Genomic DNA, 57,542 nt, shown 5'->3' on the forward strand with positions numbered 1-57,542 from the left:
TGAAGTATTTTTCAGCAATTCGATCAGCAGGTTGGTACCCGGCGCAATAGCGGCCAGCAATGCCTGCGGAAGAATGATGCGGCGAAAGCGCTTGTAGCCGCTGAAGTTGAGTGCTGTGGACGCCTCGTATTGACCCTTGGCGACGGAGCTGATCGCACCGCGCATCACCTCGGCGCCGTAAGCGCCAATGTGCAAGCCGAGACCGACGATGGCCACGCTGTAGGGACTCAGTTCAAGGTTGAACGGCGGCAGCGGCAGCACGAAAAACAGCCAGAACAATTGCACCAGCAACGACGTGCCGCGAAACACTTCAATATAAGCAATGGAAAACCAGCGCAATGGCCGCCAAGGCGACATGCGCCCCAGAGCCGCGACAATTGCCGCGACAATCGCCAGCAGCGAACCGAAAATCGTCACCTGGAGCGTCACCCAGGCGCCTTGTATCAATAGCGGAAGTAATTCACCCATGGGTTAAACCTGTCCATCCGGATTAAGCAGGGAAATAGGCATCGCGCCGTGGCGCCATGCCTGTTTCGACTATTGAGCGCAGAGCTCGGCAGCCGTTTTGCTTGTCACGTTGGATTTGTCAAACCCGAAAGGGGCAACAGCCTTGAGGTGCTCTTCGGAGCCCAACCACTTTTTCAACTCGGCGTTGACCGCATCGCGCAGGTCTTTGTCTTCCGGACGGAAGGCGAGAGCACCGTATCCAATGTGTGACGGGTCGTCCTTGAACTCGGTGACCGCTTCAACTTTGTCGCCACCTTTGGCGGCCAAACCTTTCATGGTCAGTTGAGTACCCACTGCCGCATCGGCACGACCGGCGCGCACGGCTTGCAACTGGGCGGTGGTGTCCGGTACTTGGAGGATTTGCTCATCCTTAACACCCGAGTCGCGGGCATAGCCCAGGTTCACCGTGCCGGCCATGATTGCCAGCTTCACCTCGGGATTCTTGGCGATGTCTTCGTAACTGTGCAGCCCCTTCGGGTTGCCTTTGGCCGTAAGCAGCGCGTCCGGCAGTTGATACTGCGGATCGGTAAACAGCACCTGCTTGCAGCGAGCCGGCGTGATGTACATGCCGGCGGCAATCACGTCGAAGCGCCCGGCGCGCAGACCCGGGATCAACGAGCCCCATTCGGTCAACACGCCGTCAACCTGTTTGATGCCCATTTTGGCAAAGATGGCTTTGGCGATTTCCGGTGATTCACCGGTGACCCTGCCGTCGGTTTCGGTAAAGGCGAACGGGGTTTCGTTGGCATAACCGATACGGATGCTGCTGTTCTGTTTGACGGTTTCCAGTGTCGTAGCGGCTTGGGCGCCGGAGACTAGGCCGAACATCGCGCAAGCTACGAACAGGTGACGCAATGCATGGGTGCTGCGGGAAGGGAAATTGCTCATCGATAAAATCTCCTGTTTCTTGTTGACCCGTCGGTGACGGCTCTGTGGTAGGAGGCAGTGTTACAAGAGCAAAGCGTACAAGGACTGATCTCATGGATCTGGACGCAGTCCGGTACAGGTCGATTGATTTTGTTGTGGGCTTGAAGGTGCCCGGCTGTCGACCTTGAGCCGAGCATACAAAAGCGCTGAGCATCATTGTATTGCACTAGGACAATTGCATTGCATGGATACTGGCGCGATGCTGTCCCGACGAGCACAGACCCGGGTTTTAGCGCTGATGGACAAATGGAAAGCGGCACTGGATATCGCCCGCAGTGGCGAGTCAAAGTACAAGATTCTGGTGCAGGCGATTGCCGATGATATCGAGCAGGGTGTCTTGGCCAATGATCAGCGCCTGCCGCCGCAGCGGCATGTTGCCGATACCATGGGCATCAGCGTGCAGACGGTCACCAACGCCTATAAAGAGCTGGAGCGTCAGGGGCTGGTGCGTTGCGAAGTCGGGCGCGGCAGCTTTGTGTCGCGGCGCATGAGCGATCGAGTGGCTACCTATATTCTCGATAGCCCTGAACGGGCCCTGGTGGATTTTTCCATCGCGCGGATCCTGCACACCCGCGAGCACGACCAGTTCTGGCGTGACACCTGCCGCGAGCTCAGCACGGAAGAGGATCAGCCGTGGATACACGCATTTCGTCCGATTGCGGGTTTCGAGTCGCACCGCGAAGAGGCCATGCACTGGATCGGACGGCAAGGACTGCGGGTCGAGCGTGATGACATCCTGATTACCAACGGCGCCGCTCACGGCATCTTCCTTGCGCTGGCGTCTCTGGCCGGCCCCGATGATGTCGTGCTCTGCGAAGGGCTCACCGATCACGGGGTAATCGGCAACTCTCAGGTATTGGGATTCACCCTCAAAGGCCTGGAAATGGACCGTTATGGCATCGACCCGGAACACTTCGAAGACATGTGCAGCAATGAGCGCATCACCGCGCTGGTGTGCACGCCCAACCTGAACAACCCGACCACCAGCCTGATGCCGGACAGTCGTCGGCGGGAGATTGCCGACATCGCCCGGCGTTTCGGTGTGCACATCATTGAAGACGACGTATACGGGCCGTTGCTGGATGAGCATCGCGCGCCGCCGATCAGCCATTACCTGCCGGAGCTGTCGTTCTATTGCACCAGCATGACCAAGTCAGTGCTGACCGGTTTGCGCATCGGCTATTTGGTAGTGCCCAAGCGCCTGGCGTTGCGCACCGAAAGTATCTTGCGGGTCAACAGCTGGATGGCCACGCCCATGGTCTCCGAAATCGCTGCGCGCTGGATTCGTGACGGTCGCGCCGACACGCTCGTGCGATTGCAGCGCAAACTGTTGGCCGGCCGGCAGGCGATGGTCAGCGAATACCTGGGCGAGCACCTGCTCGGCCAGCATCCTCATGCACTGAACGCGTGGGTTGGCATTCCAATACACTGGGAGGTCGACAGCCTGGTGCGAGCCTTGCGTCACCGGCACATCGCTGTCGCATCGCCTGATCCGTTCACCGTGCGTGGAACGCCGCGAGCTCGAGCGGTGAGGGTGTGTGTCGGCGCCGAATGCAGCGACGAAGAAATGCGGGACGCACTGATGAGCATGCGCGAGATATTCGGGCAGTACCCGCAAATCCACGATGTCTGACCGGGAAAAAGTTCGCAAAAAAGTTTGTCGACTAAATTGCCCTAGTACATTCATTACGACAATCCAGTCCTCTTAGACTGCGCCCAACACCACAGTCGGGACGCGGTCATGTCAACGTTACAGCTACAGGATATTTACCTCGCTCGCCAGCGCATCGAATCGCTTGTCCGGCGTACCCCCTTGGAATATTCGCCCAGCCTTTCGCAACGATTGGGCGTGGCGGTGTACCTCAAACTCGAATCCCAGCAAATCACCGGCAGTTTCAAATTGCGCGGCGCGAGCAATGCCGTGGCGCAGCTCAGCGCCGAGGAGAAAGCGCGTGGCGTGGTGGCGGCGTCGACCGGTAATCACGGTCGTGCTCTGGCGTATGCCGCTTCCCGGCAAGGCGTGAAGGCGACGATTTGCCTGTCGCATCTGGTGCCGGCGAACAAGGTTCAAGCCATTCGTGATCTGGGCGCCGAGGTATGCATCGTCGGCCAGTCTCAGGACGACGCCCAGCGTGAAGCCGAACGGATCGCCAACGAGCAAGGCGCGACATTGCTGCCGCCGTTCGATCACCCGGCCATCATCGCCGGGCAGGGCACGCTGGGGCTGGAAATCCTCGAACAGCAACCGGACGTGGCGCAAATCCTCGTGCCGTTGTCCGGCGGCGGTTTGTTTGCCGGTGTGGCGCTGGCGATCAAAAGCGTCAGCGCGAACATCATCACCCACGGCATCAGCATGCAACGCGGTGCGGCCATGCACGCCAGCCTCGCAGCCGGGCATCCGGTGGAAGTCGAAGAGCTGCCGACTCTGGCCGACTCGCTCGGCGGTGGCATCGGCCTGAACAACCGTTACACCTTCAACATGACCCGCGATCTGTGTGACCACGTGCATTTGCTCAGCGAGACTTCCATCGCCAATGCCCTACGCCATGCCTATCGCGAAGAGCGTCTGGTGCTGGAGGGCGCGGCCGTGGTCGGGATTGCCGCGTTGCTTGATGGATTGATTGAGCCGCGCGGGCCGATCGTGGTGGTGGTCAGCGGCCGTAACGTCGACATCGATCAGCACCTGCGAGTCCTCGCGGGCGCAGATGCGTGAACCCCAACAATAACGACTGAATGGAGTGCCGCATTGATGAGTGACATCACCTTATTGAGCGAAGCGGATCTGCGTGCCTGTGTGGCACTAGACTTGCCGAGCATCGAAGCTATCGAACAAGCCTTTGTGCTGCTGGCCACGGCAGCGGTGGCCATGCCGCCGATCCTGCGTCTGGACATCCCCGAGCACAATGGCGAAGTGGACGTGAAGACTGCATACCTGCCGGGCCTGGAGCGTTTTGCGATCAAGGTCAGTCCGGGTTTTTTCGACAATCCGAAACTGGGCCTACCGAGTCTCAACGGCATGATGATGTTGCTTTCGGCGCGCACCGGTTTGCTCGACGCCTTGCTGCTGGACAACGGTTATCTGACCGCCGTACGCACAGCCGCGGCGGGCGCCGTGGCGGCTCGAGCCCTGTCCCGGGTCGACAGTTGCAGCGTAGCGCTGATCGGTGCCGGCGAGCAGGCCGCGTTGCAGCTTCAGGCGTTGCGTTTGGTTCGGCCGATTGAATCCGTTCAAGTCTGGGCACGCGACAGCGCCAAGGCCAAAGACTTCAGCACCGAGCTGGCGCGCGACAGCGGTCTGACGGTCACGCCTTGCGCTAGCATCGACGAGGCCATGACCGGCGTGGACATTGCGATCACCTGCACCCCGAGCCGTGAACCGCTGATCGAAGCGCGCCACTTGCACCCCGGCTTGCACATCACCGCCATGGGTTCGGATGCCGAACACAAAAATGAAATTTCTCCCCAAGCGTTGGCCAAGGTCGACCGCTACGTGGCGGATCGCTTGAGCCAAACGCGAATCCTCGGCGAGTTGCATCACGCTCTGGCGGCCGGTGTTATTACCGACGAATCGGGCTTGGCCGAATTGGGGCAAGTGCTCGCGGGCCAGCACCCGGGTCGGACCAGCGATGCGCAAGTCACCTTGTGCGACCTCACCGGAACCGGCGCCCAGGACACCGCCATGGCCAATCTGGCCTTCGAGCGCGCGCGCTCGGCCGGCAAGGGTTTTCAGTTCGGTAGCTAATCCACTTTTTTCATCCGTGCGTCATTTATCAGAGGGCATGTGCATGTCTCAGATAGTCGTCAATCTCCCGTTCGAACGGGAGGAATACGCCCAGCGTCTGGCCAAGGTTCGAGCGGCCATGCAGGTTCAGGGCATCGAGCTGTTGCTGGTCACCGATCCGTCGAACATGGCCTGGTTGACCGGCTATGACGGTTGGTCGTTTTACGTTCACCAATGCGTGTTGTTGGCGCTCGACGGCGAGCCGGTCTGGTTCGGTCGCGGGCAAGACGCCAACGGCGCCAAGCGCACGGTGTTCATGCAGCACGAGAACATCATCGGTTACCCGGACATCTACGTGCAGTCCCGGGAACGCCATCCGATGGATTACCTTTCGCGGGAAGTCATCAGTGCCCGGGGTTGGGACGCGCTGACCATCGGCGTGGAAATGGATAACTATTATTTCAGCGCCGCCGCGTATTTGTCGCTGCAGAAAAACCTGCCGCAGGCCAAGCTGATCGACGCGGTCGGGTTGGTGAACTGGCAGAGGGCGATCAAGTCGCCCCAGGAAATCGCTTACATGCGCATCGCTGCGCGCATCGTCGAAAACATGCACGGGCGGATCCTCGAACGGATCGAGCCGGGCATGCGCAAAAATGAACTGGTGGCTGAAATCTACAGCAGCGGGATCCTCGGCGCTGACGGTCATGGCGGCGATTACCCGGCCATCGTGCCGCTATTGCCCACGGGTGCCGACGCCAGCGCGCCGCACCTGACCTGGGACGATTCGCCGTTCGAAAAAGGCGCCGGGACCTTCTTTGAAATCGCCGGTTGCTACAAGCGTTATCACTGTCCGCTGTCGCGCACGATCTATTTGGGCAAACCTCCACAGCACTTCCTCGACGGCGAAAAAGCCGTGGTCGAAGGCATCGCCGCAGGACTGGAAGCAGCCAAACCGGGCAATACCACCGGCGACATCGCTGTGGCGTTTTTCAAAGTGTTGGAGAAATTCGGCATCCACAAGGACAGCCGTTGTGGCTACCCGATCGGGATCAGCTATCCGCCAGACTGGGGCGAACGCACCATGAGCCTGCGTCCCGGCGACACCAGCGTGTTGCAGCCGGGCATGACTTTCCACTTCATGCCGGGCCTGTGGATGGACGATTGGGGGCTAGAAATCACCGAAAGCATTCTGATCACCGAAACCGGCGTCGAGACGCTGTGCAACGTGCCACGCCAACTGTTCGTGAAGGATTGAGCCATGAGCGACCTGCCTGACAACCCGATCAGCGCCACGGTGGATTTTGCCCGCGAAGGCGTGCAGCACGGGTTCCTCAAATTGCCGTACTCCCGGGACGACTCGGCCTGGGGCTCGGTGATGATTCCGGTCACGGTGATTCAGCGCGGTCAGGGTCCGACCGCGCTGCTTACCGGCGGTAACCACGGTGACGAATACGAAGGCCCGGTGGCGCTGAGCAAACTGGCCCAGGGCCTGACGGCCGCCGATGTCACGGGGCGGGTGATTATCGTCCCGTTCATGAACACCCCGGCGTTCCATGCCGGTCGGCGCACGTCGCCGATCGACAAGGGCAATCTGAATCGCAGTTTCCCCGGTAAGCCGGACGGCACCGTGACCGAGAAAATCGCCGATTACTTCAACCGGACCTTGTTGCCCTTGGCCGACATCGTGCTGGATATCCATTCCGGTGGCCGCACCCTGGACTTCCTGCCTTTCGCGGCTTGTCATGTGCTGCCCGACAAGAACCAGCAAGAGCAATGTGAAGCCGCTATGCGCGCCTTCAATGCGCCTTACAGCATGCGCATGCTGGAGCTCGATGCCGGGTCGATGTACGACACCGCCGCCGAGCGTCAGGGCAAAGTTTTTGTCACGACCGAACTGGGTGGCGGTGGTTCGTCCACGGCGCGCAGTGTGGCGATTGCCGAGCGCGGGGTGCGCAATCTGCTGGTGCATGCGGGGATTCTCGAAGGTGAGATCCAGACCACGGAGTCAATCATGCTCGACATGCCCGATGCCAATTGCTTCATCGACAGCGAACACGATGGCTTGCTGGAAATGTGCCGCGATCTGGGCGATAACGTGAGAGAAGGAGACGTGATTGCCCGCGTTTACGACGCTACCCGGAGCGGCGTCGCCCCGGTGGAATATCGCGCGGCCCGCAGCGGGCTGCTGGCGGCGCGCCACTTTCCCGGCGTGGTGCAGTGCGGCGATATCATTGCCGTCATCGCCGATGTATTGACCTGATCTAAAAACCTGTGGGAGCGAGCCTGCTCGCGATTGCGGCGTTACATCTCTCATTGATGTGACTGAAATATCGCTATCGCGAGCAGGTTTGTCCTACTCATTCAGGAGATCCTCGACCCATGCACAAGCTCGATCGCTATGACCTGAAAATCCTGCGAATCCTCGCCGAAGACGGTCGGATCACCAAGTCGAGCTTGGCCGAGGCGATCAATCTCTCGGTGACCCCGGCGTGGGAGCGGGTTCGCAAGTTGGAGTCGCTTGGGCTGATAAAGGGCTACCGGGCACTGATCGACTGGAACGCGGTGTTCAAAAGCCAGCAGGTGCTGGTGGAAATCACCCTGGCCCGACACACCGCCCAGGACATGCGGCGGTTCGAACAACGCATGAACGAGGCCGCCGAAGTGGCATTCTGTTACGCCACCGGTGGCGGTGTTGATTACATGGCGATGATCCAGGCGCCGGACATTGACCATTACCAGCGTTTTATCGACCAGTTGTTGCTCGATGACCTGGGCATCGAGCGCTACTTCACCTATATCGTCACTAAAACCATCAAGACCGCGGGTGCCTTGCCGGCCGAGCTGGCGCAAGAGCCATAAACCGGGGCAAAACCTTCACCGCAAAAAGCCTCTGTTTGCCGACGTTCAATCAGAAAAAACCAATCGTTACACCCCGCCAAACGCCAACTCATCTTGGCTGCGCTGCCCTAGCATGGATTCACGCACACGGTTTGGAGTGAACGCCATGACATACAAACATCCGCTGTTGTTCAAAGCACTTTGCTACGTAGACGGCCATTGGGTCCACAGTGACAGCGGCCATAGCGTCGCCGTGCACAATCCGGCCGATCAGACGTTGATCGGTCATGTGCCGATGCTCGATCAGCCTCAGATCATCGCCGCCGTAGATGCCGCACACCGGGCGTTTTCAGCCTGGAGTGAACAAAGCCTCGATGACCGCGGAACGATTCTGCGGCGCTGGGCGGCGTTGATCCTTGAGCATCAGGAAGACCTGGCGCGGATTCTCAGCCAGGAACAAGGCAAGCCCCTGGCCGAATCACGCGGCGAAATCGCCTACGCCGCCAGTTTCATTCCATGGTTTGCCGAAGAAGCGCGGCGCCTTTACGGGCAGAACATCCCCAGCCATATCCCCGGCGCGCATCTGGGCACGATCAAGGAACCGGTTGGCGTCTGTGCACTGCTGACGCCGTGGAATTTTCCTTCGGCGATGATCACCCGCAAAGCCGCCGCCGCATTGGCCGCCGGTTGCACTGTGGTCATCAAACCGGCCCACGAAACGCCGTATTCGGCATTGGCCCTGGCGCAACTGGCAGAAGAGGCGGGCTTCCCGGCCGGCGTGTTCAACGTGGTGCTGGGCGAACCGCAAATGACCATGCAAACCCTGGTGCAGGACACTCGCGTGCGTTCGGTCAGCTTCACCGGCTCGACCCGGGTCGGCAAGTTGGTGCTGCAAGCGGCGGCCCAGGACGTGAAGAAAGTGTCGCTGGAACTGGGCGGAAACGCGCCGTTTATTGTCTGCGCCGATGCCGATCTGGATCTGGCGGTGAAAGTCGCGGTAGAGGCCAAGTTCCAGACCTCGGGCCAGGATTGCTGCGCGGCCAATCGGATTATGGTCGAACGCTCGATTTATCCGGCGTTCCTCAGCCGCTTTGCCTCTGCGGTGCGCGAACTGCGGGTCGGCCCGGCACTGGTGGGTGATCAAGAGCAAAGCGTCGACATCGGCCCGCTGATGCATCAGGCCGCCTTCGATGTGACCGCCGAGCGTGTGGCTGATGCGCTGAAGCTGGGCGCGCAACGTCTGGTGGGCGGCGAAGCGCATGCCCTCGGCGGATTGTTCTATCAGCCGACGGTGCTGGCCGACGTTACGCCGCAGATGCGTATCTACCGCGAAGAGAATTTCGCGCCGATTGCTGGCGTCATGCCTTTCGACACCCTCGAGCAAGCCATCGAAATGGCCAACGACACCGAATACGGTCTGGCTGCCTACATTTGTTCCAACCGCCTGGACCTAATCTACCCCCTGATTCGCCGCCTCGACCACGCCATGGTCGCAGTCAATGGCGTCAAGTTCACCGGCCATCCGATCCCGTTCGGTGGCATGAAAGCCTCGGGGCTGGGCCGCGAGGGCGGTACCGAGGGCTTCGAAGCCTTTGTCGAAACCAAATACTTTTGCCTGCACCATCAAGGCCAGTTCTAAGGAGATCCGCCATGAGCCAAAAACTCGATTCGTTGTTCGAACAAGACCGTGCGCACTTCATGCACCCGTCGACCCATGCCCATGACCACGCCAGCGGCACGCTCAAGGGACGCATCATCAAGAGCGCGTCAGGCATTCGTATCCGCGACCACGAAGGCCGCGAATTCATCGACGCCTTTGCCGGGTTGTACTGCGTGAATATCGGCTACGGGCGCACCGAAGTCGCCGATGCGATCTACAAGCAGGCCAAGGAACTGGCCTATTACCACACCTATGTCGGGCACTCGACCGAAGCGATCATCGAGCTGTCGAGCCGCATCATCGACTGGGCGCCGGAGGGCATGAAAAAAGTCTACTACGGCCTGTCCGGTTCCGACGCCAACGAAACCCAGATCAAACTGGTGCGTTACTACAACAACGTATTGGGTCGCCCGCAGAAGAAGAAAATCATCTCCCGAGATCGCGGTTATCACGGCTCGGGCATCATGACCGGCAGCCTGACCGGTCTGCCGACGTTCCACCAGCATTTCGACCTGCCGGCGGAGGGCGTCAAACATACCGTTTGTCCGCACTGGTACCGCAAGGCACCGGCGGGTATGGATGAAGTTGCTTTCGTGCGTTATTGCGCCGACGAGCTAGAGAAAATGATCCTGGCCGAAGGGCCGGACACCGTCGCCGCGTTCATCGGCGAACCGCTGATGGGCACCGGCGGCATCATCGTTCCGCCGCCCGGCTACTGGGCCGCCATACAAGCGGTGTTGAACAAGTACGACGTGTTGTTGATCGCCGACGAAGTGGTCTGCGCCTTCGGTCGCCTGGGTTCGAAGATGGGCAGTCAACGCTACGGCATGCGCCCTGACCTGATCACTACGGCTAAAGGCCTGACCAGTGCCTACGCACCTTTGTCAGCGGTGATTGTCGGTGAAAAAGTTTGGGACGTGATCGAAAAGGCCTCTGAGTCTCAGGGTGCCATGGGGCATGGCTGGACGTACTCCGGACATCCGATCTGCGCGGCGGCGGCCTTGGCCAACCTCGACATCCTGGCGCGGGAAAACCTGACAACCAACGCAGAGAAGGTTGGCGGTTATCTGAATCGTCGGTTGCGCGAGGTAATGGAAGGTCATCCGCTGGTGGGCGAAGTGCGCGGCGACGGCATGCTTGCCGCGATCGAATTCATGGCCGATCGTGAGCAACGCACACCATTCGATGCTGCATTGAAGATCGGTCCGAAAGTATCGGCAGCCTGTCTTGAACGCGGAATGATTGCCCGAGCGATGCCCCATGGCGACATTCTCGGCTTTGCACCACCGTTGATCTTGACCGAGGAGGAGGCCGACCTGATCGTCGACATCACCAAAAGTGCGGTCGATCACGTGGCCAGCGAGATACTGGGCTAAGCCTTGCCGCTCATCCCTCACTCCCCAAAAAACCGTTCGATCCTTCACCGTTCGGGTGGTTTTTTGTATCGCCAGTTTTGGCCTTGTTGTGAACAAACTGCGAATAGAAGATTGTGACTTCATAAACTCATTTTGGGAGTAGGGGGGCCGGAGATGAGCTGCTGAAGGCCCATCGAATGACTGCTTTTTGCGACTTCTGCCGGTCATGAAGCCGAAATCAAGCTGAAGAGCGTGCTCGATGATGTTTGCGCAATTATGAGGACTTAACACTAAAGACGCCGACTTAAAACGGCGGTAAAGAGCCTGTCATGGTATACGCAGGAAAAGACAGCATCGACTCGGCCGGAGGATGCTCATAGGTCGAGGACAGCACGGCACTGAGTCGGTCGCCCAACAGATTCCAGGCGCGCTTCTTCTCTTCGGCATAATCGTGATGCAGGTAGTGGCGCCTCACCCGCGAGCCGGCCAGCACATGGTTTTGGCAGCGATCGATGACGTCCAGGCTGACACCCAAGGCCTGCACCATGGTCGCGCCGGTGCGGCGCAGGTCATGCGGTGTCCAATCACCGTTCTGGCCGTCGGCTTGTTCGGAAAGCACCACTGAGAGTCGCCCGTGAGGGCCTTGAGTTCTTGAAAGAAATGCAGGGCGAAGGGCGAGAGGAAGACATGGTGGTCCTGTTTTTTGCCGCGGGTGCCTTTGACGTTTTCACTGGGGAGGAACCAGGTCTGCCGGTCCAGATCGACATTTTTCCATTCCGCCTGCAGCAACTCGCCAATCCGGCACAGGGTGCCCAGGCTGATCCAGAGCGCGAGTTGGGTTTCCTTTTTTAACGGCCGAATGCCGTCGTATTTTAGCCCGGCGGGGAGGGCGTTGTAATCGGCGGTCATTTGTTGGAAGCGGTTGTGCAGTTCCAACAGCTCCGCCGGCGAAAGGATCCGGCTTCTTTCCGCTTCGTAGTCGGCCGGGATCAACGGGGAGATATCGACCAGTTCCGTCGGATCGCCCTCGATCAATAAGGCTCGCCAGGGCTGACGCTTTCTGGCCCAGCTGAACATCTGGGTGAGGTCGGCGAAGAAGCTGATCGCTTGCCGGTGAGCGCCGCGGTTGACCACGAAACGGATAAGCGCCCGAACATCGTGTTCGGACACATTGTTCACCGGTGTCTTGCCGAGTGCCGGGAATAGGTCCTTTTTAAAACGACGCTGTAACTCGGCATTTCCGTCTTTCCGCGCGACGCCATCCAACAGCCAGGCCTTGGCCAGATCCTGGACGGTCAGTGTTTGCACCTTCGTCGACTTTTCTTGTGCGGCTTTTGCGTTCGTCGCGGCATGAGCCTGTGCCTTGGCGGTTTTCTTTTGCTCGTTGGGATTGATCTGCTCATCAATGAGCGCCCTGGCCTGATTACGCGCCTTGCGGATGTCTGTCAGGGATTTGCGCGGCCAGGTTCCGCAGGCGTACTCTTTGTTCTGGTCGCCCCAGCGATAACGATAGAAAAAGCTGACCGACACACCGTCCTTGCGGACTGAGATTCGACCGGCCAGATTGCCATCCTCCCTGAGGATCCGGCCGGCATCATTGGCGGTCAGCGACTCGAGTTCTTTGATGGTGATTTTGGCCATGAAATGGACTCCCCCTACTTTTCCCCCCACAAAAACGTCGGCTCTTGATGGACGTTACTGGACCCTCGTAGAGCAGAACACCGCTGGAGTTCAAGTAAATACTCGCTTGTAAAAATCCAGAGTAAAATTTTGGAAGCTTTCAAGAAGTATGAAAAAGGAGATGGGGTGCTAGGGGTCGAGTGTTCGAATCACTCCGTCCCGACCATATAATTCAAAGGGTTGCGAGATTTTATCTCGCGACCCTTTTTTATTTTAAGTCGTTTTTACCCCTACAAAACCACTGGCTCTGGCTGGAACCTCAGCGGATATCAAGGAGCTGGTTGATGTTCTGTCGCACTATCAGCACACCAATAGAGGGCAGCACCTGCTTTATTTGAGTCGGCGACATTGTCTATGGCGGTTTCGGCGTTCATTGAGCCGGTGATGAATAACCTCAGACTCAAGGCATTTCCGCGTTTAACATTCGTCGAATGGTTATTGATGAACTACGTTCGCTGGGCATTGATAAAGTCTATAAATGCCCTCAGAGGCGAGGGCAGATAGCGTCTACCAGGGTAATAGAGAAACGGCCCGGTAAAGCTTTGCCACCATGGTTCCAGCACCGGTTCAAGTGCCCCACTGTCCAGATAGGGCTGAAGCCAGTCCTCAAACAGGTAGACGATACCCAGCCCATCAATCGCAGCCTGAACAGTCAGGTCCACGGCGCCTCCCACCCTGACAATCAACGGTCCTGTCGGGTCCACGCTCACGGTTTCGCCCTGACGTTCGTACTCCCAGAGCGGCATCGCGCCACTCGGGAATCTGCCCCGCAGGCATGCGTGTTTCAACAGATCTCGTGGGTGCTCTGGTCGACCTCTGGCATCGAGATAAGCCGGTGATGCGGCCGTCGCGAAGCGTTGAAATCGTGGGCCGATGGGGACTGCAATCATGTCCTGCTCAAGGCGTTCATCGTAACGAATACCTGCGTCACAACCTGCCGCAAGCATGTCGACGAAGCTCTCCTCGATCGTCACTTCCAGGCTGATGTCGGGATAGGTTCGCAGGAAAGGGGTAATGATCGACGGCAGCACAAGTCTTGCGGCGCTGGCAGGAACATTGAGCTTGAGGGTGCCTGAGGGGCGGTCACGGAAATCGTTCACCACATCAAGAGCCGACTCGACTTCGCCCAATGCGGGCACGATGCGTTCCACCAGCCTTGCGCCAGCTTCAGTCGGCGCCACGCTTCGGGTGGTGCGATTGAGCAGTCTCACACCTAGCCTGGCTTCCAGGCGTCGCACGGCGTCACTGAGGCTTGAAGCGGATTTACCGCAGGACTTGGCTCCTTCGCGGAAACCTCCTGCGTTGACCACCGCTACAAAGGCCAGCAAGTCTTGAATGTTGGTTTGCATTGTTCTCTCAGCCGTACAACCTGTGCCGATTGCACCCTATTACCAATGAAGTGGTCAATGCCTATAGTGCGCCACACATACTCTGATTGAGGTAGACAAAATGAGCAAAGTGGCCAAAGCAGGTTCGTTCTTATTGGGCGACCGGGTGGTAAATCGTATGGGCTACGGTGCGATGCAATTGGCGGGACCTAATGTTTTTGGCCCTCCCAAGGATCCGAAAGCGGCCATTGCCGTGCTGCGAGAAGCGCTGGCGTCGGGTGTAAACCACATTGATACCGCAGATTTTTACGGCCCTCACGTGACCAACCAACTGATCCGTGAAGCTTTACACCCTTACGCTGAAAACCTGGTGATCGTGACAAAGGTCGGCGCACTCCGCGGTTCTGATGGCTCCTGGAATCCAGCGCAGAGCCCCGCCGAATTGACCCAGGCCGTGCATGACAACCTGCGCAATCTTGGTGTGGACGTACTTGATGTGGTGAACCTTAGGGCAATGGGCAACCAGCAATCGCCCGCCGAGGGGTCCATCGAGGAATCATTTACCGCACTTGTAGAATTACAGCGCCAGGGGCTCATTCGCCACTTGGGCGTAAGCAATGTCACGCCATCGCAGGTCAAGCAAGCACAGGGGATCGCTGACATCGTCTGCGTGCAGAATCACTACAATCTGTCTCATCGTGAAGACGAGACACTTATTTCTGAGTTGGGTCAGCAGGGCATTGCTTATGTGCCGTTCTTTCCTCTAGGTGGTTTCACGCCGTTGCAGTCGCAAGTACTCTCGAACGTAGCGACGCGCATGGGAGCTTCACCTCTGTGCGTGGCGCTGGCGTGGCTGCTGCAACGTGCTCCTAATATCTTGTTGATTCCTGGTACTTCCTCGGTGGCACACTTTCGAGAGAATCTCACTGCGAGTGAATTGGTCATCGCGCCTGACATGCTGGCCGAGTTGGAAGCGCTGGGATAGCCGACGGAGCGTCCAGGGCTGATTAGTTGGAGCTTTTACTAAACAGCCCTGTAAGCGCCAGCGAATGGCTCGCGATCGCTGTGAGACATAACGCTGACTGATGTCTAATCCAATATTTCGCTCATAGTGTCGATCGGGATTGCGCCATGGTCGGATAGTCCGTGTAACCGCGTTCCTCACCTTGGTAGAACGTCGTTGGGTCTGCTTCGTTCAAGGACTCGCCGTGTTTGAATCGCTCCACCAAATCCGGGTTGGCCAGGAACCCGGTGCCAAACGACACCAGATCAGCATCGCCTAAGCTGAGCGCCGTTGCGGCTCGCTCTGCGTCATAGCCACCATTGGCGATGTAGGTACCACCGAAACGATGCTTTAATTCCCTGAAATCGAATGACGCTGCACCGAGTTCCACCACGTGAATGTAGGCCAACCCATAGCGACTGAGCATCTTCGCCGCGTAGTTGAAAGTTGCTTGGGGATCGCAGTCGCTCATGGAAAAATAATTGAAGATTGGCGACAGGCGAACGCCTACGCGGCTGGCCCCGAAGACCTCGATGACGGACTCGACTACCTCCTTGAGAAATCGAGCGCGATTCTCTACAGATCCGCCGTAGGTATCGGTTCGGGTATTGGTGCCATCGCGTAGGAACTGGTCGATCAAATAACCGTTTGCACCATGGATTTCAACGCCGTCGAATCCAGCACGTTTTGCGTTTTCAGCACCTTGGCGAAAATCAGCGATCACGTCAGGAATCTCATCGAGATCCAGAGCCCTTGGGATTTCGTAAGACTTGAGTCCCTCAGAAGTGTAAATCTCACCATCAGCCTTGATCGCTGAAGGTGCTACTGGCAGGGCGCTGTTGATCTGCACCAATGGATGTGAGAGCCGTCCGACATGCCAGAGTTGCAGGAATATCCGTCCACCTTCTGCATGAACAGCGTCGGTGACTTGTCTCCAGCCAGCGATTTGTTCGGAGGTGAAGATGCCCGGCGTTCTCATATAGCCTTTACCTTGTGCCGAGACCTGAGAACCCTCGGTGATGATGAGGCCGGCACCGGCACGTTGCCGGTAATACTCAACCATGGTGGGCGTCGGAGCATCACCTTCACCGGCGCGGCTTCGCGTCAAAGGCGCCATGACCATGTGGTTTTTCAGAGGGAGGGAGCCGATTTGTGCAGGGGACAAAAGCCGGTCGAGATTGCTCGTGGTCATGATGTATCTCAGTAGGTTGAGGATTAATAATTCGGGATGGGTGGGATATTTAACGGGGAGTCGTATCGACTGAAGGCGCGCCTCAGGGGCTAGCTCAGTCGTCCCTCCTGCCGCAGGCGTTCGCCGATGCGCTGTATCTCCGTTTCGCCCTGTGCCAGAGCTGCCCTGCTCGTGTGTACCGAGTAGTAGCCAGTCACCAGTTCGTGCGGATGCTTCACTGCTGAGCCCAGTACGAATGAGCATTCGCCTTGAGCCACGAAATCGATGTATTGCTCGGACTCCTCGAATACGGCGAGTTCGCCGGCATCAATCAGGTCCCCCGTGTCCAGCCGTCCTGCATCGACCGCGAGCCAGGCCACGGTGTGTCCGGACGGCGGGGTATACCGCCAGCGCTCGCCGTCTTTCAAATTCACGGCGAGATAGTTCATGTCATTCGGCGCTTCAATCAGGCTCCGCGCATTACCATAGCGGCCCAGGAGCACGCGCGCCGGGCCTGATTGCGGAACTTGGGAGGGCGCAAGATAGACACTCAGCGCGGGGGCGTTTTCCACCGACGGCGGCAGTGCCACCCAGAGCTGGAATCCCTGCATTGAGGACTCGTTGGCTAACGTAGCGTCGTGCCAAACCCCGTTGCCGGCGAGCATCCACTCAACACCACCGGCAAGCAATACACCTGCCGCGCCAGTGGTGTCTTCATAGGCGACGTCACCTTTGGTCATGAAGGTAACCGTCGCGATCCCTGAGTGCGGGTGCATGCCGAAATTGGACTTACCGCGACTGGCGTTCAAACTGAAAATATCAAGGAAAATAAAAGGCTTCAAAAGCTCGCCCAGATCGCCCGGGCTCATAAGCCGCGTTATAGGGCCATGGGTGCTGCCTTTAGTGCGATGGACAATGGCGCGTTGCAGAACAGCGACGGTGGCGGTCATATGTTTTCTCTCGGGGTTTTGAGCGCCTGGGCCCACCAGACAATGTCATCGAGCAGCGCTTTGGCTACCTGGGCCAGATGCGGGTAATCGTTGAAGTTCTTTCCCTGTTGCCAGATGCCGATGAATTCAGCGATGCCGATGTGCACGGCATTGCGTACCGGTGCCATCTGCAACTCAATGGCCACCAGCTGCAGTTGTTCGATGGCGCGACCAGTACCGCCATAACCAACGAAGCCGATCGGTTTACGACCGAGCTCCTGGCCGGCAATGTCGAAGGCTACTTTCAGCTCGGCGCTTGTACCCTGGTCGTACTCCGGTGTGACCACGATCAGGCCGTCGATCGGTGCGAGCCTGTCGGCCCAGCGTTGTCTCGCACGGCTTTGGTCTGCTGAGGATGCGGATTGCGGATCGTCGAAGAAGGGCAGCGAGTGATCGCACAGATCGATCAATTCGATGGCGAGATCTTTGCGCTGTTTTGCTATCTCGTGGATCCAGAGCTCGTGTTTTTCATCGAAGCGAGCTTCACGGGCCGAACTGACGACGATGCCGATGAGAGGGGGTGAGGTCATGGGTTGTTCCGGCAGAATGAAGGTCAAATGCAGCAATGTCTGAAGGATATGCGTCTTCGGATTACTTTATTAGATGGCATAATTGGATTGAACTAATCCATTAAACGAAGTGGTGGCGATAAGATGATTGACCTGAATGACATCGCCTTGTTTGTACAAGTGGTACGCAACGGCAGCTTTGCCGAAGCGGCGCGGCAGCTTGGAATGCCGCCCAACACCTTAAGCAGGCGCGTTCAACAGCTCGAGGCGCAGCTCGGCACACGGTTGCTGCAGCGCTCCACGCGCAAACTCACACTTACCCATTCAGGTCAGGCTTTTCATGACCGGTGCTCTGGCGCGGTAGAAGGGCTGATCGATGCCGGACAGCAATTGATGACGGGAAACCAGGAGCCGAGTGGCATTGTGCGCATTGCGGCGATGGCTGATTTCTTCGACTTCTTCCCTATGGAATGGGTGGCCGATTTTCTAGCCTTGCATCCACGTGTTCAGCTTGACTTCGTGCTAAGTGATACACGCGCCGATTTGATCGCTGATCGGATCGACATCGCGTTTCGAGGGGGCACTTTGCAGGATTCGGGATACGTCGGTCGTCAACTCATTGGAGCAGGCAATGAAGGTTTGGTCGCCAGCCCCAAGTACCTCAATAACCGAGGTGTGCCCGCTACGCTAGAGGATCTGGTCAATCACGACTGTGTGAGTTTCGGTCATCCTAGCGGCGTCACCACGTGGCGTCTTAATGGGCCAAACGGCGTTGAGGAAGACGTGCAGATCACCAGCCGTTTCAATGGCAACACGGCTCAGACATTGCGTAAGGCCACGGTGGCTGGCTTGGGCATTGCGTTGCTGCCGCCCACGATAGTTAATGCCGATCTTCAGGCTGGCCGCCTTGTACCTGTGCTACCGCATTACCATCGCACTGGATACGGCCTGCATGTGCTTTATCCCAGCCGGCAACATTTGCCGTTGGCGGTATCAGCCTTTATAGGACTGGTGATGGAGAAGCTAAAAGTGGAAGCATTCCCAGCAAGGGTTTTATCTGAGCAGGTTTGACACGGTATTTGGGCTTATGACTTTCATACAGCGGGACGGGTAGTAATTTCCTCCACTATTAGTCACGTCATCTGTATTAAGCGCGTGGGCCTGGTTACGTGCCTTGCGGATGTTCGTCAGGGATTTTGCGCGGCCAAGACCCGCAGGAGTACTCTTTGTTCTGGTCGCCCCACCGATAGAAAAAGCTGACCGAAACACCGTCCTTACGGACCGAGATTCGACCGGCCAAATTGCCATCCTCCCTGAGGATCCGGCCGGCATCGTTGGCGGTCAGCGACTCGAGTTCTGTGATGGTGATTTTGGCCATGAAATGGGTTTTCCCTACTTTTCCCCCACAGAAACCTCGGCTCTTGATGAACGCGCCTGGACTTTCGTAGAGCAGAACACCGCTGGAGCTCAAGCAAATACTGGCTTAGAAAAATCCAGAGTAAAATGTTGGAAGCTTTCAAGAAGTATGAAAAAGGAGATGGGGGGTTAGGGGTCGAGTATTCGAAACACTCCGTCCCGACCCTACTTTGTAGGGGGACCAAGCACTTAGCGGCTTGATCCCCTTTCTCGTTTCAGTCCTGCGCAAAACTGGCGTGAAGGGCGCGCCTAGTCCTGGGCTCGGACGACAACAATAGCTTCACCGACCCTCAGAGCAGCCCTTGTTTCGGTGGGCACTGTATTCGCACTAACAATTGAAAGACAGAGCAATGTCCTGCAGAAGGGTTACTGAATGCCGAAGAAAAAGACGGAAAGTAAAGTAGCAGCGACGGCTACTGCTCATGAAATTGAGCACGCCATCCAGGCCCTGAACAGAATGGCTGAACGCCTTTGGGGAGATGGTCGAGAGATCGAGGCGAAAGCCCTCCTTGACGCCTTGGATTCTCTGAACAGGGCACTGGACCGGATCAGGATTGGCGAAAGCCGCAGGGTTGTGACGCTTCATTGAAGACAGCCATGGACTCATTGAAAGACCTGAAGCGGCCAGAACGATGACTGGATTCGCCTGAGGCGGCGCACTCACTTCAATACCAGATCGCTATGGACAGGGATGCGCTCGGTGCTTGTACGAGTTCCGGTTTTTATCCGTAACGCTGGCTTAATCAAGCGATGGTGAGATCGCGCTTCTTCAGCGTCTTTCAGTAGATCGCCAAGACATTTTTCGAATGGTAACCGCTGTTTTCGACGACTACACTCCAGCCCATGAAACGCTATCTGCGGTTTTGCATCATTTTCATGATCAGCTTGGCGCTTCCCCTCAGCGGGATGGCGGGCGTTCAGGCACCGACAGAACCTTGCCCAATGAAGACGATGGGCATGGCGATGATGGACGACATGGCGATGGACTGCTGCAACGATATGAAAAGCCCTTCCGAGCACGGCAAACCATGTAAGCCGGGCCAGGAATGCAAGACGGGCGGCATGCTGCAAGTCTCGATCTTCAAGCCTCCTGTAACCGTATTCAGCCCCGTCGTGATTTCCTTCTTCAGCGATTCCCTACCCGTACAAACCCCGTCCGGGGTATGGCGCCCGCCTCGCGTTTGACTCCTGTCCCACATTGAGCCTCTTTCCGCATTAGCGGGATGGACTAGCTGCGCGCGTGTCTTTTACCGCGTGCAGTGGATGATCACAGGAATCGTAAACATGAACTCCAAGTGGTATTGCACAGGCTGGTCCCTCGTGGCCGGTCTGGCGGCAAGCATACTGGCATTGCCGAGCTTCGCTGCCGCATTGACACTCGATGAAGCATTGCGGCTGGCCGAAAACAATGCACCGTCGCTGACCGCACAAGACGCCAAAATTCAGGCTGCCAGCAGCGCGGCTATTCCAGCCGGTGAGCTACCTGACCCCAAGCTGCTGCTGGGTGTGCAGAACTACCCCATTGGCGGTCCAGATCGTTGGAGCATCGACCAGGATTTCATGACCATGCAAATGGTCGGAGTCAGGCAGGAGATGCCCAACAGCGACAAGCGCAAAGCGCGCGTCGAGATCGCCGATGCGGCCGTTGATCGCGCCGCTGCGGAGCGTCGAGTCGAACGTCTGAAGGTACGCCAGTCCACGGCGTTGGCTTGGATCAGTAGCTACTCGGTTGAGCGCAAAGATGCGCTGTTCCAGAACTTCTACAAAGAAAACCGCCTGTTGACCGATACCGTCCGTGCCCAGATTGCCGGAGGCCGTGCTCAACCCGCGGATGCGGTGACGCCCAAGCAAGAGGCGGCTCAACTGGCGGAGCAACAGGACGATCTGATTCTCCAGAGAGCGCAGGCTCGAGCAGCCCTCAAACGCTGGATTGGCTCCGCCGCCAACGACAAGCCTGTGGGCAGCTTGCCTGAATGGCCCGTCGATCCCTCCGGCTACGCCCATAAACTGCAACATCATCCCGAGCTGGCAGCGTTTGCGCCGATGACCCGTGAAGCGCAAGCCAAGGTTCGTGAAGCTGTGTCGGAGAAGCAGTCGGACTGGAGCTGGGAACTGGATTACCAGCACCGTGGCCGTGAGTTCGGCGATATGGTCAGCGTGCAATTTTCCTGGGACCTGCCGCTGTTTCCTGACTCTCGCCAAAATCCCAAAATCGCAGCCAAACAGGCTGAACTCAGCCAGCTTGAGGCCGAGCGCGAAGCCCTGTCTCGCGAGCACACCCAGCAACTGGAAAACGAACTGGCTGACTATGAGCGCCTGAATCGTGCTGTGCGCCGCAACCAGGAAAGCCTGTTGCCGCTGGCCAAGGAAAAGGTCGAACTCAGCATTGCCAGTTATCGGGCCGGCAAAGGCGATTTGAACGCCGTTGTTGCCGCCCGACGTGAACTCATCGAAGCCCGCCTCAAACAGATCGACGTGGAAGAGCAGCGAGCGCTGACCAGCGCGCGTCTGTATTTTGCTTATGGGGAGTCCAGCCAATGATCCTTGGAAAATGGAACGGGGCATGGCTGGTAGGTATCTCGCTGGTATTGGGTGTTGCCGGTGGCTACTGGTTCGCTCACCAGCGCATGAGTGGAGTACCAGGTACCGCTCCGGAACAGAGCCTCAATTCACCGGATGAACGCAAGGCTCTGTATTGGTACGACCCCATGTACCCGCAACAAAAGTTCGATAAGCCGGGTAAGTCCCCCTTCATGGACATGCAACTGGTCCCCCAATACGCCAGCGGCGCAGGGGACCGTGCGACCGTCAGTATCGATCCAGGTCTGACCCAGAATCTCGGTCTGCGTTTTGCGACTGTCACTCGAGGGATCCTTGATTCGAGCCTCGACGTGACAGGTGCCTTGACGTTCAACGAACGTGATGTCGCTGTGATCCAGGCACGCACCGCGGGCTTCGTGGAGCGGGTCTACGCCCATGCTCCCGGCGATGTACTCAAAGCCAATGCGGCGTTGGCGGATATCCTGGTGCCGGAATGGGCGGCTGCCCAGACAGAGTTTCTTGCGCTGAGGCGCAATGGAGATGCTGACTTGTTGGCTGCCGCCCGACAACGACTACGACTCACAGGGATGCCGGCAACACTGATTACTCAGGTAGAGCGGGGCGGTAAGGTTCAGCCCTACCTGACGCTGACCAGCCCCATTGCCGGTGTGCTGCAAGAATTGAACGTGCGTGCGGGAATGACCGTGGCGGCTGGCGATACTCTGGCACGCGTCAATGGCTTGAGCAGTGTCTGGCTAGCCGTGGCCGTTCCAGAATCGGATACCGGATCAATCACCGTGGGGCAGGCGGTCGAAGCACGCCTGCCAGCCTTCCCAGGGACAACGCTAAGTGGCAAGGTCAGCGCGATTTTGCCCGAGACCAATCCGGACAGCCGCACCCTTCGTGTGCGGGTGGAACTGCCCAATCCAGACGGACGCCTCAGGCCGGGTTTGACGGCGCAGGTACGCCTGAATCGCTCGACCGGGCAAAGTGTGTTGTGGGTTCCGAGCGAGGCCGTCATTCGCACTGGCCGACGTGCCTTGGTGATGCTCGCCGAAGACGCGGGCCGCTACCGCCCTGTTGAAGTGCAACTCGGTCAGGAAAGCGATGGCAAGACGGCGATATTGAAAGGTCTGGAAGAAGGCCAGAAGGTGGTGACCTCTGGCCAGTTCCTGCTCGACTCGGAGGCCAGTCTAAAGGGCATTGTTGCAAGCTCGGAGGAAGCGTCACCACCCCGCGCAGCAGCCTCCAGCTTCCATGAAGCGGATGGGCAGATCGTTGAGATCAACGATAAAGAAGTCACGCTTGCCCATGGTCCTTTCAAGACGCTGGGCATGCCTGGTATGACGATGACGTTCCCACTCGCCAACCCGGCGTTAATGCAAGGCCTCAAAACGGGCGATAAGGTTCGGATTGCGGTGAGCCAGACCGATGACGGTCTGCGTGTTGAGCGTCTGGATAAATCGGGGAGCCAGCCATGATCGCTGCCCTGATTCGTTGGTCTGTGGCCAACCGGTTGCTGGTGCTACTGGCGACGCTGTTTGTCACGGCTTGGGGCATTTGGTCGGTGCAGAGCACGCCCATCGATGCGCTGCCGGATCTCTCCGATGTTCAGGTGATCATCCGCACCCCTTATCCGGGACAAGCGCCGCAGATCGTCGAGAACCAGGTGACCTATCCGTTGGCCACCACCATGCTCTCAGTGCCGGGCGCCAAGACGGTGCGTGGTTACTCCTTCTTCGGTGACAGCTTCGTTTACGTACTGTTCGAAGACGGCACTGACGTGTACTGGGCCCGCTCGCGGGTGTTGGAATACTTGAGCCAGATACAAAGTCGCTTGCCGGCCAGCGCCAAACCGGCATTGGGGCCGGACGCGACGGGTGTGGGCTGGATCTTCCAGTACGCGCTGGTGGATCGCAGTGGCGGACATGATTTAGCGCAGCTTCGCGCACTTCAGGACTGGTTCCTCAAGTTCGAACTCAAGACTCTGCCCAATGTTGCAGAAGTTGCCACCGTGGGCGGCATGGTCAAGCAGTACCAGGTGCAGCTTGATCCGCTCAAACTGGCTAGCCTCGGCATCACTCAGGCTGAGGTGACCGAAGCGATCGGCAAGGCCAACCAGGAAACCGGTGGTGCGGTGCTGGAGATGGCAGAGACCGAGTTCATCGTGCGGGCCTCCGGCTACTTGAAGACGCTCAATGACTTTCGGGCGATCCCGCTCAAGTTGGGTTCGGGTGGTGTGCCGGTGACCCTTGGTGATGTCGCCACCATTCAGTTGGGACCGGAAATGCGACGTGGCATTACTGAGCTTGACGGCGAAGGCGAGACCGTCGGTGGCGTGGTGATTTTGCGAAGTGGCAAGAACGCTCGCGAGACCATTGCGGCGGTCAAGACTAAACTCGACGAATTGAAAAGCAGTCTGCCGGCCGGTGTGGAAATTGTCACCACCTACGACCGTAGCAAGCTGATCGACCGTGCTGTGGAAAATCTCAGCCACAAGCTGATCGAAGAGTTCATCGTCGTCGCGTTGGTGTGTGGGATCTTCCTCTGGCACTTGCGCTCATCGCTGGTGGCGATCACTTCGCTGCCGGTGGGGGTGCTGATTGCCTTCATCGTCATGCGCTACCAGGGCATCAACGCCAACATCATGTCCTTGGGCGGGATAGCCATCGCCATCGGCGCCATGGTCGATGCCGCCGTAGTGATGATCGAGAACGCCCACAAGAAGATCGAGGCATGGCACGCGGCCAATCCGGGGGAAGAACTGAAGGGTGAACGTCATTGGCATGTAATGACCGAAGCGGCGACAGAGGTAGGCCCCGCGCTGTTCTTCTGTTTGTTGATCATCACCCTGTCGTTCATTCCGGTGTTCACCCTGGAAGCTCAGGAAGGACGGCTGTTCGGCCCTTTGGCGTTCACCAAGACCTACGCCATGGCCGCAGCGGCGGGATTGTCAGTGACTTTGGTGCCGGTGCTGATGGGCTACTGGATTCGAGGACGAATTCCCAGTGAACATCAGAACCCGTTGAACCGGTGGTTGATTCGGATCTATCAGCCAGCCCTGGATGCAGTCTTGCGTCGACCAAAGATCACGCTGCTGGTGGCGCTATTGGTTTTTGTCAGTGCGCTATGGCCCATGTCTCGCTTGGGTGGCGAGTTTCTCCCCCCGATGGACGAGGGCGACCTGCTTTATATGCCTTCAGCTCTGCCGGGATTGTCGGCGCAGAAAGCGGCGCAACTGCTGCAACAAACTGACCGTCTGATCAAGACCGTGCCTGAAGTCGAACACGTCTTCGGTAAAGCGGGGCGCGCTGAAACCGCCACCGATCCGGCACCGCTGGAGATGTTCGAAACCACCATCCAATTCAAGCCGCACGAGCAATGGCGTGCAGGCATGACCCAGGAAAAACTGGTGGAAGAACTGGATCGAGTGGTACGAGTCCCTGGGCTTACGAATATCTGGATACCGCCGATTCGTAACCGTATCGACATGCTGGCTACGGGGATCAAGAGTCCCATCGGAGTGAAAGTTGCCGGCACCAACCTGACGGAGATCGATGCCGCGACTCAGGCCGTCGAGCGAGTGGCCAAGGGTGTACCCGGAGTCAGTTCGGCTCTGGCCGAGCGACTGACGGGTGGTCGCTATATCGATGTGGATATCGACCGCAAAGCCGCCGCTCGCTACGGACTGAACATCGCCGATGTGCAGTCCATCGTGGCCGGCGCTATTGGTGGTGAAAACGTCGGCGAAACCATTGAAGGGCTTGCACGCTTCCCGATCAACGTGCGTTACCCACGGGAATGGCGTGACTCGCTCGGTGCCTTGGAGCAATTGCCGATCTATACCCCGCTCGGGAGCCAGATCACCCTCGGCACAGTGGCAAAGGTCAACGTCACGGACGGTCCGCCGATGCTCAAAAGCGAGAACGCACGACCTTCAGGTTGGGTGTACATCGATGTGCGTGGTAGGGACATTGCGTCGGTGGTCGCTGATCTACGACGGATCGTCAATGAGCAGGTCAAGTTGCAGTCTGGTATGAGCCTGAGTTACTCGGGGCAGTTCGAGTTTCTCGAAAGGGCCAACGCACGACTCAAACTGGTGGTGCCTGCCACGCTGTTGATCATCTTCGTGTTGCTCTACCTGACCTTCGCCCGCTTCGATGAGGCCTTGCTGATCATGGCCACTCTGCCATTCGCCCTGACTGGCGGGGCATGGTTCCTCTATCTGTTGGGGTTCAACCTGTCAGTCGCCACCGGGGTCGGCTTTATCGCCTTGGCCGGTGTTTCTGCCGAGTTTGGAGTGATCATGCTGCTCTACCTAAAGAACGCCTGGGCCGAACGTGAAGACCTCGGCGACAGCACTGAGCTCGGTCTGGTTGCGGCGATTCGTGAAGGCGCCGTGCAGCGTGTTCGACCCAAGGCCATGACCGTGACCGTCATCATTGCTGGCTTGTTACCCATCTTGCTGGGCAGCGGGACCGGCAGCGAGGTGATGAGCCGAATTGCTGCACCCATGGTCGGCGGCATGATCACGGCGCCCTTGCTTTCCCTGTTTGTCATTCCGGCAGCCTATCGCCTGATGCGTCGCCGGCAACTCTCAGCTGAACCTGTCCCTCCTCGAGGAAAAGTCGTATGAAACTGACCCTGATTGCAGTTGCAAGCACCGTATTCACGCTGTCTCTTTCGGCCCACGCAGAGGATATGCCGGGGATGAAAATGGACGGAATGGAGGGCATGCAGATGAAGCAGGAAGCAACGCAGGCTCCAGTCGCTACCGCCGACGGTACGATCAAGGCTATCAATACTACTAAGCATACGGTGACCATCTCTCACGGCGCTGTTCCAGCTGTGCAATGGCCGCCGATGACCATGGCCTTTTCCATTAAGGAAGATCAGCTGACAGGGCTGACGGCTGGAGACCGAGTGTTGTTTTCATTTCGAGTCGAGGGTGGCAGAGCGACGATTGTTTCAATAAAAAAGTGAGTTAGCGGTGGTGGAAGTGACCGGCGCGCTATGTCGCGCCGGTCGTTATCAAGCCATATTCAGATGCATTCTTTCTCAGTTTTTTGGCTCGCCTTGTTTCACCATGGCGTGCCATTCCTGGACGCTTGATCGCTCGTTCATTCTGGCATGCCATGCATGCAATGCTTCACATTCATCAGGTATCGGCAGATTCACCAGCGAGGCGAAAATCATGCCGCCCAGTACCGCAATGTCGGCCATCGAAAATGTATTGCCCGCCACAAAAGGCTGATTTTTCAGGACGCTGTTGAAATAGTGCATCCCTCTTACGGCCTTGTCCCGCATCCGCTCACCCCATTCAGGGTTCTGAGAAAGCTCGACGTCCGGCCCAAGCCCCGGCGTTGCGTGATGGAAGTACGCGCTGACAGCATCCAGAAACTCAATTTCCGCACGCTTGGTCATCATATGAATGATGCCTTTCTCAGTGGGCGTTTTACCGGTGAGCACAGGGCTGTCATCCAGAACATCCAGGTACTGAGTGATAGCAGTGCACTCCGCGATGAGCGTGCCATCGGCCAGCTCCAGGACGGGAAGTGTTCCGGAGTAGTTGATGGCTAGAAACGCAGGTTTCTTGTGCTCGCCTGTCCATAGATTGACCGATACAAACTCGATCCGGGACAACAGGCCTTTCTCTGCTAGCGCGATACGGACTCGCGCCGGGTAGGGCCCGTTGTACCAGTCGTAAATTTTCATCATTGGGAATTTCGACGTGTCGGCGTGTTGCTGCTGAAAAGTCATGATCTATTTACCTACCTATCAAGTGGTAGGTGAAGATTGGGCGCTTGTTTCTGTGCTGTCAACAACTACCTACCAATTGGCAGGTGATGAAGTATGCGAGTAACATCGCGCCAGATGACCACACCAATCAAAAATTCGAGGAATGAAAACGTGAGCGAAAATGCCCGGGAAGCGATATTGGAAGCCGCCAAATGGGCCGCTCAAACCCACGGCTACAGTGGGATCAATTTCCGAAGCATTGCTGATGCGGTGGGGATCAAGAACGCAAGCATCTACTATCATTTCTCGAGCAAGGCCGACCTTGGCGCCGCAGTAGCAAGACGATACCGGGAGGACACTGTCAGTGTTCTTGAAGCCCTGCGCGGTGAAAACCCCGATCCGATTCGCTGCCTGCAGGCGTACCCGAGCATCTTTCGAACATCCCTGGAAAACGGGAACAGGTTGTGTTTGTTCAGCTTCATGGCTGCGGAATATCAGGACCTGCCCGAGGAGGTGAAGAGTGAAGTGCTGGCGTTTGCAGACATCAATGTGGCGTGGCTGACGAAATTACTCTCTGATGGCGGCCTGGGAAGCATTGAAGTGTGCGAGCGACGTGCCCGCGCCATTTATACCGCCGTTGCTGGCGCTCAAATGATTGCCCGAACGCGCTTCGATATCGGTTTATTCGACGAACTTGTTCAGAGCTATCAAGAGGCGGGACTCCTTTCGACATAGCTGGCTTGACGCGTCATGGTGGGCCGTTTCCAGTCTGACCGAAGCAGTGAAAGCAGTACGTCACGAAAGCCTGCTTACGATCGACAGTCAGAATCGGCGATCACCACGTCTCGCGGATGCAGCATTAGCTCGCAGAACACCGCGCCACGCCCTTCCGACGGTTGGACTTTTCCTCGAGTTGGATGGCGAAATCCATGGCCTCACGGTAGTTGAAACGGTAGGCCCAGGTCTTGCCAGTGTATCGCTCGATGACCTGGAAGATGCCGAGCTGCAGGGTCACCACCTGGAAGCGAACACCGCGGCGCGACTTCTGTCGATTAGTGCGTCGGAAGAATTCGATGCGTGTTGCATTGGAGTGGACGAGCAAGGCGCCGAGCTCATCAATGCGCTGCAAAAAGGATGGATGCATGTCTGATCCTCGAAGTGGGGGCATGTATTCGTAAGCATCCGTGCCGCTTGTTGCTCGCCTATGGGTGCAGAGGTAGTGCTGACGGATAACGGTAGTCGTAAAAAAGCAATATCGACACCTGACTCTTCTTTGTGCGACGCACGGACTTCTTAGCGAACCCGAGGTTTTTATCTCACAACACTTGCCGGGCCTGGGGCACAAGCTATCGAGAAATGCGGCAATCTGCCGGGTACCGCGCAAGTGCACTGTAGAAATTTGCGGGCCTATGGCCAGGCGCACCGCCTCGATACCTGGGCGATAGCCACGATCGAAATTCCACACGAAGTTCAGAAAGGTCAGGAACGCCCGGTCGAGCTTCTCTGTACAGCCTGCTACAAGGTCCGGGCGAGGGTGGATTTGCCGTTATCGGCATTGCCCAGAATTACAATCCTTTGCATAAAGACTCCCTGTTGCGAAAAAAGCTGGCAATCGTGCAGGTTCTGGAGGGTCAGTTAAAGGCTGATGGATGGCTCGACCGCGCCACGGAAATGAATTTTGTGTTGCTACTGATAAGAAGTCAGAAGGTGTAAACCTTGTTCAGGACGAGACATGTTGCTTGATCCTGTTTCTCGTTTTGGGGCTACGCGAAACTATCCAGGGGCTTCGGGATTTCCAATCCCTCTATATAGAAGGATTCGTTTTGCTTTTCTATATAGAGGGCGAATGGGCTGTTCGTCGGCGTTCTGCAAGTGTTTGATAGAAAAGTACAATTAACGGTTGACGGCAGATTCTGGAAGTCTATAATTCGCCCCACTTCCGGCGCAGTCGAAACGGAAAACTCCTTGGTAAACAACGAGTTACGCAGTTTTCGACAGCGAGTGGCTTCAGCTCATCGAAGCCCAGAAGGAGTTGAAAGAGCAAGGTGGTTTGGCTCTTTTAACGATTCGATCTTCTCGGTCGAAAGCGGAACAAAAGAGGTGTTGACAGCAGCGAGTAACGCTGTAGAATTCGCCTCCCGCTAACGAGAGATCGAAAGCGCAAGTGGTTGAAGTTGCAAAGGAAACTTTGAAAACTTCGGAAAATAACCGCTTGACAGCAACAGAGGCTGCTGTAGAATGCGCGCCTCGGTTGAGACGAAAGCTCTTAACCAACCGCTCTTTAACAACTGAATCAAGCAATTCGTGTGGGTGCTTGTGGAGTCAGACTGATAGTCAACAAGATTATCAGCATCACAAGTTACTCCGCGAGAAATCAAAGATGTAACCAACGATTGCTGAGCCAAGTTTAGGGTTTCTTAAAAACCCAAAGATGTTTGAACTGAAGAGTTTGATCATGGCTCAGATTGAACGCTGGCGGCAGGCCTAACACATGCAAGTCGAGCGGCAGCACGGGTACTTGTACCTGGTGGCGAGCGGCGGACGGGTGAGTAATGCCTAGGAATCTGCCTGGTAGTGGGGGATAACGCTCGGAAACGGACGCTAATACCGCATACGTCCTACGGGAGAAAGCAGGGGACCTTCGGGCCTTGCGCTATCAGATGAGCCTAGGTCGGATTAGCTAGTTGGTGAGGTAATGGCTCACCAAGGCGACGATCCGTAACTGGTCTGAGAGGATGATCAGTCACACTGGAACTGAGACACGGTCCAGACTCCTACGGGAGGCAGCAGTGGGGAATATTGGACAATGGGCGAAAGCCTGATCCAGCCATGCCGCGTGTGTGAAGAAGGTCTTCGGATTGTAAAGCACTTTAAGTTGGGAGGAAGGGCATTAACCTAATACGTTAGTGTTTTGACGTTACCGACAGAATAAGCACCGGCTAACTCTGTGCCAGCAGCCGCGGTAATACAGAGGGTGCAAGCGTTAATCGGAATTACTGGGCGTAAAGCGCGCGTAGGTGGTTTGTTAAGTTGGATGTGAAATCCCCGGGCTCAACCTGGGAACTGCATTCAAAACTGACAAGCTAGAGTATGGTAGAGGGTGGTGGAATTTCCTGTGTAGCGGTGAAATGCGTAGATATAGGAAGGAACACCAGTGGCGAAGGCGACCACCTGGACTGATACTGACACTGAGGTGCGAAAGCGTGGGGAGCAAACAGGATTAGATACCCTGGTAGTCCACGCCGTAAACGATGTCAACTAGCCGTTGGGAGCCTTGAGCTCTTAGTGGCGCAGCTAACGCATTAAGTTGACCGCCTGGGGAGTACGGCCGCAAGGTTAAAACTCAAATGAATTGACGGGGGCCCGCACAAGCGGTGGAGCATGTGGTTTAATTCGAAGCAACGCGAAGAACCTTACCAGGCCTTGACATCCAATGAACTTTCCAGAGATGGATTGGTGCCTTCGGGAACATTGAGACAGGTGCTGCATGGCTGTCGTCAGCTCGTGTCGTGAGATGTTGGGTTAAGTCCCGTAACGAGCGCAACCCTTGTCCTTAGTTACCAGCACGTTAAGGTGGGCACTCTAAGGAGACTGCCGGTGACAAACCGGAGGAAGGTGGGGATGACGTCAAGTCATCATGGCCCTTACGGCCTGGGCTACACACGTGCTACAATGGTCGGTACAGAGGGTTGCCAAGCCGCGAGGTGGAGCTAATCCCAGAAAACCGATCGTAGTCCGGATCGCAGTCTGCAACTCGACTGCGTGAAGTCGGAATCGCTAGTAATCGCGAATCAGAATGTCGCGGTGAATACGTTCCCGGGCCTTGTACACACCGCCCGTCACACCATGGGAGTGGGTTGCACCAGAAGTAGCTAGTCTAACCTTCGGGAGGACGGTTACCACGGTGTGATTCATGACTGGGGTGAAGTCGTAACAAGGTAGCCGTAGGGGAACCTGCGGCTGGATCACCTCCTTAATCGACGACATCAGCTGCTCCATAAGTTCCCACACGAATTGCTTGATTCATTGAAGAAGACGATAAAGAAGCAGCCCTGACGGGTTGTAGCTTAGTTGGTTAGAGCGCACCCCATGCTTTGTGGTCAAGAGCAGGGTGAGGTCGGCCTTAAAGCTCGAAATTGGGTCTGTAGCTCAGTTGGTTAGAGCGCACCCCTGATAAGGGTGAGGTCGGCAGTTCGAATCTGCCCAGACCCACCAATTTTGTGTGGGAACCTGTAGAAATACGGGGCCATAGCTCAGCTGGGAGAGCGCCTGCCTTGCACGCAGGAGGTCAACGGTTCGATCCCGTTTGGCTCCACCACTACTGCTTCTGTTGTTGAAAGCTTAGAAATGAGCATTCCATCGTGACGATGGTGAATGTTGATTTCTAGTCTTTGATTAGATCGTTCTTTAAAAATTTGGGTATGTGATAGAAAGATAGACTGAACGTTACTTTCACTGGTAACGGATCAGGCTAAGGTAAAATTTGTGAGTTGCTCTTAATTGAGTATTATCGAATTTTCGGCGAATGTCGTCTTCACAGTATAACCAGATTGCTTGGGGTTATATGGTCAAGTGAAGAAGCGCATACGGTGGATGCCTTGGCAGTCAGAGGCGATGAAAGACGTGGTAGCCTGCGAAAAGCTTCGGGGAGTCGGCAAACAGACTTTGATCCGGAGATGTCTGAATGGGGGAACCCAGCCATCATAAGATGGTTATCTTAAGCTGAATACATAGGCTTAAGAGGCGAACCAGGGGAACTGAAACATCTAAGTACCCTGAGGAAAAGAAATCAACCGAGATTCCCTTAGTAGTGGCGAGCGAACGGGGACTAGCCCTTAAGTGGCTTTGAGATTAGCGGAACGTTCTGGAAAGTACGGCCATAGTGGGTGATAGCCCTGTACGCGAAAATCTCTTAGTCATGAAATCGAGTAGGACGGAGCACGAGAAACTTTGTCTGAATATGGGGGGACCATCCTCCAAGGCTAAATACTACTGACTGACCGATAGTGAACTAGTACCGTGAGGGAAAGGCGAAAAGAACCCCGGAGAGGGGAGTGAAATAGATCCTGAAACCGTATGCGTACAAGCAGTGGGAGCCCACTTTGTTGGGTGACTGCGTACCTTTTGTATAATGGGTCAGCGACTTATTTTCAGTGGCGAGCTTAACCGAATAGGGGAGGCGTAGCGAAAGCGAGTCTTAATAGGGCGTCTAGTCGCTGGGAATAGACCCGAAACCGGGCGATCTATCCATGGGCAGGTTGAAGGTTGGGTAACACTAACTGGAGGACCGAACCGACTACCGTTGAAAAGTTAGCGGATGACCTGTGGATCGGAGTGAAAGGCTAATCAAGCTCGGAGATAGCTGGTTCTCCTCGAAAGCTATTTAGGTAGCGCCTCATGTATCACTGTAGGGGGTAGAGCACTGTTTCGGCTAGGGGGTCATCCCGACTTACCAAACCGATGCAAACTCCGAATACCTACAAGTGCCGAGCATGGGAGACACACGGCGGGTGCTAACGTCCGTCGTGAAAAGGGAAACAACCCAGACCGTCAGCTAAGGTCCCAAAGTTATGGTTAAGTGGGAAACGATGTGGGAAGGCTTAGACAGCTAGGAGGTTGGCTTAGAAGCAGCCACCCTTTAAAGAAAGCGTAATAGCTCACTAGTCGAGTCGGCCTGCGCGGAAGATGTAACGGGGCTCAAACCATACACCGAAGCTACGGGTATCACTTAGGTGATGCGGTAGAGGAGCGTTCTGTAAGCCTGTGAAGGTGAGTTGAGAAGCTCGCTGGAGGTATCAGAAGTGCGAATGCTGACATGAGTAACGACAATGGGTGTGAAAAACACCCACGCCGAAAGACCAAGGTTTCCTGCGCAACGTTAATCGACGCAGGGTTAGTCGGTCCCTAAGGCGAGGCTGAAAAGCGTAGTCGATGGAAAACAGGTTAATATTCCTGTACTTCTGGTTATTGCGATGGAGGGACGGAGAAGGCTAGGCCAGCTTGGCGTTGGTTGTCCAAGTTTAAGGTGGTAGGCTGGAATCTTAGGTAAATCCGGGATTCTAAGGCCGAGAGCTGATGACGAGTTACCCTCTGGGTGACGAAGTGGTTGATGCCATGCTTCCAAGAAAAGCTTCTAAGCTTCAGGTAACCAGGAACCGTACCCCAAACCGACACAGGTGGTTGGGTAGAGAATACCAAGGCGCTTGAGAGAACTCGGGTGAAGGAACTAGGCAAAATGGCACCGTAACTTCGGGAGAAGGTGCGCCGGTGAGGGTGAAGCATTTACTGCGTAAGCCCATGCCGGTCGAAGATACCAGGCCGCTGCGACTGTTTATTAAAAACACAGCACTCTGCAAACACGAAAGTGGACGTATAGGGTGTGACGCCTGCCCGGTGCCGGAAGGTTAATTGATGGGGTTAGCTAACGCGAAGCTCTTGATCGAAGCCCCGGTAAACGGCGGCCGTAACTATAACGGTCCTAAGGTAGCGAAATTCCTTGTCGGGTAAGTTCCGACCTGCACGAATGGCGTAACGATGGCGGCGCTGTCTCCACCCGAGACTCAGTGAAATTGAAATCGCTGTGAAGATGCAGTGTATCCGCGGCTAGACGGAAAGACCCCGTGAACCTTTACTATAGCTTTGCACTGGACTTTGAATTTGCTTGTGTAGGATAGGTGGGAGGCTTTGAAGCGTGGACGCCAGTTCGCGTGGAGCCAACCTTGAAATACCACCCTGGCAACTTTGAGGTTCTAACTCAGGTCCGTTATCCGGATCGAGGACAGTGTATGGTGGGTAGTTTGACTGGGGCGGTCTCCTCCTAAAGAGTAACGGAGGAGTACGAAGGTGCGCTCAGACCGGTCGGAAATCGGTCGTAGAGTATAAAGGCAAAAGCGCGCTTGACTGCGAGACAGACACGTCGAGCAGGTACGAAAGTAGGTCTTAGTGATCCGGTGGTTCTGTATGGAAGGGCCATCGCTCAACGGATAAAAGGTACTCCGGGGATAACAGGCTGATACCGCCCAAGAGTTCATATCGACGGCGGTGTTTGGCACCTCGATGTCGGCTCATCACATCCTGGGGCTGAAGCCGGTCCCAAGGGTATGGCTGTTCGCCATTTAAAGTGGTACGCGAGCTGGGTTTAGAACGTCGTGAGACAGTTCGGTCCCTATCTGCCGTGGACGTTTGAGATTTGAGAGGGGCTGCTCCTAGTACGAGAGGACCGGAGTGGACGAACCTCTGGTGTTCCGGTTGTCACGCCAGTGGCATTGCCGGGTAGCTATGTTCGGAATAGATAACCGCTGAAAGCATCTAAGCGGGAAACTAGCCTCAAGATGAGATCTCACTGGGACCTTGAGTCCCCTGAAGGGCCGTCGAAGACTACGACGTTGATAGGTTGGGTGTGTAAGCGCTGTGAGGCGTTGAGCTAACCAATACTAATTGCCCGTGAGGCTTGACCATATAACACCCAAGCAATTTGCTGACCTGAAGAGGCACCAGATTGCGGTGTGTGAAGACGAAACGAACCGAAAGTTCGAGATACTCACAAAACACCAAATCTATCACTTACCCATTCGCTGGAGCGTGCGCCGCAAGGCAAACGACCTGGCTACCGAATTTCTTGACGACCATAGAGCATTGGAACCACCTGATCCCATCCCGAACTCAGCAGTGAAACGATGCATCGCCGATGGTAGTGTGGGGTTTCCCCATGTGAGAGTAGGTCATCGTCAAGATTAAATTCCGAACCCCCTATCTGCGTATGCAGGTAGGGGTTTTGTTTTGCCCGCAGGAAAGTGCGAACGGACATTACCGGTACTTGATCACAATCCCTTTGAGTTTCCGACCTTCGATGGTTTTTACATCGCGAGCCCACAGTGGACCGTTGACATAGGCGCCCACCGGTTGGATATGGTCGTAGACCACCACCACAGCATCGCCGCCGAGCTTGGCGGTCTCTTCGCGTAGTTTTTGTTCTACCTGAGTGATGGGAGGAGCAGGCTCGACGCTCGCGTCGATGACCACCTCACCCAATCGGACGTGAGGGCGAAGAGGTTCGGTGCGCAGCACCACGACCTCGCTAGCGAGCGTCGGCGCGGGATGCTCCACGCCCACATAGGCAGTGGTCTGGGCGTCGACGGTGGCGCACCCACTCAGCGCGAGCAGAGTGGCGGTGAGTCCTCCGGCCAGCAGTGACAGTTTGAAACGAGTGGACCAAGGCACGTCCTGGACAGGCATAGTGGGGTTCCTCCGAACAATCCGCTGCTGTACGAGGTAGTGTGTTGACGGTAGCAGACGGTCCGGCAGTTGCCAGAAGCCCAACCTTTTCAGGTTGGGCTTTTTTCATGCCTTGAGAAAGTGAGTTTCACTGATCCTTTTCGCAATTCACCATCCACGACACACCAAACCGATCAACCAACATGCCGAAGCGAGCCGCCCAGAACGTCGTCTCCAGTGGCATTGCAACCTTGCCGCCGTCCGCCAACGCAGAAAACACCCGTTCAGCCTCCGCAATGCTGTCGACATTCAGTGAAACCGAACAGCCGCTCATTTCGTCAGTAGGGCGATCAGGGGTTGTGTCCGAGCCCATGATCGCCTGATCGCCCACCAGCAGGCGGGTGTGGATGATCAGGTTGTGGTAGTCCGCCGGAAAGTGTTCGCGCGCGGGGCTTTCACCGAAGGTCATCATGACTTCGATCTGGCCTGGCAGGCTTTGGGCATAGAAGGAGAAGGCGGCTTTGCAATCGCCGTTGAAGATCAGGTAGGGATTGATTTTCATGCTTTGCTCCCGGTTACGAAGAGGCGAAGAGAGGCCGAATTCACCTCAGGCTCCGCAGTGATTGGGCTCCCTTTAGCAAAGCGTTAGATGTCGTGACTGGCGGGAATTGTTTAGATGTTTTTTCTATTGAAGCGACGTGGCTTATGGCGCTTGGGCGTCGATCCACTGTCCTCAAGCGACTGCGCGTGGAACCGAGGGGCGCAGCAAACGTTCGATGGCACCGCTCACCAGGTTTTCCAGCAGCTCATCTCGCTCCGCTTCACTCAGCGTGTGCTGCGCCAACCAGCCGGGCGCGCTGTTGAGTAAGTTTGCGATTGCATGTCCGGCGGCCAGCAGACCCTGTTCACTGAAGCGGGATCGGGCCCCGAGCATCAGCAACAATTTGCGCTCGTATTGCTCGCGCAGCTGCCGAACCCGTTCCTGTTGGTCTTCATTCAGGCAGCCGCTGTCTCGCTCTGCCAGACGAAAATGCCAAGGCATCTCCTGATGCAGGTTCAAATGTGCTCGGATGAGGGCATGGAGTTTGTCACGTTTTGCCGGGGCCTTTTGCTCGACCCGCCCCAAGGTGGCCAGCAGCTCTTCGTAAAACTCCTCGATCAGGTCGAGCAACAAGTGCTGCTTGCTGGGGTAATGGTGATACAACGAGCCGGGGGCGAGCCCCAGGCAGGTCGCGAGCTCACGCATGCCGACCTGCCCGAAACCCTTGCAGGCGAACAGCTCCAGCACCTTGTCCCGGTACTCGGCAAAGCGCGAGCAACGCTCAGGCATAGGCATGGAAGCCACGCCCCGTTTTGCGACCCAGGTAACCCGCCGCGACCATTTCCTTGAGCAGTGGAGCAGGGCGGTACTTGCTGTCGTTGAAGCCATCGTAGAAAGCTTCGAGGATCGCCAGCACGGTGTCCAGGCCGATCAGGTCCGCCAACGCCAACGGCCCGATCGGCTGATTGCAGCCCAGGCGCATGCCGGCGTCGATATCTTCGGCGCTGGCCAGGCCTTCCTGAAACACCAGGATCGCTTCGTTGATCATCGGCACCAGAATCCGGTTGACCACGAAACCCGGACGGTTGCCCGCAGTGATCGCGGTTTTACCGAGAGTGGTCGCCATGTCCAGCGCCAGGGCATGGGTGGCGTCGCTCGTTTGCAATCCGCGAATCACCTCGATCAGGCCCATCACCGGCACCGGGTTGAAGAAGTGCAGACCGATGAAGCGCTCCGGCTGGCTCACGCTGGCAGCGAGTTGGGTGATGGACAGCGAAGACGTGTTGGAGGCAATCACGCAATCGTTGCTGACCTGCGCGGCGATCTGTTGCAGCACGCGCAGTTTCAGCTCGAGGTTTTCGGTCGCGGCTTCGATCACCAGTTGCACGTTCTGCAGACTGCTGTAATCGGTGCTGGTGCGGATCTTGTCGAGGGCGGCGAGCTTTTGCTCTTGCGTCAGCGTTTCCTTGGCGATTTGTCGATCGAGGTTTTTACTGACGGTTGCGACGGCCTTTTGCAGGGCGCTCTCGGAGATGTCGAGCAAGGTCACGTTAAAACCGGCCAAGGCGCAGACTTGCGCAATGCCATTGCCCATGGTGCCTGCGCCGATCACGCCGATGTTTTGCAGATTCATGTTCTGTCCTTCCGATCAAATCCCGCGATACCTTGGCCGCCATAGTGGCCGAAGGCGTACTATTGGCCGCGAGTCTAGAGCCGGCAGGGCGGTTGTCCTATGCCGAAACTGTTCAACGGCACTGGTGTTTTTTGCCATTCGGGTGATGGGGAGAGAAGCGTTCACATGCGGGAAAAGGACTCGGTTTCCGCCTACTTCGTGCAGGCAATGATCCATGGGCTGGGAAACAATCCGCAACGTCAGAGGGCTGCGCTTGAACAGGCTGGCATCGACCCGGCGTTGATGGAGCAGCCTACTGCGCGTGTGCCGGCGAGTGCGTTTGCCGCGTTGTGGTTGATTCAGATCCGCGAGCTCAATGATGAGTTCTTCGGGCTCGACTCCCATGGCATGCCGCCGGGCGCTTTCGCCCTGATCTGCCGGGCATTGATTCAGGAACCTGACCTGCACAAAGCCATGCGCCAGTGCCTGGCCAATTTCGCGCTGTTCCTCCAAGACTTTCGCGGCACGCTGACGGTGCGCGGCAAACGTGCGGTGATCAGCCTGCAGAACCACTCGCCAAACAGCGACGTCAGTCGTTTGGGCGAGGAGACGTTTCTGGTGTTGATGATCAGTCTGCTCTGCTGGCTGGGTGGCCGGCGCATCCCCATCGATCGCGCAGACTTTCGCCATCAGCGTGTGTCGCTCAGCGATGACCGTTTGCTCTGGGGACCGAACCTGACCTTTGGTGCCGAGCGCACCGAAATCGAATTCGCCAGCCACTATCTGCGTCTGCCGGTGGTTCAGGATCTGGCATCCCTGAAAGTGTTTTTGCGCACTGCGCCGCAATGGCTGGTGATTCGTTTTCGCAATCAACACGGTCTGGCGTCGCAGGTCCACCAGCGTCTGCGTAACAGCCATTACAGCCAATGGCCGACCTTGCAGGCCTTCGCCCTGGAACAGCACCTGAGCCCCAGTACCTTCCGCCGTAAGCTCGAACGGGAAGGGTGTTCATATCAGGAGATCAAGGACGAGGTGCGGCGCGGCGTTGCCTTCGAACAGCTGCGCCAGAGCCGAGCGAGCATCAGTGACATTGCCGAGCAGCTTGGCTTTCAGGAACCGAGTGCGTTCCATCGTGCGTTCAAGAAGTGGACGGGGGAAAGTCCGGGACGGTATCGGGCGAGGTATCAGGGGGAGCTCACGGAGTGAACCCTGTTCTTGATCGCTTCACTGCCTTACTCGACCAGGCTAGACGCGCCTTGCTGCTGGTCTGGGCGACGTCTCGCGGGCTGTTTCTGGGATTGGTGCTGGCTACCCTGATCGCCGGCGTACTTCCAGCACTGGCGGCGTGGTTAGGTCAACGCATCGTCGATGCGGTCGTCACCGCCATGCAGTTGCACGCGCAACAGGGCAGTGCGCCGTTGTGGCCGGTCGTGCGTTATGTGCTGTTTGAAGCGGGCGTGCTCGCGTTGCTGTCCGGGACTCAGCGGGCGCTGTCGGTCCAGCAATCGCTGTTGCGGGTGCAGTTGGGGCAGAAGGTCAACACGATGATTCTGGAGAAGGCCCAGACGTTATCGCTGGTGCAGTTCGAGAATTCCGAGTTCTACGACAAGCTGGTTCGGGTGCGCCGCGAGGCTTCAACCCGGCCGTTGGCGCTGGTGATGAAGTCGTTGGGGCTGATCCAGAACCTGATCGTGTTGATCAGCTTCGGCGTGTTGCTGGTGCATTTTTCGCCCTGGGCGCTGGTGCTGCTGGTGGTCGGTGCACTACCGGTATTCTTCGCCGAAGCACATTTTTCCGGTGATGCTTTCAGACTGTTCACTCGCCGCGCGCCGGAGAGTCGACAACAGAATTACATCGAGACGCTGCTCTCTCACGAGGGCTACATCAAAGAGGTCAAACTGTTCGGCTTCGCGCCGCTGCTATTGAAGCGTTATCGCGATACGTTCGCGCGGCTCTATGCCGAAGACCGGCGCCTGACATTACGTCGGGATGGCTGGGGATTTGTCCTCGGTCTACTGGGCACCGGCGCGTTTTACCTGGCGTATGCCTGGGTGGTGGTCGATACCGTCCATGGCAACATCAGCCTCGGTCAGATGACCATGTACCTGGTGTTGTTCAAACAGGGGCAGACGGCGGTGAGCAGCAGCTTGAGCGCCATCAGCGGTCTCTACGAGGATGGCCTTTACCTCTCCAGTCTTTATGAATACCTGGCCGAGCCTGTTGTGGCGGATAACGGCAACCTCACCGTGGGCGCGGTCCCCGGCGATGGCCTGCGTTTCGAGAACGTCGGCTTCCGTTATCCGGGAGCCAGTCGCGCCGCGCTGGAAGGCATCGACCTTCACCTTGTGCCCGGCCACAGTGTGGCACTGGTGGGGGAGAACGGTTCGGGCAAGACCACGCTGATCAAATTGTTGACGCGGCTGTACCGTCCTGATCAGGGCCGTATCCTGCTGGACGGCAGCGATCTGCAAGCGTGGGAAGAAGACACGCTACGACGGCGCATCGGGGTGATTTTTCAGGATTACATCCGCTACCAATTCTCCGTCGGCGAGAACATTGGTGTGGGTGACACGCTGGCGTTCAACGATGAACAGCGCTGGCAGGAGGCCGCCGCCGAGGGCATGGCCGCACCCTTTATCGAAGGGTTGGATCGAGGGTATGCCACGCAATTGGGGCGGTGGTTTGCCGGCGGCCAGGAGCTGTCTGGCGGCCAATGGCAGAAGATCGCGTTGTCGCGCGCCTACATGCGGCGCAACGCCGATATCCTGATTCTGGATGAGCCGACCTCGGCACTCGATCCGGCGGCGGAAGCAGCGGTATTCGAGCACTTCAGTGAGCACACCGAAGGCCGGATGACGTTGCTGATCTCCCACCGGTTTTCCAGCGTGCGCAATGCAGACCACATCATTGTGCTGGACCAGGGAGCGATTCTTGAGCGGGGCGATCACGACAGCTTGGTGGCCGCCGGCGGGCGCTATGCGCAGTTGTTTGATTTGCAGGCCCGTGGTTACCGATAGATCTCAAGACTCCCGAGAAACCCGCGTCACCGCCGGCCCGGCCATTTGTGTTGGTTTTGTTTTCATCAAACCGTCGAGCGCCTGCCGATACTGGCTACCACTCAGGCTCATGCTGTTGTTGTGCGTACCACCGGGCACCAATAGCAGGTGCTTGGGTTCGTTGGCGGCATTGAACAATTGCTGGCTGAACCGCGAGGGCATGAACGGGTCGGCCAGGCCGTGGACCACCAGCAACGGCATGTTGATGTCGACGATCTTGTCGATGGAATCGAATTTCTGCGACAGCAGCCAGCGCACCGGCAACCATTTCACGGGCAGGTTGCTGTCGGCCACTTGCGCCACGGCATCACCCAGCGAGGTGAACGTGGATTCGATCACCAGACCGCGCACCGGCACCACGCCATGGTCCTTTTTCGCCTGTGCGGCCAGGTCTGCCGCCAGGTCGATCGCCACCGCGCCACCGAGTGAGTGGCCATAGATCAGGCGCTTGCTGGCGTCCGGTTGCATCTCGATGAAGCGCTCCCAGGCGGCTCGGGCGTCTTCGTAAACACTGGCTTCCGACGGCAGATCACCCTTGCTCTGGCCAAACCCGCGGTAGTCGATGGCCAGCACCGAATAGCCCATGGCGCGCAATTGCTCGATGCGGAACGCCTGGCCCGTCAGGTTCCAGCGCACGCCATGCAGGTAGAGGATCGACGGCGCATCGCGACGCGCGGCCGGCCACCACCAGGCATGCAGGCTTTGCCCGGCCTTGAAGCTGGCGGGCTTGATGTCGAATTCCTGAACGTCCTGCGGCAGACCGCGATACCAGCCAGCGGTCCCGGGCTCGATGCGAAACAGCAGCTCGCGTTCCTTGTACTTGAGCACGCCGCAACTCACGGGCAAGCCGACGACCAGCGCGGCCATGCACATCAGCGGCAGCCAGCGTCGGCCCAAGCGGCTCATCACATTCGAAAACATGCAGGGTCCGGAGGATGGAAAGGAAAGCTCGGGTTTTAACAGAAGCGTGGCAAAAGGTGGGGAAAAATTCGACAGTCGTATGAAGGGCCCGGCTTGGGCGATGACTTTTCGGACCCCTTCGCGAGCAGGCTCACTCCTACATTGGAATGCGTCCCCCCTGTAGGAGTGAGCCTGCTCGCGATGGCGCCATTTCTGCCCACACATCTTTAAAACCGCGCGCAAAGCCATTCGTCTTTGCTTCAGGCACCCGCCTAAAAAAAGATTGAATAATCACACAAAATGTTATTTAAATAACAAAACAACAATGCCAGCGTCAGTCAGGCAAGCCGTATCAAGGTGGGATAGCAATGAGCAAGATCGCAGTCATCGGCAGCAACATGGTGGATTTGATCACCTACATCGATCGCATGCCGGCCCAGGGTGAGACGCTCGAAGCGCCGGGGTTTGCTCTCGGGTGTGGTGGTAAGGGCGCCAATCAGGCGGTTGCTGCCGCCAAGCTTGGGGCGGATGTGTTGATGCTCACCAAGGTCGGCGATGACCTGTTTGCCGACAACACCCTGGCCAACTTCCAGCGCTTTGGCATCGACAACCGTTACGTGCAGCGCGTGCCCGGCGTGTCCAGCGGGGTGGCGCCGATCTTCGTTCAGGCTGACTCGCACAACAGCATCCTCATCGTCAAAGGCGCCAACGCACATCTGCTCCCGGCAGATATCGACGCGGCCGCGCAGGCGTTGCGCGAGTGTTCGCTGATCGTTCTGCAGCTCGAAATCGACGTCGACACCGTTTACTACGCCATCGAATTCGGCTGCGCACACAACATTCCGGTGCTGCTCAACCCGGCACCGGCCTTGTCGGGCCTGAGCCGTGAACACCTGGCGCAACTGGATTTCCTGGTGCCCAACGAGTCCGAGCTGGCACTGATTACCGGCCAGGTTGTGGACTCGCCGGAGTCAGCCCATAACGCCGCCCAGACATTGGTTGCCAGCGGCATCCGCCACGTCATCGTGACCCTCGGCCAGCAAGGCGCGCTGTACGTCGGCGAGGAGGGCGAGTTTCAGATTCCCGGTCTGAGTGTTGCCGCGCGCGACACCACCGGGGCAGGAGACGCCTTCATCGGTTGCTTCATTCATCACTGGAGTCGCGACCGCGATATCCGCGCCGCCATGACCCAGGCCGTGGCGTATTCCGCCTGCTCGGTCACGGGCCTTGGCACCCAGACGTCCTACCCGGACGCCCACGCATTCGCTGAATTTCAGCGCAGCCTCGACGCCTGACGTTGAGGTGATTCAACCGCTCCAACATCCCGAAGCTCATCACGGAGAACAACAATGACAAAACCTCCGCTCCAACAGACGTCCGATGGTTTCTACCTGAACCGCACGCCCTGGTTCGCCTTCATTTTGCTGTGCAGTATCTTCGCGTTATGGGCAGCCGCCGCGAGCATGAACGACGTGCTCATCGCGCATTTCAAGAAGGCTTTTCTGCTCAGCGACTTCCAGACGGCGTTCGTGCAGTCGGCGTTTTATCTGGGCTATTTCTTCGTGGCGATTCCGGCCGCACTGGTGGTCCGGCGTTTCAGCTATAAGACCACCATCCTGATCGGCCTGATGCTGTACATGTTCGGTTGCCTGCTGTTCTTCCCGGCGGCATCGACGGCCAAGTACGGTATGTTCCTGCTGGCACTGTTTGTGATTGCGGCGGGGCTGTCGTTCCTCGAGACCGCCTGCAACACCTACTCGACATTGATGGGCCCGCGTGAAACCGGCACCCGTCGCCTGAATATTTCCCAGACTTTCCACCCCTTCGGTGCGATGGCCGGGGTGTATGTCGGCAGCTTTGTGATGTTCAAGGACACCGACGCGACCCGCGAGCAACTCACACAAATGAGCGCCTCGGACGCGGCGGTCCAGCAACTGCAAATGATCCAGTCCACGTTGCTGCCGTACAAATGGATGATCGCCGTGCTGGTGCTGATGTTCATCCTGATCGCCATCACCCGGTTTCCCGCGTGCAAAGGCAATCAACCGAGCAGCAAGAAAACCGCCAGTCTCGGCCAGAGCCTGTCGCGGCTGTGGCGCAACAAGCGCTTCACCTTTGGTGTGTTGGCACAGTTTCTTTATGTCGGTGCCCAGGTCGGTGTCTGGAGTTTCACCATCCGTTTGGCCATGCAATTGGGTGGCATGAACGAGCGCAGTGCCTCGTGGTTTCTGCTGACGACGTTTGCCGCGTACTTTGTCGGCAAGCTGATCGCCAACGTGCTGATGCGCAAACTGCACCCGGCCAAGGTGTTGGCGGTGTATGGCGTGCTGTGCATCGCGTTGCTGGCTTATACGATTCTGGTGCCGAACATCACGGCGGTGTACGCAGCCGTTGGCGTGAGCGTGTTCCTCGGTCCGTGCTGGCCGACCATCTACGGCCTGACGATTGACGGCCTGGGCGAAGACACCGGTGTCGGCGGTTCGCTGCTGGTGATGAGCATTGTCGGTGGCGGGGTGATTCCGATCTTCCAGGGGCTGCTGTCCGATTACAGCGGCGGCAACATGCAACTGGCCTATAGCGTGCCGCTGCTGTGCTTCATCGTGATCGTGATGTACGCGGTGCGTTGCCTGCGTCATTCCGACAGCGAACGGGCACCGGTGGGTGCGGTGGTTGCGTCATGACTACGCGGATCAATCTTCATCCGTCGCAGTTTGGTGAGGCGCGCCGAACCTTGCTGGAATCCGAGGCCTTCACCGTCAGCGCCTGGGTCTATCCCAGTGGCGTGCTGGCGGTGGAATTGGCCAATCATCGCGGCAGTCTCGTGGTGCTGCCGTATCAGGGGCAGATGATCTGGTCCGCCGTGTTCGACGGTTGCGACCTGACCATGCGCAACCTGTTCAGCCAGCCCAGACCCAGCCCGACGGTGATCGGCACCTACGGCTGCTTCATGTTCCACAGCGGCCTGCTGCGCAACGGTTGCCCGAGCCCCGAGGACGATCATCCGCTACACGGTGAGATGCCTTGCGCGGCGATGGATCGCGCCTGGCTGGAGGTCGGTGAGGACAGCATCGGTCAATACCTGCGGTTGGGTGGCGAGTACGAATACGTGCAGGGTTTTGGTGACCATTATCGGGCGAGCCCGAGCGTGACTTTACGGGCTGACTCAGGGCTGTTCGACATCGCCATGCAGGTGACCAATCTCGCGGGCAAACCGATGGACCTGATGTACATGGCGCACATGAATTACGCCTATGTCGAAGGCGCTCGTTTCATCGAGCCCTTGGGTATCGAACGTGTGCGCCTGCGCACGAGCGTGCCGGCCCATGTGAAACCGACACCGGCCTGGAGCCGTTACATGGAAGAGTTGGCAGTTGCGCCGGAACAGCTCCAGTGCCTGGATCGACCCGAGCTCTACGATCCCGAGATCGTGTTTTTCTTCGACGACGTGCGGGCGGATGACAGCGGCCATGCGCACTTTCTGCTGAGCCATCCGGACGGTGCGGCGTTTTACACCCGCTACCGCCCCGACCAATTCGAGCATGCAGCACGCTGGATTCTGCATAACGCCGATCAACACGTGGCGGCGTTCGTGCTGCCGGCCACGTGCGAGCCGGAAGGCTATCGCGCCGAGTCTGCCAAGGGCCATGTGCGTTCGCTGGCAGCAGGGGCGACGGCTGATTTCAATGTCACCACCGGCTACCTGAATGCAGTGGAACAACAGGCCCTGATCAGATGATCAACTGCGCGCCACTGGCAGTAATGGCGTCGCGATAGGCCTTGGGGATTTTCTTGTCGCTGACCACGAACTGAAAGTCTTCAAGATTGGCGAAGTGCGCGGTGCGCACTGTATCGAACTTGCTGTGGTCGGCCAGTAGCAGCCGCTGTTGCGCCTGACGCATGACCTTCTGCTTGACCTCCACTTCATTGAAGTTGAAGCAGGTTACGCCGAAGTCCTGGCTGATGCCGGCAGCGGAGACGAAGGCCCAGGTCAGGCGCACGCTGTCGAGGATGCCGGTTTCGCTCTGATTCTCGAACACCTGGTTCTTGCGGTGGAACGTGCCGCCGCACAGCACAATGTGGCAGTTGGGCTTTTGCGAGAGTTTGAGCAGCACGTTCAGGGAGTTGCACACAGCCGTGAACTCGAGTTCGTCGGGGATGAAGTCGACCACGAAAGGCGTGGTGGTGCCGCAGTCGAAGAACACCGTGTCGCCGGGCTGGATAAACCCGGCGGCGAGTTTGCCGATACGGCGTTTTTCTTCGACGTGGCGGGTGTCCTGTTCGGCCACGCGGTAATCGCCGGGCTCGCTGCCGTCGTGAATTTTCGTGATGTAGCCACCGAGCAGCCGCAGGTGGTCGGTGTATTTGCTCAGGTCGCGGCGCAGGGTCATCTCGGACACGTCCAGCAACGCCGCCATCTCGCGCAGATGAATGGCGCTCTGGTCTTGCAGGGCTTGTTGAATCAGCTTGAGACGCTCGGCTTTTTTACTGTCCACAGGTATTCCGGGGTTGATTGTTGGTGTTATTTAAGTAACATTATTTGTTAGTTTTGTAACGTTTTTGCGCAAGTCACCCTCGATTGTGGCGCAGGGGCATTTGAATATACAAACAGGAGTTTTTGCGATGGCACACCTCGAACCCCAAGCGTTGGCGCAATACATCGATCATACCTTGCTGGCGCCCGATGCTTCCCGCGAGCAAATCGCAACGTTGTGCCGCGAAGCCGTAGAACACGGCTTCTATTCGGTGTGCGTGAATTCGGGACAGGTCCCTCATGCCGCTCAGTGCCTTGCCGGACAACGCGTCAACATCTGCGCGGTGGTCGGCTTCCCGCTGGGGGCCGGCCTGAGCGAGACCAAAGCCTTCGAAGCCGAGCGGGCGATTGCCGCCGGTGCCGGGGAGGTCGACATGGTGTTGAACATTGGCGGGTTGAAAGACGGTTTGTTCGATCTGGTGCGCGACGACATCGCCCAGGTCAAACAGGCCTGCGGCAGTGTGCCGCTGAAAGTCATTCTGGAAAACTGCCTGCTCACCGACGCCGAAAAAGTGAAGGCCTGCCAGATTTGCCGTGATTTGAATGTCGCTTTCGTCAAAACATCGACCGGCTTCAGCCGCAGCGGTGCCACCGTGGAAGATGTCGCCCTGATGCGCCGCACCGTTGGCGCGGTCATCGGGGTCAAGGCTTCCGGTGGCGTACGCGATTACCCGACCGCACTGGCGATGATCGAGGCCGGCGCCACGCGACTGGGCACCAGTTCGGGCATCGCGATCATCAGCGGCGCCCAAGCGGCGGGTGAGGGGTACTGATCAGTCCACACGCAAGACGATCTTGCCGATGTGATCACCCGCTTCCATCCGGGCATGAGCCTGCGACGCGTCGGTAAGCGAATAGACCTTGTCGATCATCGGCAGGCAACGCCCGGCGGCCAGTACGGGCCAGACATACTCGCGCAACTGTTCGGCGATCGAGGCTTTTTCTTCACGGGTGCGCGCACGCATCAGTGAGCCAGTGATCGTCGCACGTTTGCCAAGGATCGCCATCAGGTCAACGTCTTTGGCATGAGCACCACCGAGAAAGCCCAGCATCACCAGCCGACCGTCCATGCCCAGCGCCGCGATATTCTGATTCAGGTACGAACCGCCCATGATGTCGAGGATGACATTGACGCCCTTGCCGGCGGTTCTTTCCTGGATGACCTGGACGAAGTCCTGATCGCGATAGTTGATCGCCTCGGCGCCCAGCTGACGGATCGCCGCGCATTTTTCCTCACTGCCCGCCGTGGCGAACGCCTTGACGCCGAATTCGCGGCAGAGCATCAGCGCGGTGGTGCCGATGCCGCTGGTGCCGCCATGAATCAACGCGCGCTGGCCTTTGCTGGCGCCGCCCATGTCGAACAGATTGGCCCACACCGTGAAGAACGTTTCCGGGACCGCTGCGGCGTGCACCCAATCCACCCCTTCAGGCATCGGCAACGTCTGGCTGGCCGGTGCAACGCAATACTGTGCGTAACCGCCGCCGTTGGTCAGCGCACAGACGTTATCGCCGACGATGAATTCGTTGACGCCTGCGCCGATGGCGACCACTTCACCGGCCACTTCCAGACCGGGAATCGGGCTCATGCCGGGTTTCATCGGGTACTTGCCGGCGCGTTGAATCACGTCGGGGCGGTTGACCCCGGCAGCGTGCACGCGAATCAGCACTTCGCCTGCACCGGCGGTTGGAACCGGTTCCTGGCGTGGCTTTAAAACCTCCGGGCCACCCGGTTCGGTGATTTCAATCAGGGTCATGGTTTGGGGCAGATTCATGTCGGCGTCCTGTTGTGAAGGTGTTCAGAAAGTGGGACCGCGTCTTGGCGGGGAAAATCAAAAGATCGCAGGCTTCATGGGCAACTCAACGGAGTCGGCTGATCGCGACGATTCAACAAAGCCATCCCCGGTTCCAGTAACAGTGCGACCACAATGGCGCCGGCTGCAATGACAAACAACAACGCGTGATCGCCGCCGCTGGCGTTGAACAACGCCGAATACGCAAACCCGGCGATGGCCTGAAACGTGGCGAACGAAACCGTCGCGCGGCTCCAGGCAGTCTGTTGCTGATGATGCTGTGGGATCAGTTCGTGAACCCGTGCCAGTGCCAGTGGGACGATGCCCGGCGGGAATGAGCCGAGGATCACCGCCAGCAAGGCCAGCACTGCAAAAGAACTCGATAGCGAAAGCAGGCCGACGGCAATCGCTTGCACCACCAGCACCAGCCGAATGCTTTGCTTCGCGCCCAGTTGATCGGCCAGAAAGCCATAACTCACCGGCCCGATAATCGCGCCAACGCCATACATCACCCAGATCAGTGCACCGATGTGCGAGCCGGCACCGAGCCCGCGGGCCACGTAATCCACCAGGAACACCATCGCTGGCACAAGTCCGGCGGCCATGAACGCGTATTGGGCGAACAACAGGTACACCCGCGAGTCGGTTGGTGTCGACGAAGTGTTATCCAGCGCCGTGGCGGTCGCGTGGTGCGAGTCTGATGGCCAGCCGAACCAGCTCGCAACGGTCAGTAGCAGTGAAAGAAGACCGAGGCCAAACCAGGTTTGTTGCAAGCCAAGGCTCAGCAGCGGTGGAACAATCGTTCCCGATCCGGCAATGCCCAGGCCGATGCCGAGAAAAATCGCACCGCTGGCCAAGCCTCTGCGGGACGCCGGCACATGGGGCAGCACCGTGGCAGCCACCAGCACCATGATTGCGCCACCGGCAACACCCGACAGCAGGCGCCAGCCGAAGAACCAGCTCACCGACAACGGAAAACCACAGGCGAAAAACGACAAGGTCACGGCGAGCATCATCAGACGCAGGGCCGTTGTATTGGAGGTGCGTTGGGCCAAAGGGCGGCCGATCAGTGCGCCGATCAGATAGCCGACCAGGTTGGCGGCGCCGAGGTAGACCACGTCACTGGCCGAAAACCAGTGCGCCTGGATCAATGATGGAATCAACGGTGTGTAAGCAAAGCGCGCCAGGCCAATGCTGACCAGGCTGGCGCAGAGGCCGGCGAAGATCGGCAGCCAGATCGCGTTGCGCGGGGTGGGCGAGGTGCTGTGCATGATGACGGTCCTGTGGGTTTAGCTGGCCTCCAGCCTATCGTGGTTTGTTGTTGCAATAATGCAGCGATTTCGCGCTAGAGTGATGCATCTATGCATCAGTTGGGAGCCGTATGAATTGGGATGACGCGCGGGTGTTTCTGGCGGTGTGCCGAGAGTCGACGCTTAGAGGCGCGGCGCGAGTGTTGGGGGTCGATCAGGCCACGGTCGGCCGGCGGATCACGGCGCTGGAAAAGTCCTTGAGTGCCACGCTATTCCTGCGCACCTCCGAGGGTTATGCGTTGACGGCTGTCGGCGAAGCCGCGTTGCGTGCGGTGGAAAAAATGGAGCATTCGGCACTCGAACTGGAGCGCCGGATTCAAGGCCTCGACGATCGACTGACCGGGCTCGTAAGGGTCAGCACCACGGACTCCCTGGCCATCGACTTCCTGATCCCGGCGATTGCTCGCCTGCATCAACAGCACCCCGACGTGCGCGTGCAACTGGACGCGTCCACGCAAATGATCAGCCTGGCCAAGCGCGAAGCCGATATCGCGGTGCGTAATGCCCGGCCGGACAACCCTGACCTGATCGCACGGCGCATCGCCCGCTGGCCAGTGGGGCTTTTCGCGTCTCAAGCGTATGTCGATGCCCATGGTACGCCGCAGCCGGGCTCTGCGTTTGAGGGGCATGATCTGGTGGTGTATCAGCCGTATCTGCAAGGCAACAAAGACATGACGCTGGTCTCGGAACCGCTGGGTCGCGGGCGCATTGTTTCAAGCCTGAGTTCCAGCCTGCTGGTGCGCCGATCCATTGCTGCAGGGATCGGGCTCGGGGAAATTCCGGTGTACATGGGGGAGAGGGACGGACTGGTCAGGTTGTGGCCGGAGCGCACGCGACCGGTGCCGTATGATGTGTGGCTGGTGACGCATGCGGACTTGCGGCATACCGCCAGAGTCCGTGTAGTGATTGATGAAATTGTCGCGGTGTTTTCCGGTACTGGCGAGTAATGCGTAAAACCTGTAGCAGCTGGCGAAGCCTGCGTTCGGCTGCGAAGCAGTCGTGAAATCAGACGCTGCGGTCTTTATGACACACCGCGTGCGCTGGGTTTACGACTGCTTCGCAGCCGAACGCAGGCTTCGCCAGCTGCTACAGATCGCGGGTGACCGTTATGGCATTTCCGGCAGTTCTTGAGGGCGCAGATCGAACACCAGCACTTCAGCATCGACGCCATTGCTCAACGTCAGCTCCTGTTCATCGCGAACCCGCACGCCATCGCCTTCCTGCAACGGCACGCCGTTGAGCTCGACGCTGCCACGGGCCACATGCACATAGGCATAGCGGTTGGCGGCCAATTCCAGAGTGGCGCTTTCCTTACCGTCGATGAGCGCGGCATACACCCGTGCATCCTGACGCACCTTCAGCGAACCCTTCGCCCCGTCGGGGGAGATGATCAGTTGCAGACGGCCGCGTTTCTTCTGCGTGCTGAAGTGCTCTTGTTGATAACGCGGTTTGGCGCCGCTGACTTCGGGCACGATCCAGATTTGCAGGAAGTGCACCGGCCGGGTGCTCGAGTGGTTGTATTCGCTGTGCGCCACGCCGCTGCCGGCGCTCATCAACTGCACGTCACCGGGGCGGATCACCGAGCCGGTGCCCAGGGTGTCCTTGTGTTCCAAAGCACCTTCGAGCACATAAGAGAAAATCTCCATGTCGCGGTGCGGGTGCTGGCCGAAACCTTTGCCGGCGGCAACCCGGTCATCGTTGATCACCAGCAGGTCGGAAAAACCCTGCTCTTTGGGGTTGCGATAGTTGGCGAAGGAAAAGGTATGGAACGACTTCAACCAACCGTGATTGGCCGCACCGCGATCGGAAGCCTTGCGAAGGGTCAGCATGATGAAATCTCCTGTGAGGACGTTGATTCGTCCGAGTGAGGAGAAGGTTAATGGTTACTGACTGGTGCAATAAGTAGATGAAAATTGAAATACTGTCGCGTTCAGGTTGACAGTTATGTGCGCACGCCACACTTGGCCATAATGCACGGCATCTCTTATCTGCCGAACACCAAACCCCTGTGGGATTGGTGTTCGGCAGATGGGCTTTCTTTTGACTTCAGTGATTTGAACCCATGAAAACCGTGGCTATGGTGTTGTTCCCGGACTTTCTCCTGCTGGACATGGCAGGCCCGATGGAAGTGTTTTCCATCGCCAATCGATATCTGGCAGCGGATGATCGTTACGAACTGTCGACCATCGGCACCGAACATGGCGCACTGCGCGCCTCCAACGGCGTCAACGTCCAGGCCGATTTGCACATCGACCAGGCAGATCGGGCGTTTGACCTGTTGCTGGTGCCGGGCGGTCCGGGTGCCTACAACGAAAAACATCCACCGTTGTTGTGTTGGCTCAAAGCCGCGGTCGGTCGCGCCGAACGATACGGCTCGATCTGCACCGGCGCATTTGTGCTGGGGCATGCCGGTTTGCTGGACGGGTATCGCGTGACCACCCACTGGCATTACACCGAACGACTGATCAAAGGCTTCCCCAAGGCCACCGTCGAGACCGATCAGATTTACGTGCAGGACCGCAACCTCATCACCTCCGGCGGCGTCACTGCCGGCATCGACCTGGCACTGTCGGTGGTCGCCGAAGACCATGGCAAGAAAGTCGCCCAGGACGTGGCCAAGGTATTGCTGGTGGTCATGAAGCGCCAGGGTGGGCAGGCGCAGTTCAGCCCGTTGATGGCCTCTGTCGCACCGCAGGAAACGCCGATCACTCGCGTGCAGAACTATGTGCTCGAACACCTCGATGAAGCATTCAGCATCGACCGCATGGCCAGCCTGGCGAACATGAGTGCGCGGCACTTCGCCCGGATGTTTGCTCGGGAAGTGAACATAACGCCCATGGAATTTCTGCAAAGTGCACGTATCGACAGCGCCAGGAGTCTGCTGGAAACCAGCGACTTGCCGCTCAAGACAGTGGCGTTCAAAAGTGGCTTCGGCAGCGTGCGGCACATGCGTTTTCTGTTCAGTGAAAAGCTTGGTTTGACGCCGACCCAATACCGCGAACAGTTCAGCTAGAGCGCTCTTGTCCGTTGTGCGCACCGTGATGGCTGTGACGCTCCCATCATGGCCGTTGAACGGTCACTGATGCCTGCCAAGATATCTTGAACGCTTTGCAATGGAGGTGCGGGAGCCTGGAAGGCGGGTGCAAGGGATGTTGCTGCACTGTGAGCCGGGCCAGGTTTCAGCACGTGAATGTGCATGAACAGCCACAGAGATTTAAACAGCGATGCGGTGCTGCGATTCGGCCCCTATGCATTCCACCTGCGGCAACGGTTGATCCTTGACGGTGATCGACCGCTGCGCATGGGCGGTCGGGCACTGGATATCCTCCAGGTGCTGGTCGAGCGCGCCGGCAACGTGGTCAGCAAAGACGAACTGATTGCTCACGTCTGGCCGACTTCGGTGGTCGAGGAAATCAACCTGCGCGTGCACATTGCGGCCCTGCGTCGTGCGCTTGGCGACGGGCAGAATGGTCAGCGCTACATCGTCAACATTCCCCAATGCGGTTATAGCTTTATCGCCCCGGTGCAGCCAGCGTCCGCGGGCACTCAGGTCTTGATCGAGACCATTCAAAAACATCAGCACAACCTGCCTGCACGACTCACGCCGGTGACCGGCCGGGATTCGATGGTCGGCAGTCTCGTCCGGCAGTTGCCGGTTCGGCGTCTCATGACGCTGGTTGGCCCCGGCGGCGTCGGCAAGACCACCGTGGCGTTGCGTGTCGCCGAACTGCTGTTGCAGCACTATGAAGATGGCGCGTGGCTGGTTGATTTCGCGACGATCGAAGACCCCGCGCGAGTGGTCGATCATCTGATCCAGGGTCTCGAGCTGGAGATCGGCACCACGCTGGACGTGCTGGCAAACCGGCACGCGTTGCTGGTGCTCGACAACTGCGAACACCTGCGCGAACGCTGCCGAATCCTGGTGGAAGATTTACTGAGGTCGGCGCCTCGGCTGTCCATTCTGGTGACCAGCCGTGAACCGTTGCAGGCGCAGGGGGAAACGGTCCAGCGTCTGCCATCCCTGGCAGTGCCGCCGGTGTCGGCGTTGAATAGCGTCGCCGAAGCCATGGGCTATTCGGCGGTGCAGTTGTTCGTCAGCCGTGCCCGGGCCCGCCAGCAAGGGTTTGTCCTGCGCGAGCAAGACCTCAAGGTAGTCCGTAAAATCTGCCGGCGTCTCGACGGTCTGCCACTGGCGATCGAACTGGCGGCGGCGCAGATCGATGCACTGGCGTTGGTGGGCTTGCAAGCGCAACTGGACAACTGTTTTCAGTTGCTGACCCTGGGCCGGCGCACCGCTGTGCCTCGGCATCAAACCCTCAAGGCGGCGCTGGACTGGAGCTATGAGCGGTTGAGCCTGCTGGAACAGACTGTGTTGCAGCGTCTGTCGGTGTTCAAGATGTCCTTTACCTTCGAGGCAGCTATGGGCGTGAGCAGTTGCGCGATGCTCAAACCCGAGCAACTGGCGCCGCTGGTGGAACGCCTTGTGGCCAAATCGTTGCTCTCGAAGGGGCAGGTTAACGGCATACACCGTTATCGCTTTCTCAACACGACGCGTGCGTATGCGCAGGAGAAGCTCGAACACAGCGGCCACCTGCGTGTGTTCGAAAGGCGCTACTCGCAATACATCAGCCGGGGGCAATGGGTCTCAGGTGGGCAATTGCCCATGGAGCTCGTCGAGTAACCGCCGGACTTTGCTCAGGTCCGGCGTGGCGAATCCCTCGGTGAACCGGTTGTAGATCGGCGCCAGCAGCTCATGGGCTTGCTGATACAAGCCCTGACGCTGCCAAAGTTGCGCCAGCGAGGTGGCGCTTCGCAGTTCCCAAGCCAGGGCGCCCTGAAGTTTCGCCACGTTCAATGCTCTGATCAGCACGGCCTCGGCCGCTTCGGTTTTCAGTGGGCAATCCTCGGCCAGCAGCGCATTAGCCCGGGCCCGCAGAACTTCCGCCGTGCTCCAGCCGGCCGTACCGGTGTCGGCCCGTTGCAACAGGGCGTCATCGACGAAACCGCAATCCAGCGTGACCATGATGTCCTTGATCAGCCCCACGCCTGGCTGAAGCGGCAAGTGCGCCTCGGCGCCGTCGATCACCTGCGCATAGTGCCGGGCCCAGGTGTAGAACAGCAGCACCGAGTGTTTCTGTGCTTGTTCCAGCAACAGGCGCAAGAGTTCACGAGCGGTACGGGTATCGCCGTTGTAGTGAGCGATCGGGCAGCCGGCCAGCGCCAGGGTGTAGCAGATGGACGTGCCGTGGTTGATCTGGATCGCAATGTCCAGCGCTTGCCGGGCGGTGCGCCAGGCTTGTTCCGGGTGCCCCTGCAACCAGAGGATGCGCGCCAGAATCGTCAGGGCGGCGACACTCTGATCGTAGTGCACGCCAAAACCGTAGGTGAAGCGGTTGAGGTGGCCGCTCTGGGCCATGCGCTGAAGGACCTGTTCTGCATTCATCCGCGCCTGCTGCTGGTCCCCGGCAAAGTGCAACGCCAGCACCCGCAAGCGATGCGCGCTGAGGGACAACACCGCATCGCCATGCAGCCCCAACCGATCGAATTGCCGGCTCTGTTCCAGGGCCATTTGATAATCGGCGCAACAGAGATTGACCGCCATGTGCCCGGACACCGCACGCAACTGACCGGCCAAATCGTTGCAATGTTTGGCCAGGATTCTGGCGCTGACGAACGCCTCGACGGTTTCTGCCGTGCCGACCTGAGTGTGATAGCAAGAACTGCCGAGGGCGAGATGCAGGGCTATTTTCAGCTGCGGGCAAGGATCAGACGTTGCATCGAGCAGTGCCAGCGCCCTACGCACGTACATACCGTGCTCCTTGAGCAGTGACAGTTCCTGCCACAGCGGCGTGGAAGCTGCCGTCAGGCGGATCGCCAACGCCTGCGGCCCTTGTCCGTTCAAGCCCCAGTCGAGGGCCGAACGAATGTCCTCCAGACTGCGGGCGTAACGCTCGATCCACGTGCTTGTCGGAATCAGCTCCCACTCGTGCTGGGCTTGATTCATCAATGCCAGGCAGCGCTCGGCGTGACGTTTGCGGGTACCGGGCAGGTCGGCGGCCTGGTCGAGTTTTTCCAGGGCATAGCTGCGGGTGGTGTCGAGCAATCGGTAGAACACCTCTTCGTCACCCACTTCCACGTTCAGCAGCGATTTGGCCACCAGTTGCGTGATCGAGCCAAACACTGCCTGCGGTTCGATGTGTTCGCCGACGATCACCGCCGCCGCCGATTCCAGGGTGAAGCCGCCTCTGAACACACCCAGTCGGCGCAGACAGGTTTGTTCGCAGGCACTCAGCAGTTCGAAGCTCCAGTCCAGCGTGGCACGCAGGGTTTGGTGTCGGCCCAACGTGGTCTGACAACCCTGGGTGAGCAGGCGAAAACTGCCTTGGAGTTGGGTCAGCAATCCGCTTAATCCGAGGCCGCTGACTTGCGCGGCCGCTAATTCGATCGCCAGTGGAATACCGTCCAGGCGCCGGCAGATTTCAATCGCCAGCGGCAGTTCGTCATCGGTCAGTTCGAAGCTGTCATTGCTGGCCATCGCGCGTTCGACGAACAACTGCAGGGCGGAAAATGTAAGGGCCTGAGCGCGGTCCGGTACGGCAATGGGGGGAGGGCAGTCCAGCGACTCCAGGCGCTGAACACATTCACCTTCGGCTCGCAGGCTCTCACGGCTGGTGGCCAGAATGTGCACCTCTGGCGCGGCGCGCAGGATGCTCTCGCTCAGCAATGCGATGGCGTCGACCAGGTGTTCGCAGTTGTCGATCACCAGCAGCATCTGCCGGTCGCGCAGGAACGCGGCGAGGCCGCTCATCGGCTCGGCGTCGTGCAAGGACAGCCCGAGCAATGTCGCCAGGTGAGCGGTGATCACCGACGGATCGTTGATCGGCGCCAGGTCCAGCAGACGAATGCCATCCCGGTAGCGCCCGATCAGTTGTTCGGCGACACGCAGGGCCACGGTGGTCTTGCCGATCCCGCCGGGGCCGACCAGGGTAATAAAACGCTGGCGTGACAGCTGGACCATCAGGTTATCGACGAGGGACTGGCGGCCGATCATGCGGGTTCGACGAACGGGAAGGTTGTGACCGCTCGGCGCGGGCGCTTCGCTTCCTGGAAGGTGCTCGATGTGCTCCAGCGAATAAGGCGCCACAAAGCTGTACCCGCGCTGCGCCACGGTGACGATGTAACGCTGGCCGGCCTGGCCGTCACCGAGGGCCTTGCGCAATGCGGCCATGTGCACTCGCAGGTTGATGTCTTCCACCACGCTTTTGGGCCAGACCCCGGCGATCAGCGTTTGTTTGCTGACGACCTTCCCGGCGTGTTCCAAAAGGATCAACAGAATGTCCATGGCACGCCGACCCAGGCGCAGGGGCTGGTCGGCCTCCATGACCAGACGTTGTCCGGGATAGATCCGGTAGGGGCCGAAATGGATGGCTTGTTCGGGGGGAAGGGTCAACGTGTCACTCCTGCTTGCCGCCGTCTGGTACGCGGTTTCCGAGCATATTCGTCAGGTTTTTACGGCAGCGCAATACGCTGGCCGGATGACGCTGCAATGTCCGCCTGGCCCGCAGGTTTTCGGCTCTTGTTCATGAGTTCCGTATTTATTGGGCGCGATGGTCTTGAAGGTATCGCTGAGGCTTTTGGCGCGCCAAAGAAAATTAACAACGTTTAACTCGTGCTGCGTCTGGTCTACGCCCAAAACTCTCATCCTTCAAGTTTACCGAAGGCACCTGCCTTCCCGATGTAAAGGGATTGATACGTCAAGAGGACGCCGGAATGAGCAACGTGGTGGTGGTCTATCACAGTGGCTATGGGCACACCCGCGTCATGGCTGAAGCCGTGGCCCAAGGTGTGGAAAGGCACTTGGGAAGTACCTGCCAGCTGATTTCGGTCGAGGACGTGGACCGGCACTGGGACCATTTGCACAACGCCGACGCGATCATCTTCGGCGCGCCGACCTACATGGGCAGTGCCTCGGCACCCTTCAAGGGGTTCATGGAAGCCACGGCGGCGTTCTATCTGGCCCAACCCTGGCGCGACAAACTGGCGGCCGGCTTCACCAATTCCGGCTGCCTGTGCGGCGACAAACTCAATACCTTGCTGCAAATGGCAGTGTTCGCCGCGCAGCATTCAATGATCTGGGTCGGCCTCGACCTGCTGCCTGCGCGTTCGAGCACGGGCGTGTTCGATGGGCAAATGAATCGCCTGGG

45 protein-coding genes, 2 tRNA genes, 3 rRNA genes and 3 pseudogenes (1 of these 53 running past the window's edge) are annotated in these 57,542 nt (G+C 58.1%); 32 read left to right on the forward strand and 21 right to left on the reverse strand.

The window, feature by feature from the left end:
- On the reverse strand, positions 1-468 hold a 468-nt coding region (gene ehuC / locus ABH912_RS00005; RefSeq protein ID WP_429509217.1), incomplete at its 3' end, for an ectoine/hydroxyectoine ABC transporter permease subunit EhuC.
- Between the two features lie 69 nt (positions 469-537).
- The gene (ehuB, locus tag ABH912_RS00010) at positions 538-1,395 is read right to left on the reverse strand and encodes an ectoine/hydroxyectoine ABC transporter substrate-binding protein EhuB (RefSeq protein WP_429509218.1); all 858 of its coding nucleotides are present in this window, start codon (positions 1,393-1,395) and stop codon (positions 538-540) included.
- Positions 1,396-1,672: 277 nt separating this feature from the next.
- Here ehuB and ABH912_RS00015 point away from each other — a divergent pair, with 277 nt between their 5' ends.
- The 8 genes from ABH912_RS00015 to ABH912_RS00050 all read left to right on the forward strand — a co-directional run bounded on the left by ABH912_RS00015 (position 1,673) and on the right by ABH912_RS00050 (position 11,029).
- Positions 1,673-3,067: a PLP-dependent aminotransferase family protein gene (locus tag ABH912_RS00015; RefSeq protein WP_429512978.1), complete on the forward strand. Its 1,395-nt coding sequence runs from the start codon at positions 1,673-1,675 to the stop codon at positions 3,065-3,067.
- A gap of 108 nt (positions 3,068-3,175) precedes the next feature.
- The gene (gene eutB, locus ABH912_RS00020) at positions 3,176-4,147 is read left to right on the forward strand and encodes a hydroxyectoine utilization dehydratase EutB (protein ID WP_429509219.1); all 972 of its coding nucleotides are present in this window, start codon (positions 3,176-3,178) and stop codon (positions 4,145-4,147) included.
- A gap of 36 nt (positions 4,148-4,183) precedes the next feature.
- Positions 4,184-5,176, forward strand: coding sequence for an ectoine utilization protein EutC (eutC, locus tag ABH912_RS00025; RefSeq protein WP_223525592.1), 993 nt, complete (start codon positions 4,184-4,186; stop codon positions 5,174-5,176).
- Positions 5,177-5,219: 43 nt separating this feature from the next.
- A complete protein-coding gene (gene doeA, locus ABH912_RS00030; RefSeq protein WP_429509220.1) occupies positions 5,220-6,410 on the forward strand; it encodes an ectoine hydrolase DoeA in 1,191 nt (396 codons plus the stop codon).
- Positions 6,411-6,413: 3 nt separating this feature from the next.
- Positions 6,414-7,415: a N(2)-acetyl-L-2,4-diaminobutanoate deacetylase DoeB gene (gene doeB / locus ABH912_RS00035; RefSeq protein ID WP_429509221.1), complete on the forward strand. Its 1,002-nt coding sequence runs from the start codon at positions 6,414-6,416 to the stop codon at positions 7,413-7,415.
- 119 nt (positions 7,416-7,534) lie between these two features.
- On the forward strand, positions 7,535-8,014 hold the full coding sequence (locus ABH912_RS00040) for an Lrp/AsnC family transcriptional regulator (protein ID WP_223525591.1): 480 nt from the start codon (positions 7,535-7,537) through the stop codon (positions 8,012-8,014).
- Between the two features lie 145 nt (positions 8,015-8,159).
- On the forward strand, positions 8,160-9,632 hold the full coding sequence (locus tag ABH912_RS00045; protein ID WP_429509222.1) for an NAD-dependent succinate-semialdehyde dehydrogenase: 1,473 nt from the start codon (positions 8,160-8,162) through the stop codon (positions 9,630-9,632).
- Between the two features lie 11 nt (positions 9,633-9,643).
- Positions 9,644-11,029 carry an aspartate aminotransferase family protein gene (locus tag ABH912_RS00050; protein ID WP_429509223.1) on the forward strand — a complete coding sequence of 462 codons (1,386 nt, stop codon included), beginning with the start codon at positions 9,644-9,646 and terminating at the stop codon, positions 11,027-11,029.
- 283 nt (positions 11,030-11,312) lie between these two features.
- On the opposite strand, the pseudogene ABH912_RS00055 reads toward ABH912_RS00050, so the two are convergent.
- Both ABH912_RS00055 and ABH912_RS00060 read right to left on the reverse strand, forming a co-directional pair.
- Positions 11,313-12,649 (reverse strand): annotated as a pseudogene (locus ABH912_RS00055) (tyrosine-type recombinase/integrase).
- A 485-nt stretch (positions 12,650-13,134) separates the two neighbouring features.
- Positions 13,135-14,037 carry a LysR family transcriptional regulator gene (locus tag ABH912_RS00060; RefSeq protein ID WP_033061735.1) on the reverse strand — a complete coding sequence of 301 codons (903 nt, stop codon included), beginning with the start codon at positions 14,035-14,037 and terminating at the stop codon, positions 13,135-13,137.
- A 100-nt stretch (positions 14,038-14,137) separates the two neighbouring features.
- Here ABH912_RS00060 and ABH912_RS00065 point away from each other — a divergent pair, with 100 nt between their 5' ends.
- Positions 14,138-15,001, forward strand: coding sequence for an aldo/keto reductase family oxidoreductase (locus tag ABH912_RS00065; RefSeq protein ID WP_429509224.1), 864 nt, complete (start codon positions 14,138-14,140; stop codon positions 14,999-15,001).
- Between the two features lie 121 nt (positions 15,002-15,122).
- Here ABH912_RS00065 and ABH912_RS00070 read toward each other — a convergent pair whose 3' ends face one another.
- The 3 genes from ABH912_RS00070 to ABH912_RS00080 form a co-directional block, all read right to left on the reverse strand.
- A complete protein-coding gene (locus ABH912_RS00070; RefSeq protein WP_429509225.1) occupies positions 15,123-16,211 on the reverse strand; it encodes an alkene reductase in 1,089 nt (362 codons plus the stop codon).
- Between the two features lie 89 nt (positions 16,212-16,300).
- On the reverse strand, positions 16,301-17,140 hold the full coding sequence (locus ABH912_RS00075; protein WP_033061732.1) for a pirin family protein: 840 nt from the start codon (positions 17,138-17,140) through the stop codon (positions 16,301-16,303).
- Positions 17,137-17,736 (reverse strand): NADPH-dependent FMN reductase, encoded by a 600-nt coding sequence (locus ABH912_RS00080; RefSeq protein WP_429509226.1) that lies wholly within the window; start codon positions 17,734-17,736, stop codon positions 17,137-17,139. The genes ABH912_RS00075 and ABH912_RS00080 overlap by 4 nt, the downstream gene beginning before the upstream one ends.
- A 96-nt stretch (positions 17,737-17,832) precedes the next feature.
- Between ABH912_RS00080 and ABH912_RS00085 the strand changes: the two genes are divergently transcribed.
- Positions 17,833-18,759: a LysR family transcriptional regulator gene (locus ABH912_RS00085; protein WP_429509227.1), complete on the forward strand. Its 927-nt coding sequence runs from the start codon at positions 17,833-17,835 to the stop codon at positions 18,757-18,759.
- Positions 18,760-18,822: 63 nt separating this feature from the next.
- On the opposite strand, the pseudogene ABH912_RS00090 reads toward ABH912_RS00085, so the two are convergent.
- Positions 18,823-19,066: pseudogene (locus ABH912_RS00090) on the reverse strand (site-specific integrase); the annotation flags it as partial.
- Positions 19,067-19,477: 411 nt separating this feature from the next.
- Here ABH912_RS00090 and ABH912_RS00095 point away from each other — a divergent pair.
- The 6 genes from ABH912_RS00095 (at position 19,478) to ABH912_RS00120 (ending at position 26,628) form a co-directional block, all read left to right on the forward strand.
- On the forward strand, positions 19,478-19,693 hold the full coding sequence (locus tag ABH912_RS00095) for a hypothetical protein (RefSeq protein ID WP_033061728.1): 216 nt from the start codon (positions 19,478-19,480) through the stop codon (positions 19,691-19,693).
- Between the two features lie 254 nt (positions 19,694-19,947).
- Positions 19,948-20,289, forward strand: coding sequence for a hypothetical protein (locus ABH912_RS00100; RefSeq protein WP_429509228.1), 342 nt, complete (start codon positions 19,948-19,950; stop codon positions 20,287-20,289).
- 99 nt (positions 20,290-20,388) lie between these two features.
- Positions 20,389-21,645, forward strand: a complete 1,257-nt coding sequence (locus tag ABH912_RS00105; RefSeq protein WP_033061726.1) for a TolC family protein — start codon at positions 20,389-20,391, stop codon at positions 21,643-21,645.
- On the forward strand, positions 21,642-23,126 hold the full coding sequence (locus tag ABH912_RS00110) for an efflux RND transporter periplasmic adaptor subunit (protein WP_033061725.1): 1,485 nt from the start codon (positions 21,642-21,644) through the stop codon (positions 23,124-23,126). The genes ABH912_RS00105 and ABH912_RS00110 overlap by 4 nt, the downstream gene beginning before the upstream one ends.
- Positions 23,123-26,281 carry an efflux RND transporter permease subunit gene (locus ABH912_RS00115; RefSeq protein ID WP_429509229.1) on the forward strand — a complete coding sequence of 1,053 codons (3,159 nt, stop codon included), beginning with the start codon at positions 23,123-23,125 and terminating at the stop codon, positions 26,279-26,281. Before ABH912_RS00110 ends, ABH912_RS00115 begins: the two co-directional genes overlap by 4 nt.
- A complete protein-coding gene (locus ABH912_RS00120) occupies positions 26,278-26,628 on the forward strand; it encodes a copper-binding protein (protein WP_429509230.1) in 351 nt (116 codons plus the stop codon). The genes ABH912_RS00115 and ABH912_RS00120 overlap by 4 nt, the downstream gene beginning before the upstream one ends.
- Before the next feature lie 75 nt (positions 26,629-26,703).
- Here ABH912_RS00120 and ABH912_RS00125 read toward each other — a convergent pair whose 3' ends face one another.
- Positions 26,704-27,405 carry a glutathione S-transferase gene (locus ABH912_RS00125; RefSeq protein ID WP_429509231.1) on the reverse strand — a complete coding sequence of 234 codons (702 nt, stop codon included), beginning with the start codon at positions 27,403-27,405 and terminating at the stop codon, positions 26,704-26,706.
- 150 nt (positions 27,406-27,555) lie between these two features.
- On the opposite strand from ABH912_RS00125, the gene ABH912_RS00130 reads away from it, so the two are divergent.
- Positions 27,556-28,119 (forward strand): TetR/AcrR family transcriptional regulator, encoded by a 564-nt coding sequence (locus ABH912_RS00130; RefSeq protein ID WP_033061933.1) that lies wholly within the window; start codon positions 27,556-27,558, stop codon positions 28,117-28,119.
- 124 nt (positions 28,120-28,243) lie between these two features.
- Here ABH912_RS00130 and ABH912_RS00135 read toward each other — a convergent pair whose 3' ends face one another.
- Together ABH912_RS00135 and ABH912_RS00140 are read right to left on the reverse strand one after the other, a co-directional pair.
- Positions 28,244-28,528: a hypothetical protein gene (locus tag ABH912_RS00135; protein ID WP_033061721.1), complete on the reverse strand. Its 285-nt coding sequence runs from the start codon at positions 28,526-28,528 to the stop codon at positions 28,244-28,246.
- 171 nt (positions 28,529-28,699) lie between these two features.
- A pseudogene (locus ABH912_RS00140) lies at positions 28,700-28,918 on the reverse strand (AAA family ATPase); the annotation flags it as partial.
- Between the two features lie 903 nt (positions 28,919-29,821).
- Here ABH912_RS00140 and ABH912_RS00145 point away from each other — a divergent pair.
- From ABH912_RS00145 to rrf, 5 genes are all read left to right on the forward strand, one after another.
- Positions 29,822-31,360 (forward strand): 16S ribosomal RNA (locus ABH912_RS00145).
- A 162-nt stretch (positions 31,361-31,522) separates the two neighbouring features.
- Positions 31,523-31,599, forward strand: a tRNA-Ile gene (locus ABH912_RS00150).
- Between the two features lie 27 nt (positions 31,600-31,626).
- A tRNA-Ala gene (locus tag ABH912_RS00155) sits at positions 31,627-31,702 on the forward strand.
- A 248-nt stretch (positions 31,703-31,950) separates the two neighbouring features.
- Positions 31,951-34,842, forward strand: a 23S ribosomal RNA gene (locus tag ABH912_RS00160).
- Positions 34,843-35,001: 159 nt separating this feature from the next.
- Positions 35,002-35,117, forward strand: a 5S ribosomal RNA gene (gene rrf, locus ABH912_RS00165).
- Together the 16S, 23S and 5S rRNA genes with 2 tRNA genes alongside form the textbook arrangement of a ribosomal RNA operon.
- Positions 35,118-35,190: 73 nt before the next feature.
- Here the strand turns inward: rrf and ABH912_RS00170 are convergent.
- The 4 genes from ABH912_RS00170 to ABH912_RS00185 form a co-directional block, all read right to left on the reverse strand.
- Positions 35,191-35,619 (reverse strand): hypothetical protein, encoded by a 429-nt coding sequence (locus ABH912_RS00170; protein WP_429509232.1) that lies wholly within the window; start codon positions 35,617-35,619, stop codon positions 35,191-35,193.
- Positions 35,620-35,746: 127 nt separating this feature from the next.
- The gene (locus ABH912_RS00175) at positions 35,747-36,160 is read right to left on the reverse strand and encodes a VOC family protein (RefSeq protein ID WP_033053954.1); all 414 of its coding nucleotides are present in this window, start codon (positions 36,158-36,160) and stop codon (positions 35,747-35,749) included.
- Positions 36,161-36,331: 171 nt separating this feature from the next.
- The gene (locus ABH912_RS00180; RefSeq protein WP_429509233.1) at positions 36,332-36,934 is read right to left on the reverse strand and encodes a TetR/AcrR family transcriptional regulator; all 603 of its coding nucleotides are present in this window, start codon (positions 36,932-36,934) and stop codon (positions 36,332-36,334) included.
- On the reverse strand, positions 36,921-37,772 hold the full coding sequence (locus ABH912_RS00185) for a 3-hydroxybutyryl-CoA dehydrogenase (RefSeq protein WP_429509234.1): 852 nt from the start codon (positions 37,770-37,772) through the stop codon (positions 36,921-36,923). Before ABH912_RS00185 ends, ABH912_RS00180 begins: the two co-directional genes overlap by 14 nt.
- Before the next feature lie 165 nt (positions 37,773-37,937).
- Here ABH912_RS00185 and ABH912_RS00190 point away from each other — a divergent pair, with 165 nt between their 5' ends.
- Together ABH912_RS00190 and ABH912_RS00195 are read left to right on the forward strand one after the other, a co-directional pair.
- The gene (locus ABH912_RS00190; protein WP_033053951.1) at positions 37,938-38,957 is read left to right on the forward strand and encodes an AraC family transcriptional regulator; all 1,020 of its coding nucleotides are present in this window, start codon (positions 37,938-37,940) and stop codon (positions 38,955-38,957) included.
- Positions 38,954-40,768: an ABC transporter ATP-binding protein gene (locus tag ABH912_RS00195; RefSeq protein WP_429509235.1), complete on the forward strand. Its 1,815-nt coding sequence runs from the start codon at positions 38,954-38,956 to the stop codon at positions 40,766-40,768. Before ABH912_RS00190 ends, ABH912_RS00195 begins: the two co-directional genes overlap by 4 nt.
- Positions 40,769-40,771: 3 nt before the next feature.
- Here the strand turns inward: ABH912_RS00195 and ABH912_RS00200 are convergent, their stop codons facing one another.
- Entirely contained in the window at positions 40,772-41,728 is a 957-nt protein-coding gene (locus ABH912_RS00200; protein ID WP_429509236.1) for an alpha/beta hydrolase, read from the reverse strand.
- A gap of 347 nt (positions 41,729-42,075) precedes the next feature.
- Between ABH912_RS00200 and rbsK the strand changes: the two genes are divergently transcribed.
- Genes rbsK through ABH912_RS00215 form a run of 3 tightly spaced genes read left to right on the forward strand, consistent with a single transcriptional unit; the run spans position 42,076 to position 45,443 of the window.
- Positions 42,076-43,002, forward strand: a complete 927-nt coding sequence (gene rbsK / locus ABH912_RS00205; RefSeq protein WP_429509237.1) for a ribokinase — start codon at positions 42,076-42,078, stop codon at positions 43,000-43,002.
- A 54-nt stretch (positions 43,003-43,056) separates the two neighbouring features.
- The gene (gene fucP, locus ABH912_RS00210) at positions 43,057-44,388 is read left to right on the forward strand and encodes an L-fucose:H+ symporter permease (RefSeq protein WP_429509238.1); all 1,332 of its coding nucleotides are present in this window, start codon (positions 43,057-43,059) and stop codon (positions 44,386-44,388) included.
- The gene (locus tag ABH912_RS00215) at positions 44,385-45,443 is read left to right on the forward strand and encodes an aldose 1-epimerase family protein (protein ID WP_429509239.1); all 1,059 of its coding nucleotides are present in this window, start codon (positions 44,385-44,387) and stop codon (positions 45,441-45,443) included. The genes fucP and ABH912_RS00215 overlap by 4 nt, the downstream gene beginning before the upstream one ends.
- Here the strand turns inward: ABH912_RS00215 and deoR are convergent.
- The gene (gene deoR / locus ABH912_RS00220) at positions 45,436-46,200 is read right to left on the reverse strand and encodes a DNA-binding transcriptional repressor DeoR (protein WP_033053945.1); all 765 of its coding nucleotides are present in this window, start codon (positions 46,198-46,200) and stop codon (positions 45,436-45,438) included. The genes ABH912_RS00215 and deoR overlap by 8 nt on opposite strands.
- A 127-nt stretch (positions 46,201-46,327) precedes the next feature.
- On the opposite strand from deoR, the gene deoC reads away from it, so the two are divergent.
- On the forward strand, positions 46,328-47,011 hold the full coding sequence (gene deoC, locus ABH912_RS00225; RefSeq protein WP_033053943.1) for a deoxyribose-phosphate aldolase: 684 nt from the start codon (positions 46,328-46,330) through the stop codon (positions 47,009-47,011).
- On the opposite strand, the gene ABH912_RS00230 is transcribed toward deoC, so the two are convergent.
- Positions 47,012-48,010, reverse strand: a complete 999-nt coding sequence (locus ABH912_RS00230) for an NAD(P)H-quinone oxidoreductase (RefSeq protein ID WP_429509240.1) — start codon at positions 48,008-48,010, stop codon at positions 47,012-47,014. It abuts the gene before it with no gap.
- Between the two features lie 74 nt (positions 48,011-48,084).
- Positions 48,085-49,299 (reverse strand): YbfB/YjiJ family MFS transporter, encoded by a 1,215-nt coding sequence (locus tag ABH912_RS00235; protein WP_429509241.1) that lies wholly within the window; start codon positions 49,297-49,299, stop codon positions 48,085-48,087.
- Positions 49,300-49,409: 110 nt separating this feature from the next.
- On the opposite strand from ABH912_RS00235, the gene ABH912_RS00240 reads away from it, so the two are divergent.
- Entirely contained in the window at positions 49,410-50,285 is an 876-nt protein-coding gene (locus ABH912_RS00240) for a LysR family transcriptional regulator (RefSeq protein WP_429509242.1), read from the forward strand.
- Between the two features lie 159 nt (positions 50,286-50,444).
- On the opposite strand, the gene ABH912_RS00245 is transcribed toward ABH912_RS00240, so the two are convergent.
- On the reverse strand, positions 50,445-51,167 hold the full coding sequence (locus ABH912_RS00245) for a pirin family protein (RefSeq protein WP_033058894.1): 723 nt from the start codon (positions 51,165-51,167) through the stop codon (positions 50,445-50,447).
- Positions 51,168-51,400: 233 nt separating this feature from the next.
- On the opposite strand from ABH912_RS00245, the gene ABH912_RS00250 reads away from it, so the two are divergent.
- Together ABH912_RS00250 and ABH912_RS00255 are read left to right on the forward strand one after the other, a co-directional pair.
- Entirely contained in the window at positions 51,401-52,351 is a 951-nt protein-coding gene (locus ABH912_RS00250) for a GlxA family transcriptional regulator (protein ID WP_429509243.1), read from the forward strand.
- Between the two features lie 183 nt (positions 52,352-52,534).
- Complete coding sequence (locus tag ABH912_RS00255; RefSeq protein WP_033058890.1) at positions 52,535-54,019, forward strand: ATP-binding protein; 1,485 nt, start codon at positions 52,535-52,537, stop codon at positions 54,017-54,019.
- Here the strand turns inward: ABH912_RS00255 and ABH912_RS00260 are convergent.
- On the reverse strand, positions 53,984-56,788 hold the full coding sequence (locus tag ABH912_RS00260; protein WP_429509244.1) for an ATP-binding protein: 2,805 nt from the start codon (positions 56,786-56,788) through the stop codon (positions 53,984-53,986). The two genes, ABH912_RS00255 and ABH912_RS00260, sit on opposite strands and share 36 nt — an antisense overlap.
- Before the next feature lie 320 nt (positions 56,789-57,108).
- On the opposite strand from ABH912_RS00260, the gene ABH912_RS00265 reads away from it, so the two are divergent.
- On the forward strand, positions 57,109-57,542 hold the 5' portion of the coding sequence (locus ABH912_RS00265) for a flavodoxin family protein (RefSeq protein ID WP_429509245.1). 142 nt of this gene lie beyond the right edge of the window; only the first 434 of its 576 coding nucleotides appear in the window; its start codon is at positions 57,109-57,111; its stop codon lies beyond the right edge, outside the window.

Source organism: Pseudomonas sp. BT76 TE3572 (assembly GCF_050435365.1).
Lineage (GTDB): Bacteria > Pseudomonadota > Gammaproteobacteria > Pseudomonadales > Pseudomonadaceae > Aquipseudomonas > Aquipseudomonas fluorescens_W.

Bases quoted from the DNA above. Each gene is read 5' to 3' on its own strand.
- ABH912_RS00135 (WP_033061721.1), bottom strand. From the start codon at position 28,528: ATGCATCCATCCTTTTTGCAGCGCATTGATGAGCTCGGCGCCTTGCTC.
- doeB (WP_429509221.1), top strand. From the start codon at position 6,414: ATGAGCGACCTGCCTGACAACCCGATCAGCGCCACGGTGGATTTTGCC.
- ABH912_RS00180 (WP_429509233.1), bottom strand. From the start codon at position 36,934: ATGCCTATGCCTGAGCGTTGCTCGCGCTTTGCCGAGTACCGGGACAAG.
- eutB (WP_429509219.1), top strand. From the start codon at position 3,176: ATGTCAACGTTACAGCTACAGGATATTTACCTCGCTCGCCAGCGCATC.
- ABH912_RS00070 (WP_429509225.1), bottom strand. From the start codon at position 16,211: ATGACCACGAGCAATCTCGACCGGCTTTTGTCCCCTGCACAAATCGGC.
- ABH912_RS00075 (WP_033061732.1), bottom strand. From the start codon at position 17,140: ATGACCGCCACCGTCGCTGTTCTGCAACGCGCCATTGTCCATCGCACT.
- ABH912_RS00185 (WP_429509234.1), bottom strand. From the start codon at position 37,772: ATGAATCTGCAAAACATCGGCGTGATCGGCGCAGGCACCATGGGCAAT.
- ABH912_RS00105 (WP_033061726.1), top strand. From the start codon at position 20,389: ATGAACTCCAAGTGGTATTGCACAGGCTGGTCCCTCGTGGCCGGTCTG.
- fucP (WP_429509238.1), top strand. From the start codon at position 43,057: ATGACAAAACCTCCGCTCCAACAGACGTCCGATGGTTTCTACCTGAAC.
- ABH912_RS00110 (WP_033061725.1), top strand. From the start codon at position 21,642: ATGATCCTTGGAAAATGGAACGGGGCATGGCTGGTAGGTATCTCGCTG.
- ABH912_RS00085 (WP_429509227.1), top strand. From the start codon at position 17,833: ATGATTGACCTGAATGACATCGCCTTGTTTGTACAAGTGGTACGCAAC.
- ABH912_RS00050 (WP_429509223.1), top strand. From the start codon at position 9,644: ATGAGCCAAAAACTCGATTCGTTGTTCGAACAAGACCGTGCGCACTTC.
- ABH912_RS00100 (WP_429509228.1), top strand. From the start codon at position 19,948: ATGAAACGCTATCTGCGGTTTTGCATCATTTTCATGATCAGCTTGGCG.
- ABH912_RS00230 (WP_429509240.1), bottom strand. From the start codon at position 48,010: ATGAATCTGCCCCAAACCATGACCCTGATTGAAATCACCGAACCGGGT.
- ABH912_RS00200 (WP_429509236.1), bottom strand. From the start codon at position 41,728: ATGTTTTCGAATGTGATGAGCCGCTTGGGCCGACGCTGGCTGCCGCTG.
- ABH912_RS00065 (WP_429509224.1), top strand. From the start codon at position 14,138: ATGAGCAAAGTGGCCAAAGCAGGTTCGTTCTTATTGGGCGACCGGGTG.
- ABH912_RS00215 (WP_429509239.1), top strand. From the start codon at position 44,385: ATGACTACGCGGATCAATCTTCATCCGTCGCAGTTTGGTGAGGCGCGC.
- ABH912_RS00240 (WP_429509242.1), top strand. From the start codon at position 49,410: ATGAATTGGGATGACGCGCGGGTGTTTCTGGCGGTGTGCCGAGAGTCG.
- ABH912_RS00060 (WP_033061735.1), bottom strand. From the start codon at position 14,037: ATGCAAACCAACATTCAAGACTTGCTGGCCTTTGTAGCGGTGGTCAAC.
- ABH912_RS00095 (WP_033061728.1), top strand. From the start codon at position 19,478: ATGCCGAAGAAAAAGACGGAAAGTAAAGTAGCAGCGACGGCTACTGCT.
- eutC (WP_223525592.1), top strand. From the start codon at position 4,184: ATGAGTGACATCACCTTATTGAGCGAAGCGGATCTGCGTGCCTGTGTG.
- ABH912_RS00170 (WP_429509232.1), bottom strand. From the start codon at position 35,619: ATGCCTGTCCAGGACGTGCCTTGGTCCACTCGTTTCAAACTGTCACTG.
- ABH912_RS00115 (WP_429509229.1), top strand. From the start codon at position 23,123: ATGATCGCTGCCCTGATTCGTTGGTCTGTGGCCAACCGGTTGCTGGTG.
- ABH912_RS00045 (WP_429509222.1), top strand. From the start codon at position 8,160: ATGACATACAAACATCCGCTGTTGTTCAAAGCACTTTGCTACGTAGAC.
- ABH912_RS00125 (WP_429509231.1), bottom strand. From the start codon at position 27,405: ATGACTTTTCAGCAGCAACACGCCGACACGTCGAAATTCCCAATGATG.
- ehuB (WP_429509218.1), bottom strand. From the start codon at position 1,395: ATGAGCAATTTCCCTTCCCGCAGCACCCATGCATTGCGTCACCTGTTC.
- ABH912_RS00120 (WP_429509230.1), top strand. From the start codon at position 26,278: ATGAAACTGACCCTGATTGCAGTTGCAAGCACCGTATTCACGCTGTCT.
- ABH912_RS00255 (WP_033058890.1), top strand. From the start codon at position 52,535: ATGAACAGCCACAGAGATTTAAACAGCGATGCGGTGCTGCGATTCGGC.
- ABH912_RS00015 (WP_429512978.1), top strand. From the start codon at position 1,673: ATGGACAAATGGAAAGCGGCACTGGATATCGCCCGCAGTGGCGAGTCA.
- rbsK (WP_429509237.1), top strand. From the start codon at position 42,076: ATGAGCAAGATCGCAGTCATCGGCAGCAACATGGTGGATTTGATCACC.
- ABH912_RS00190 (WP_033053951.1), top strand. From the start codon at position 37,938: ATGCGGGAAAAGGACTCGGTTTCCGCCTACTTCGTGCAGGCAATGATC.
- doeA (WP_429509220.1), top strand. From the start codon at position 5,220: ATGTCTCAGATAGTCGTCAATCTCCCGTTCGAACGGGAGGAATACGCC.
- ABH912_RS00175 (WP_033053954.1), bottom strand. From the start codon at position 36,160: ATGAAAATCAATCCCTACCTGATCTTCAACGGCGATTGCAAAGCCGCC.
- ABH912_RS00245 (WP_033058894.1), bottom strand. From the start codon at position 51,167: ATGCTGACCCTTCGCAAGGCTTCCGATCGCGGTGCGGCCAATCACGGT.
- ABH912_RS00040 (WP_223525591.1), top strand. From the start codon at position 7,535: ATGCACAAGCTCGATCGCTATGACCTGAAAATCCTGCGAATCCTCGCC.
- ABH912_RS00235 (WP_429509241.1), bottom strand. From the start codon at position 49,299: ATGCACAGCACCTCGCCCACCCCGCGCAACGCGATCTGGCTGCCGATC.
- deoC (WP_033053943.1), top strand. From the start codon at position 46,328: ATGGCACACCTCGAACCCCAAGCGTTGGCGCAATACATCGATCATACC.
- ABH912_RS00250 (WP_429509243.1), top strand. From the start codon at position 51,401: ATGAAAACCGTGGCTATGGTGTTGTTCCCGGACTTTCTCCTGCTGGAC.